Annotated in this window: 53 protein-coding genes, 7 tRNA genes and 1 pseudogene (2 of these 61 cut by a window edge); 17 read left to right on the top strand and 44 right to left on the bottom strand. The window is 71.3% G+C overall.

Translation table 11 applies throughout. The features are described from left to right. The 8 genes from aroC to ABD374_RS18390 all read right to left on the bottom strand — a co-directional run. On the bottom strand, positions 1–253 hold the 5' portion of the coding sequence (aroC, locus tag ABD374_RS18425) for a chorismate synthase (protein WP_344496535.1). It extends 932 nt beyond the left edge of the window; 253 of the gene's 1,185 nt are visible here — the first part of the coding sequence; the start codon lies at positions 251–253; its stop codon lies beyond the left edge, outside the window. Positions 254–381: 128 nt separating this feature from the next. Next, positions 382–570: a hypothetical protein gene (locus ABD374_RS18420; protein WP_344496533.1), complete on the bottom strand. Its 189-nt coding sequence runs from the start codon at positions 568–570 to the stop codon at positions 382–384. A 41-nt stretch (positions 571–611) separates the two neighbouring features. Then, on the bottom strand, positions 612–1,454 hold the full coding sequence (locus ABD374_RS18415) for a shikimate dehydrogenase (protein WP_344496531.1): 843 nt from the start codon (positions 1,452–1,454) through the stop codon (positions 612–614). Continuing rightward, positions 1,432–3,093, bottom strand: coding sequence for an endolytic transglycosylase MltG (gene mltG, locus ABD374_RS18410; RefSeq protein ID WP_344496529.1), 1,662 nt, complete (start codon positions 3,091–3,093; stop codon positions 1,432–1,434). The genes ABD374_RS18415 and mltG overlap by 23 nt, the downstream gene beginning before the upstream one ends. 127 nt (positions 3,094–3,220) lie before the next feature. Further along, positions 3,221–3,685: a Holliday junction resolvase RuvX gene (gene ruvX, locus ABD374_RS18405; RefSeq protein ID WP_344496527.1), complete on the bottom strand. Its 465-nt coding sequence runs from the start codon at positions 3,683–3,685 to the stop codon at positions 3,221–3,223. Next, complete coding sequence (alaS, locus tag ABD374_RS18400; RefSeq protein ID WP_344496525.1) at positions 3,685–6,354, bottom strand: alanine--tRNA ligase; 2,670 nt, start codon at positions 6,352–6,354, stop codon at positions 3,685–3,687. Before alaS ends, ruvX begins: the two co-directional genes overlap by 1 nt. Beyond that, complete coding sequence (locus tag ABD374_RS18395; protein WP_344496522.1) at positions 6,354–6,665, bottom strand: DUF6167 family protein; 312 nt, start codon at positions 6,663–6,665, stop codon at positions 6,354–6,356. Before ABD374_RS18395 ends, alaS begins: the two co-directional genes overlap by 1 nt. A 7-nt stretch (positions 6,666–6,672) precedes the next feature. Next, positions 6,673–7,104, bottom strand: a complete 432-nt coding sequence (locus ABD374_RS18390) for a DUF948 domain-containing protein (RefSeq protein ID WP_344496520.1) — start codon at positions 7,102–7,104, stop codon at positions 6,673–6,675. Between the two features lie 148 nt (positions 7,105–7,252). Between ABD374_RS18390 and ABD374_RS18385 the strand changes: the two genes are divergently transcribed. Beyond that, positions 7,253–9,460, top strand: a complete 2,208-nt coding sequence (locus ABD374_RS18385) for an ATP-binding protein (RefSeq protein ID WP_344496518.1) — start codon at positions 7,253–7,255, stop codon at positions 9,458–9,460. A gap of 27 nt (positions 9,461–9,487) precedes the next feature. On the opposite strand, the gene rpsD is transcribed toward ABD374_RS18385, so the two are convergent. After that, entirely contained in the window at positions 9,488–10,102 is a 615-nt protein-coding gene (gene rpsD, locus ABD374_RS18380) for a 30S ribosomal protein S4 (RefSeq protein WP_028814090.1), read from the bottom strand. A 185-nt stretch (positions 10,103–10,287) separates the two neighbouring features. Here rpsD and ABD374_RS18375 point away from each other — a divergent pair. Beyond that, positions 10,288–10,972, top strand: a pseudogene (locus tag ABD374_RS18375) (DUF2470 domain-containing protein). A gap of 16 nt (positions 10,973–10,988) precedes the next feature. Here the strand turns inward: ABD374_RS18375 and ABD374_RS18370 are convergent. The 4 genes from ABD374_RS18370 to ABD374_RS18355 form a co-directional block, all read right to left on the bottom strand. Next, complete coding sequence (locus ABD374_RS18370; protein ID WP_344496516.1) at positions 10,989–12,359, bottom strand: replication-associated recombination protein A; 1,371 nt, start codon at positions 12,357–12,359, stop codon at positions 10,989–10,991. A gap of 39 nt (positions 12,360–12,398) precedes the next feature. After that, positions 12,399–13,034, bottom strand: a complete 636-nt coding sequence (locus tag ABD374_RS18365) for a vitamin K epoxide reductase family protein (RefSeq protein WP_344496514.1) — start codon at positions 13,032–13,034, stop codon at positions 12,399–12,401. A gap of 374 nt (positions 13,035–13,408) precedes the next feature. Next, on the bottom strand, positions 13,409–14,671 hold the full coding sequence (gene hisS, locus ABD374_RS18360) for a histidine--tRNA ligase (protein WP_344496512.1): 1,263 nt from the start codon (positions 14,669–14,671) through the stop codon (positions 13,409–13,411). A 13-nt stretch (positions 14,672–14,684) separates the two neighbouring features. Continuing rightward, positions 14,685–15,374: an MBL fold metallo-hydrolase gene (locus ABD374_RS18355; protein ID WP_344496511.1), complete on the bottom strand. Its 690-nt coding sequence runs from the start codon at positions 15,372–15,374 to the stop codon at positions 14,685–14,687. A 161-nt stretch (positions 15,375–15,535) separates the two neighbouring features. On the opposite strand from ABD374_RS18355, the gene ABD374_RS18350 reads away from it, so the two are divergent. Beyond that, complete coding sequence (locus ABD374_RS18350) at positions 15,536–16,348, top strand: peptidylprolyl isomerase (protein ID WP_344496509.1); 813 nt, start codon at positions 15,536–15,538, stop codon at positions 16,346–16,348. Positions 16,349–16,492: 144 nt separating this feature from the next. Continuing rightward, entirely contained in the window at positions 16,493–17,722 is a 1,230-nt protein-coding gene (locus tag ABD374_RS18345) for a DUF349 domain-containing protein (protein ID WP_344496507.1), read from the top strand. A 76-nt stretch (positions 17,723–17,798) separates the two neighbouring features. Here the strand turns inward: ABD374_RS18345 and ABD374_RS18340 are convergent, their stop codons facing one another. The 15 genes from ABD374_RS18340 to pgsA all read right to left on the bottom strand — a co-directional run bounded on the left by ABD374_RS18340 (position 17,799) and on the right by pgsA (position 32,991). Next, the gene (locus tag ABD374_RS18340; RefSeq protein ID WP_425577262.1) at positions 17,799–20,408 is read right to left on the bottom strand and encodes a RelA/SpoT family protein; all 2,610 of its coding nucleotides are present in this window, start codon (positions 20,406–20,408) and stop codon (positions 17,799–17,801) included. Between the two features lie 159 nt (positions 20,409–20,567). Continuing rightward, the gene (locus ABD374_RS18335; protein WP_344496503.1) at positions 20,568–21,110 is read right to left on the bottom strand and encodes an adenine phosphoribosyltransferase; all 543 of its coding nucleotides are present in this window, start codon (positions 21,108–21,110) and stop codon (positions 20,568–20,570) included. Beyond that, positions 21,110–22,228 (bottom strand): protein translocase subunit SecF, encoded by a 1,119-nt coding sequence (gene secF / locus ABD374_RS18330; protein ID WP_344496501.1) that lies wholly within the window; start codon positions 22,226–22,228, stop codon positions 21,110–21,112. Before secF ends, ABD374_RS18335 begins: the two co-directional genes overlap by 1 nt. Position 22,229: 1 nt before the next feature. Beyond that, positions 22,230–23,981: a protein translocase subunit SecD gene (gene secD / locus ABD374_RS18325; protein WP_344496499.1), complete on the bottom strand. Its 1,752-nt coding sequence runs from the start codon at positions 23,979–23,981 to the stop codon at positions 22,230–22,232. Between the two features lie 144 nt (positions 23,982–24,125). Next, a complete protein-coding gene (gene yajC, locus ABD374_RS18320) occupies positions 24,126–24,629 on the bottom strand; it encodes a preprotein translocase subunit YajC (RefSeq protein ID WP_344496497.1) in 504 nt (167 codons plus the stop codon). Positions 24,630–24,794: 165 nt separating this feature from the next. Then, the gene (gene ruvB / locus ABD374_RS18315) at positions 24,795–25,874 is read right to left on the bottom strand and encodes a Holliday junction branch migration DNA helicase RuvB (protein ID WP_344496495.1); all 1,080 of its coding nucleotides are present in this window, start codon (positions 25,872–25,874) and stop codon (positions 24,795–24,797) included. Positions 25,875–25,890: 16 nt separating this feature from the next. Continuing rightward, positions 25,891–26,520, bottom strand: coding sequence for a Holliday junction branch migration protein RuvA (gene ruvA, locus ABD374_RS18310; RefSeq protein ID WP_344496494.1), 630 nt, complete (start codon positions 26,518–26,520; stop codon positions 25,891–25,893). Next, entirely contained in the window at positions 26,517–27,062 is a 546-nt protein-coding gene (gene ruvC / locus ABD374_RS18305) for a crossover junction endodeoxyribonuclease RuvC (RefSeq protein WP_344496492.1), read from the bottom strand. Before ruvC ends, ruvA begins: the two co-directional genes overlap by 4 nt. A 157-nt stretch (positions 27,063–27,219) precedes the next feature. After that, positions 27,220–27,972, bottom strand: a complete 753-nt coding sequence (locus tag ABD374_RS18300) for a YebC/PmpR family DNA-binding transcriptional regulator (RefSeq protein WP_344496491.1) — start codon at positions 27,970–27,972, stop codon at positions 27,220–27,222. Between the two features lie 62 nt (positions 27,973–28,034). After that, complete coding sequence (pdxT, locus tag ABD374_RS18295) at positions 28,035–28,625, bottom strand: pyridoxal 5'-phosphate synthase glutaminase subunit PdxT (protein WP_344496489.1); 591 nt, start codon at positions 28,623–28,625, stop codon at positions 28,035–28,037. 8 nt (positions 28,626–28,633) lie between these two features. Next, positions 28,634–29,482 carry a pyridoxal 5'-phosphate synthase lyase subunit PdxS gene (gene pdxS / locus ABD374_RS18290; RefSeq protein ID WP_425577264.1) on the bottom strand — a complete coding sequence of 283 codons (849 nt, stop codon included), beginning with the start codon at positions 29,480–29,482 and terminating at the stop codon, positions 28,634–28,636. A 159-nt stretch (positions 29,483–29,641) separates the two neighbouring features. Continuing rightward, positions 29,642–30,190 (bottom strand): hypothetical protein, encoded by a 549-nt coding sequence (locus ABD374_RS18285; protein ID WP_344496485.1) that lies wholly within the window; start codon positions 30,188–30,190, stop codon positions 29,642–29,644. A 73-nt stretch (positions 30,191–30,263) separates the two neighbouring features. Beyond that, on the bottom strand, positions 30,264–31,424 hold the full coding sequence (locus ABD374_RS18280; protein ID WP_344496483.1) for a glycosyltransferase family 4 protein: 1,161 nt from the start codon (positions 31,422–31,424) through the stop codon (positions 30,264–30,266). After that, on the bottom strand, positions 31,421–32,332 hold the full coding sequence (locus ABD374_RS18275; protein WP_344496481.1) for a phosphatidylinositol mannoside acyltransferase: 912 nt from the start codon (positions 32,330–32,332) through the stop codon (positions 31,421–31,423). The genes ABD374_RS18280 and ABD374_RS18275 overlap by 4 nt, the downstream gene beginning before the upstream one ends. Next, positions 32,329–32,991, bottom strand: coding sequence for a phosphatidylinositol phosphate synthase (gene pgsA, locus ABD374_RS18270; protein WP_344496479.1), 663 nt, complete (start codon positions 32,989–32,991; stop codon positions 32,329–32,331). Before pgsA ends, ABD374_RS18275 begins: the two co-directional genes overlap by 4 nt. Before the next feature lie 269 nt (positions 32,992–33,260). Here pgsA and ABD374_RS18265 point away from each other — a divergent pair, with 269 nt between their 5' ends. Further along, on the top strand, positions 33,261–35,471 hold the full coding sequence (locus ABD374_RS18265) for an elongation factor G-like protein EF-G2 (RefSeq protein ID WP_344496477.1): 2,211 nt from the start codon (positions 33,261–33,263) through the stop codon (positions 35,469–35,471). 160 nt (positions 35,472–35,631) lie between these two features. Then, positions 35,632–37,299 (top strand): hypothetical protein, encoded by a 1,668-nt coding sequence (locus tag ABD374_RS18260; RefSeq protein WP_344496550.1) that lies wholly within the window; start codon positions 35,632–35,634, stop codon positions 37,297–37,299. Between the two features lie 34 nt (positions 37,300–37,333). Here the strand turns inward: ABD374_RS18260 and ABD374_RS18255 are convergent, their stop codons facing one another. Continuing rightward, positions 37,334–37,894, bottom strand: coding sequence for an HIT family protein (locus ABD374_RS18255; protein ID WP_344496475.1), 561 nt, complete (start codon positions 37,892–37,894; stop codon positions 37,334–37,336). A gap of 66 nt (positions 37,895–37,960) precedes the next feature. Here ABD374_RS18255 and ABD374_RS18250 point away from each other — a divergent pair, with 66 nt between their 5' ends. Next, positions 37,961–38,638, top strand: coding sequence for a potassium channel family protein (locus ABD374_RS18250; protein ID WP_344496473.1), 678 nt, complete (start codon positions 37,961–37,963; stop codon positions 38,636–38,638). Positions 38,639–38,681: 43 nt separating this feature from the next. Here ABD374_RS18250 and thrS read toward each other — a convergent pair whose 3' ends face one another. The 3 genes from thrS to ABD374_RS18235 all read right to left on the bottom strand — a co-directional run bounded on the left by thrS (position 38,682) and on the right by ABD374_RS18235 (position 42,558). Further along, positions 38,682–40,658, bottom strand: a complete 1,977-nt coding sequence (gene thrS / locus ABD374_RS18245) for a threonine--tRNA ligase (protein WP_344496471.1) — start codon at positions 40,656–40,658, stop codon at positions 38,682–38,684. An 89-nt stretch (positions 40,659–40,747) separates the two neighbouring features. Then, positions 40,748–41,992, bottom strand: a complete 1,245-nt coding sequence (locus tag ABD374_RS18240) for a hypothetical protein (RefSeq protein WP_344496469.1) — start codon at positions 41,990–41,992, stop codon at positions 40,748–40,750. Then, a complete protein-coding gene (locus tag ABD374_RS18235) occupies positions 41,992–42,558 on the bottom strand; it encodes a DUF4365 domain-containing protein (protein ID WP_344496467.1) in 567 nt (188 codons plus the stop codon). The genes ABD374_RS18240 and ABD374_RS18235 overlap by 1 nt, the downstream gene beginning before the upstream one ends. A gap of 188 nt (positions 42,559–42,746) precedes the next feature. On the opposite strand from ABD374_RS18235, the gene ABD374_RS18230 reads away from it, so the two are divergent. Beyond that, positions 42,747–43,475 (top strand): 3'-5' exonuclease, encoded by a 729-nt coding sequence (locus ABD374_RS18230; RefSeq protein WP_344496465.1) that lies wholly within the window; start codon positions 42,747–42,749, stop codon positions 43,473–43,475. Between the two features lie 62 nt (positions 43,476–43,537). Here the strand turns inward: ABD374_RS18230 and ABD374_RS18225 are convergent. After that, positions 43,538–43,609 (bottom strand) — tRNA-Val (locus tag ABD374_RS18225). A gap of 39 nt (positions 43,610–43,648) precedes the next feature. After that, positions 43,649–44,092 carry an SRPBCC family protein gene (locus ABD374_RS18220; RefSeq protein WP_344496463.1) on the bottom strand — a complete coding sequence of 148 codons (444 nt, stop codon included), beginning with the start codon at positions 44,090–44,092 and terminating at the stop codon, positions 43,649–43,651. Positions 44,093–44,185: 93 nt separating this feature from the next. On the opposite strand from ABD374_RS18220, the gene ABD374_RS18215 reads away from it, so the two are divergent. After that, positions 44,186–46,654, top strand: a complete 2,469-nt coding sequence (locus tag ABD374_RS18215) for an SCO7613 C-terminal domain-containing membrane protein (RefSeq protein WP_344496461.1) — start codon at positions 44,186–44,188, stop codon at positions 46,652–46,654. 95 nt (positions 46,655–46,749) lie between these two features. Here ABD374_RS18215 and ABD374_RS18210 read toward each other — a convergent pair. Both ABD374_RS18210 and ABD374_RS18205 read right to left on the bottom strand, forming a co-directional pair. After that, a tRNA-Val gene (locus ABD374_RS18210) sits at positions 46,750–46,821 on the bottom strand. A gap of 68 nt (positions 46,822–46,889) precedes the next feature. After that, complete coding sequence (locus tag ABD374_RS18205; protein WP_344496459.1) at positions 46,890–47,345, bottom strand: TIGR02611 family protein; 456 nt, start codon at positions 47,343–47,345, stop codon at positions 46,890–46,892. A 190-nt stretch (positions 47,346–47,535) separates the two neighbouring features. Between ABD374_RS18205 and ABD374_RS18200 the strand changes: the two genes are divergently transcribed. Beyond that, entirely contained in the window at positions 47,536–47,949 is a 414-nt protein-coding gene (locus ABD374_RS18200) for an SsgA family sporulation/cell division regulator (RefSeq protein WP_003987206.1), read from the top strand. Positions 47,950–48,140: 191 nt separating this feature from the next. Continuing rightward, positions 48,141–48,698 carry a CGNR zinc finger domain-containing protein gene (locus ABD374_RS18195; protein ID WP_344496457.1) on the top strand — a complete coding sequence of 186 codons (558 nt, stop codon included), beginning with the start codon at positions 48,141–48,143 and terminating at the stop codon, positions 48,696–48,698. 4 nt (positions 48,699–48,702) lie between these two features. On the opposite strand, the gene ABD374_RS18190 is transcribed toward ABD374_RS18195, so the two are convergent. Both ABD374_RS18190 and ABD374_RS18185 read right to left on the bottom strand, forming a co-directional pair. Then, a complete protein-coding gene (locus ABD374_RS18190; protein ID WP_167368049.1) occupies positions 48,703–48,855 on the bottom strand; it encodes a hypothetical protein in 153 nt (50 codons plus the stop codon). A gap of 190 nt (positions 48,856–49,045) precedes the next feature. Then, a complete protein-coding gene (locus ABD374_RS18185) occupies positions 49,046–49,504 on the bottom strand; it encodes a hypothetical protein (protein WP_344496455.1) in 459 nt (152 codons plus the stop codon). A 156-nt stretch (positions 49,505–49,660) separates the two neighbouring features. Here ABD374_RS18185 and ABD374_RS18180 point away from each other — a divergent pair, with 156 nt between their 5' ends. After that, entirely contained in the window at positions 49,661–50,167 is a 507-nt protein-coding gene (locus tag ABD374_RS18180; protein ID WP_344496453.1) for a DsbA family protein, read from the top strand. Between the two features lie 37 nt (positions 50,168–50,204). Here ABD374_RS18180 and ABD374_RS18175 read toward each other — a convergent pair whose 3' ends face one another. Genes ABD374_RS18175 through ABD374_RS18165 form a run of 3 tightly spaced genes read right to left on the bottom strand, consistent with a single transcriptional unit; the run spans position 50,205 to position 52,973 of the window. Then, positions 50,205–51,044 (bottom strand): GNAT family N-acetyltransferase, encoded by an 840-nt coding sequence (locus ABD374_RS18175; protein ID WP_344496451.1) that lies wholly within the window; start codon positions 51,042–51,044, stop codon positions 50,205–50,207. A gap of 52 nt (positions 51,045–51,096) precedes the next feature. Beyond that, positions 51,097–51,918: an aminotransferase class IV gene (locus ABD374_RS18170; protein ID WP_344496449.1), complete on the bottom strand. Its 822-nt coding sequence runs from the start codon at positions 51,916–51,918 to the stop codon at positions 51,097–51,099. Further along, on the bottom strand, positions 51,915–52,973 hold the full coding sequence (locus ABD374_RS18165; protein WP_344496447.1) for a chorismate-binding protein: 1,059 nt from the start codon (positions 52,971–52,973) through the stop codon (positions 51,915–51,917). Before ABD374_RS18165 ends, ABD374_RS18170 begins: the two co-directional genes overlap by 4 nt. A gap of 144 nt (positions 52,974–53,117) precedes the next feature. Here ABD374_RS18165 and ABD374_RS18160 point away from each other — a divergent pair. The 5 genes from ABD374_RS18160 to ABD374_RS18140 all read left to right on the top strand — a co-directional run bounded on the left by ABD374_RS18160 (position 53,118) and on the right by ABD374_RS18140 (position 53,598). Beyond that, positions 53,118–53,190 (top strand) — tRNA-Gly (locus ABD374_RS18160). 39 nt (positions 53,191–53,229) lie between these two features. Further along, a tRNA-Cys gene (locus tag ABD374_RS18155) sits at positions 53,230–53,303 on the top strand. 1 nt (position 53,304) lies between these two features. Beyond that, positions 53,305–53,376, top strand: a tRNA-Val gene (locus ABD374_RS18150). Positions 53,377–53,414: 38 nt separating this feature from the next. Then, positions 53,415–53,486 (top strand) — tRNA-Val (locus tag ABD374_RS18145). A gap of 37 nt (positions 53,487–53,523) precedes the next feature. Beyond that, positions 53,524–53,598: transfer RNA gene (locus ABD374_RS18140), tRNA-Val, on the top strand. Between the two features lie 39 nt (positions 53,599–53,637). Here ABD374_RS18140 and ABD374_RS18135 read toward each other — a convergent pair. The 3 genes from ABD374_RS18135 to ABD374_RS18125 form a co-directional block, all read right to left on the bottom strand. Then, positions 53,638–55,305, bottom strand: a complete 1,668-nt coding sequence (locus ABD374_RS18135) for an IS1182 family transposase (protein WP_425577263.1) — start codon at positions 55,303–55,305, stop codon at positions 53,638–53,640. A 127-nt stretch (positions 55,306–55,432) separates the two neighbouring features. Next, positions 55,433–55,723 carry a TFIIB-type zinc ribbon-containing protein gene (locus tag ABD374_RS18130; RefSeq protein ID WP_344496443.1) on the bottom strand — a complete coding sequence of 97 codons (291 nt, stop codon included), beginning with the start codon at positions 55,721–55,723 and terminating at the stop codon, positions 55,433–55,435. A gap of 68 nt (positions 55,724–55,791) precedes the next feature. Beyond that, positions 55,792–55,921, bottom strand: partial view of a phosphotransferase gene (locus ABD374_RS18125; RefSeq protein ID WP_344496441.1) — the end only. Its footprint extends 899 nt past the window's final position; the window shows 130 of its 1,029 coding nt (coding positions 900–1,029); its start codon lies beyond the right edge, outside the window; its stop codon occupies positions 55,792–55,794.

Below are 55,921 nucleotides of genomic sequence, written 5' to 3'. Positions count from 1 at the left end.
GCCACTCGGTGTTGCCCACCATGATCGCGACGGGGCCGCCCATGGTCAGCCCGTGCCGTACGCCGCCGAGGAAGGTGACCTCGTCCTGCTCGAACTTCATGCGCGCGCCGCGCCCGTAGCCGAGCCGCCGCCGGGCCAGCGCGTCCGCCACCATCTCCGTGGTGAGGGGGACACCGGAGGGAAGGCCCTCCAGCGTCGCGACGAGTGCGGGGCCGTGGGATTCTCCCGCGGTCAGCCAGCGCAACCTGCTCAACGGTGCTCCTCATGCTCGCGCCTGGAACTGCAACGGCGCGACCGGGTGCGCGGCCCTGGCCCGCCACCCCCGATCCTCCCACGACCGGGGGCGCGACCGGCCCTCGGTCCAGCAGACGGACGGCTTTCTCAGTGCGCGGGACGCCGTGACCTGAGCCCGCGCGCCGCCGCGACACGCCACAGTCCGCGGGCGCCGCCCGCGAACAGCGGGAGCGGAACGGCCGCGCCGAGGGTGATACGCAGCCACTCCGGCAGGAAGTGCGGCGCCGGTTTCAGCAGGTCCGGCGCTGCCAGGGCCCGCTCCATCGCCATGCCCATGATCGAGCGCCCCCTGTTGTGACCTGCGATTCCCCGCAGACCTAAGGGGCGGTGAGCGCCCGTTCCCCGGCAGCCCGCATCACGGCGAGCGGCGCGGTGGCGCAGCCCGTCATCTGCTCCACCTGGAGCACGGCCTGGTGCACGAGCAGGTCGAGCCCGCCGACGACCGCGCCGCCGCGCGCCGACCAGGCGGCGGCGAGTGCGGTGGGCCACGGGTCGTACAGCACGTCGAAGAGGGTTCCGGGGCGGTCGGGGACGGCCTGCGCGAGGGCGTCGGTGGTGCCGGCCGGGGTGGTGGCGACGACGAGCGGCGCGTCGAACGCCCGCGCCGCCTTGGCCCAGTCGGCGATCCGTACGTCGACTCCGAGCCGTTCGCCCCACTGCCGCATCTCGTCGGCGCGGGCGGAGCTGCGGACGTACGCGGTGACCGGGCCCGTGCACAGGCGGGAGAGGGCGGCGAGCGCGGACGAGGCGGTGGCTCCCGCGCCGAGAACCGCGGCGGATTCGACCTTCTCGATGCCGCGCTCGCGCAGGGCGGCGATCATCCCCGGGATGTCGGTGTTGTCGCCGAGGCGCCGACCGTCCTCGGTGAAGACGACGGTGTTGACCGCCTCCACGGAGGCCGCCGTCTCACCGACCTCGTCGAGCAGCGGCATGACGGCCCGTTTGAGCGGCATGGTCAGGGACAGTCCGGCCCAGGACGAGTCGAGCTCCGCGAAGAAACCGGGGAGGGCGGCCTCGTCCACTTCGAAACGGTCGTACGACCAGTGGGTGAGGCCGAGTGCCTCGTACGCGGCGCGGTGGAGTACGGGTGAAAGAGAGTGCGCGATGGGCGAGCCGAGGACCGCCGCCCTGCGGGCGTCATTCGCTGCCCTTGTTTTCATTGAACTTTTCCTTGAGCTTCAGGAAATCGTCGTGGGTCTTGGCGAATTCCGTCTTGTGCTGGCCGTCGGTCGCCACGAAGTACATCCAGCCGTCCTGCGTCGGGTTGAGCGCGGCGGCCAGGGCTTCAGTGCCCGGGTTGCTGATGGGTCCGGGGGTGAGGCCCTTCTGGGTGTACGTGTTGTACGGGTCCATGTTGCTGTTGATCTCGGACTCGCTGATCTCGATCTCGCTCTGACCGTTCAGGTAATTGAAGGCGGAGTCGAACTGGAGCAGTTGATTCGTCTCCGTGTTGGTGGGCTTGAGACGGTTGTAGATCACCTCGCCCATCCTGCGGAAGTCATCGTCCGTCTTGCCCTCGACCTGAACGAGGCTGGCGACGGTGAGAAGTTCCCAGGGCCCCTTCAGTCCGAGCGACGTGGAGTTCGCCTCCAGGTCGAGCTTTCCGTATTCCGCATTGGCTCGGGCCACCATCTTCTTGAGCACATCCGCAGGCTTCGCGTTCTTCGCGACCGGATAGCTCGCGGGGAAGAGGAAACCCTCCAGCGGGTCCTTGACGTCCGGGTGGCCGGTCGCCCAGTCCGGCAGTCCGAGGTCCTTCACCTCCGCCTCCGCAGCGGCCTCGGTGGTCCCGGGCTTCACTTCCAGGCGCTTGTCGATCTGCTCGTAGACCCAGGCGTTGCGCTTGCCCTCGGGGATGATCAGGGCGTTGCGACTGCTCGGTTTGAGCATTTCCGAGACGGCGTTGTCCGCGGACATCTTCTTGTTGAGGGTGTAGACCCCCGCCTGGATGTTCTTGCCCTGCGGATTCCTGTTCTGAGCGGCGACGAAGGCGCCCTGGCTCTTGACCACACCGGCCTTCTCCAGGAGGCTGCCGATCTCGTAGCCGCCGGCGCCCTGGGGGATCTCCACCTGGGTGGGATCGGACCCCTTGCCCGCATAGTCCTCGGGCGCGCCGAACTGGTTCTGCCAGAACTGGTAGCCGAAGTAGCCGATGCCGCCCACGCCGCCGACCAGGACCACCGCGACGATGAGACACGCCGTGCCGTTGCGGCTCTTCTTCTTTTTCGGTTTTCCGCCGCGGCGGTCGCCGCCCCGGCCGCGGCGGGACTCGCGTGGCTCGTCGGGCCCGTCGTCGTCACCGGCGTCGCCGCCCGTGAAGAAGGGGTGCTCCTCGGGCGCTTCCGGCTCGGGCTCGGGCGTCCACTCGGGGGCCTGCTCCGGCTCGGGGCCGCGCCGGCCCGGGGGCTGCGGCGGGGGGTACGCGTCCGGTGCGGCGTAGTAGTCGGGGCTTTCGCCGCCGTAGCCGGGCCGCTGGCCGGTGTAGGGGTCGGCGGCCGGGTTCATGCCGTACGGCGCCGGGTCCTGCTGCTGGTGCCCGCCCGTGTCCCAGCCGCCGTCATGGCCGTAGTGCTGCTGCTCCGGATACCCGGGCTGCTGCTGGTGCTGCTGGTGCTGCCGGCCGTCGTAGTACGGCTGCTGCGGGTGTTGCGGCTGCTGCTGGTAGTGCTGCGGCTGCGGCTGGTCTCCGTACGGACCCTGACCATGTGCGGACTGCTGCCCTGCCCATCCCTGGTCCCCGTACAACGGGTCCTCGGGATGCCACGGTTCGTGGCCTGCGCCCCGGCCATACTCAGTCATCAAACCCCATAGTGTGCCGCGAGGCGGCGACTGCTTCGCGCGTGGGGCGCGGCAACCGTTCCGCCTCTTCTTTGTGCGGCAGCTGTTCGAACACCGCCGCATCGCGCGGAACGTTACCGTATCGCGATCAGACAACCACTTCGACGCCCTCGCCCGGGGGGTTGCCTGAGACCCGTTCGGCCTCAAGCGCGTTCTGAAGAATGACAATCGCCGCCGCCTGGTCGATGACCGACCTGCCCTTCTTGGACTTCACGCCCGAAGCGCGCAGGCCCTGACTGGCCGTCACTGTGGTCATCCTCTCGTCCACCAGTCGTACCGGAACGGGTGCGACGGAACGGGCGAGCTCCTGGACGAAGGCGCGGACCTTGACCGCCGCCGGGCCCTCGCCCCCATTGAGGGAGCGAGGGAGGCCGGCCACGACCTCGATCGGTTCGTACTCCTCGACGAGCTGCTTCAACCGCCGGTGGGCGGCCGGGACGTCACGTCCCGGCACGGTCTCCACCGGCGTGGCGAGGACCCCGTCGGGGTCGCACGAGGCGACCCCGATCCGGGCGTCCCCGACGTCGATCGCGAGGCGACGGCCGCGTCGCATCAGGCGCTCTCGCCGACGACACGCTCGACGGCGGCCACGGCGTCGCCGATGGCCTCCGGGTTCTGGCCGCCGCCCTGGGCGACGTCCGGCTTGCCGCCACCGCCGCCGCCGAGGGTCTTGGCGGCCGTACGGACCAGCTCACCGGCCTTGAGACCGCGCTCGCGGGCGGCCTCGTTGGTGGCGATGACGGTCAGCGGGCGGCCGTTGGCGGTGGTGAAGAGGGCCACGACCGTCGGACGGTCGGCCGGGATGCGGCCGCGGACGTCCAGGACGAGCCTGCGCAGGTCGTCGGCCGAGGTGCCGTCCGGCACCTGGCCGGTGACAACGGCCACGCCGCGTACGTCCTTGGCGCCGGCGGCGAGACCGGCGGCGGCCTGGAGGACCTTCTCCGCGCGGAACTTCTCGATCTCCTTCTCGGCGTCCTTGAGCTTGGCGAGCATCCCGGAGATCTTCTCCGGCAGTTCCTCCGGACGGCCCTTGACCAGCTCCTGGAGCTGGGCGACGACCGTGTGCTCACGGGCGAGGAAGGTGTACGCGTCCACGCCGACCAGGGCCTCGATGCGCCGTACGCCCGAGCCGATCGACGACTCGCCGAGCAGCTTCACCAAACCCAGCTGGGCGGTGTTGTGGACGTGCGTACCGCCGCACAGCTCCTTGGAGAAGTCGCCGATGGTCACGACGCGCACCCGCTCGCCGTACTTCTCGCCGAACTCCGCGATGGCGCCCTGCTTCTTGGCCTCGTCGATGGACATGACCTCGGCCTGGACGTCGAGTTCCCGGGCGAGCACTTCGTTGATCTTGTGCTCGACATCGGTGAGGACCGTGCCGGGTACGGCGTTCGGCGAGCCGAAGTCGAAGCGGAAGCGGCCCGGCGCGTTCTCCGAACCGGCCTGGGCGGCGGTCGGGCCGAGCGCGTCGCGCAGCGCCTGGTGCGTGAGGTGCGTGGCGCTGTGGGCGCGGGCGATGGCCCGACGGCGCTTCAGGTCGATGGCGGCGTAGGCGGAGGCGCCCACGGTCACCTCGCCGACCTGGACCGAGCCCTTGTGGACGGAGACGCCCGGGACCGGCTGCTGCACGTCGCGCACCTGGATGACGGCGCCCGTGTCCAGCTTGATGCGGCCGGTGTCGGCCTGCTGGCCGCCGCCCTCGGCGTAGAAGGGCGTGCGGTCGAGGATCACCTCGACCTCGTCGCCCTCGGTGGCGGCCGGGGAGGGCAGGCCGTCGACGAGCAGGCCGACGACGGTCGACTCGCCCTCGGTGTGGGTGTAACCGGTGAACTCGGTCGTGCCGGAGCTGTCGGCGACCTCGCGGTAGGCGGAGACGTCGGCGTGGCCGGTCTTCTTGGCCCTGGCGTCGGCCTTGGCCCGGTCCCGCTGCTCCTTCATGAGGCGGCGGAAGCCGTCCTCGTCCACGGAGAGGCCCTGTTCGGCGGCCATCTCCAGGGTGAGGTCGATCGGGAAGCCCCAGGTGTCGTGGAGCAGGAACGCCTTGTCGCCGGGCAGGACCTTGCCACCGGCGGCCTTGGTCTCCGAAACGGCAGTGTCGAGGATGTTCGTGCCGCCCTTGAGGGCCTTGGTGAAGGCGGCTTCCTCGGCGAGGGCGACGGTCTCGATGCGCTTACGCTCGGTCAGGAGCTCCGGGTACTGCCGGCCCATCGAATCGATCACGGTGTCGACGAGCTCGGCGACGACGGGGCCGGTGGCGCCCAGGAGGCGCATATTGCGGATGGCACGGCGCATGATGCGGCGCAGGACGTAGCCGCGGCCCTCGTTGCCGGGGGTGACGCCGTCGCCGATGAGCATCACCGACGTACGCATGTGGTCGGTGACGACGCGCAGCGAGACGTCCGAGGCGTGGTCGGCGCCGTACCGGACACCGGTCAGCTCGGTGGCCTTGTCGATGACGACCATCGAGGTGTCGATCTCGTACAGGTTCTGCACGTCCTGGAGGATCATCGCCAGGCGTTCGAGACCGAGGCCGGTGTCGATGTTCTTCGACGGCAGGTCGCCGAGGATCGGGAAGTCCTCCTTGCCGTCGCCGGCACCCCGCTCGTACTGCATGAAGACCAGGTTCCAGATCTCCACGTACCGCTCGTCGTTGACGGCGGGGCCGCCCTCGACGCCGAAGGCCGGGCCACGGTCGTAGTTGATCTCGGAGCACGGGCCGCACGGTCCGGGCACGCCCATGGACCAGAAGTTGTCCTTCTTGCCCAGGCGCTGGATGCGCTCGGCCGGTACGCCGATCTTGTCGCGCCAGATCTGCTCGGCCTCGTCGTCGTCGAGGTAGACCGTGATCCACAGACGCTCGGGGTCGAGGCCGAAGCCGCCGTCCGCCACGGAGCTGGTGAGCAGCTCCCAGGCGTACGAGATGGCGCCTTCCTTGAAGTAGTCGCCGAACGAGAAGTTGCCGCACATCTGGAAGAACGTGCCGTGGCGGGTGGTCTTGCCGACCTCTTCGATGTCCGGCGTACGCACGCACTTCTGCACGCTGGTGACGCGCGGGGCGGGCGGCTTGACCTCGCCGAGGAAGTACGGCTTGAAGGGCACCATGCCCGCGGGGACCAGCAGCAGGGTCGGGTCGTCCGCGATGAGCGACGCCGAAGGCACGACGTTGTGTCCGCGCTCCTCGAAGAAGCGCAGCCAGCGGCGGCGGATTTCAGCCGACTCCATCAGTGGTCCTCATTCCGGTTGTACGAGTGCTTGGGGTGGTCGAGAGCGGCGAGGCGCCGGGGCTCGAGAGCTGCGGGGTCGTTCCGCGCGTCGAGGCCGAGGGCTTCGCCGAGTTCGGCCTCGCGCTGCGCCATTCCCGCCTTGACGTCGAGCGCGAAGTCCTTGAGCCGGTGACCTGCTTCGACCGCCTTGTCGGCGGCCTGCGCGGCGAGGCTCTCGGGCGTCAGCTGCTTGAGCTTGCGGTTGACCTTGGTGGTGGCCCACACACCGGCTGCGGCGCCCGCGGTGAACCAGAACGTACGGCGGAACATTGCGGCTTCAGCCCTTCCGCTTCCTGCGCCGGGCGGACGGCACGGTCCGGCCGGCGATCACAGTGCGACGCGACGGCTGCCCCGCCGGAGCGTCCTTGTCGCGGCCGAGCGCCCGGCGTACGCCGTACCCGAAGGCGGCGACCTTGACGAGCGGGCCGCCGAAGGTGGACGCGACGGTCGTCGAGAGCGCGGACGCGTTGGAGGTGACTTCCTGGACGTCGGTCGCGATGGCGTCGACCCGCTCCAGCTGGGTCTGCGCGGACCGGACGGTCGCGGAGGCGTCCGCCAGCAGCGGAACCGCCTGCTCGGTCACGTCCGCCACCAGCTTGGTCGCCGCCCTGAGCGTCTGGGCCAGCCTCACCAGCACCACGGCGAGGAAGGAGACCAGGATCGCCCAGAAGACGGCCACCAGAATGCCGGCCACCTCTCCACCGGACACTTTGCACCGCTCCCTGCCGTCGAGAAAAGTCGTTCTGCGAGCCTATCGCGCCAGGGCTCCGGGTCCGTACCGCATTGCGGGCGCGCGGGGACGGGAGTACGCGGGGTGATTGTACGGAGTGCTTACAGATCGGTACGCTCCGTGTCCTATGCGACGCACCTCCCGCCCCGTCTCCCCGTCCCCCGCGCACGGCAGCCTCCCGGCGGAGCTGAATCCGTTCGTCGGACGGCGCGAGGAGCTGGCAGAACTCGGCCGCCTGCTGGAGAACGCCCGGCTGGTCACCGTGACCGGGGTCGGGGGCGTCGGCAAGACCCGGTTCGCGCTGCGTACCGCGAACGATGTGCAGGAACGGTACTGCGACGGGGCGTGGCTCGCCGAGCTGTCCGCTCTCACCGATCCCGGCCTGCTGGAGCACGCGGTCGTCGAGGCACTGGGGCTCACCGACCACACCAGCAAACCGCCGCGCCGTGTGCTGGTGGATCACCTCGCGGAACGCCGGCTGCTGCTCGTGCTCGACGGCTTCGAGCATCTCGTCGACGCCACCGCCGGGCTGGTCAGGGAGCTGCTCCGGCGCGCGCCCGGACTGACCGTGCTGGCCGCCGGACGGCTGCCGCTGTGCGTCGAGGGCGAACAGATCTTCTCCCTCCCGCCGATGCCCGGCCCGGACGCGGTCCGGCTCTTCACCGACCGGGCCGCCGCGGGGCGGCCCGGCTTCCGGCTGACGGACACCAACCGCGACGCCGTGCACGAGCTGTGCCGTCGCCTGGACGGGCTTCCGCTCGCCCTGGAACTGGCGGCCGGGCGGCTGAAGGCGCTCTCCGTCGAGCAGCTGCTCGACCGGCTCGACGACCGTTTCCGGCTGCTGACCGGGTCCACCCGGGGCACCCTCCCCCGCCACCAGACCCTCCGTACCGCGATCGGCTGGAGCCATGAGCTCTGCACTCCGGAGCAGCGGCTGCTGTGGGCGCGGCTTTCGGTGTTCGCGGGGCAGTTCGACCTGGAGGCGGCCGAGTACGTCTGCGGCGGCCCGGAACTCCCGGGAGACAGCGCCCTCGGCGTGCCCAGCGTTCTCGATGTGCTCACTGATCTGATCACGCAGTCCGTCGTGGTCCGCGAGGACACCGCGCCGGGGGTCCGCTACCGGATGCTGGACACCGTCAGGGAGTACGGCGCCGACTGGCTGGCGGCCATGGGCGACGCGGAGCGCGTGTGCCGCAGGCACCGCGACTGGTACCTGGGGCTCGCGACCTGGTGCGAGCTGGACTGGTTCAGTCCCCGGCAGGCCGAGGTGGCGGCGCGGGTCGGCAGTGAACTGCCCAACCTGCGCAGGGCGATGGAGTACTCGCTGGAGCACCCGCAGGACGTGCACCTGGGGCAGTACCTGGCGGGCACGCTCTGGTTCTACTGGGTCGGCTGCGGACGTCTGTCGGAGGGGCGGCACTGGCTGGACCACGCCCTGGAGGCGGAGAGCAGACACGAGCCGCACCGGCTGAAGGCGCTGTGGGTGCTCGGTTACGTGGCCGTGCTGCAGGGCGACGCGATCGGGGCGCTCGCCGCCCTGCAGGAGTGCCGCGAGGGCGCCGAACTCAGCGCGAACCCGGTCGCGACGGCGTACGCCGTGCACCGGTCGGGCTGTCTCGCCCTGGTCTCCGACGACATGCGGCGGGCGGAGGAGCTGCTGCGCGACGCGCTCTCGCGGTACGAGGAGATCGGCGAGCTCAACAGCAACGTGCTGATGGCCCAGGTCGAACTGGCGATGGCGGTGGCCTTCCGCGGCGACCTGGCCCAGGCCGTCGCCATCTGCGAGGAGGTCACCGCGGTCTGCGAGGACCACGGGGAGCGCTGGACCCTCGCGTACGCGCTGTACGTCCTGGCCTATGCGGCGCGTACGCACGGCCGGCCGGACCGGGCCCGGGAGCTGCTGGCGGAGTGTCTGGCCATCGACCACGCGTTCAACGATCTGCTGGGCGTGGTGCTCGCCCTGGAGCTGCTGGCGCTGGTCACCCTGGACGAGGGCGACCCGGCGGAGGCGGCGGTGCTCCAGGGGGCGGCCGGGCGGATCTGGCCGTCGGTGGGGCTGCCGCTGTTCGGTTCGGCGTACTACAACACCCCGCACGCGCTGTGCGAGGAGAAGGCGCGAGAGCGCCTGGGCGACGTCCCGTACGAGAAGTTCCGGCGCCAGGGCGCCTCGCTCGGCCTGGACGCGGTGGTGGCCAGGGCGCTCGAAGGGCCGGCCCGTCCGGCGCCGGCCGCCCCGCCCCGGCCGCGCGGGGCGTCCGCGCCCGGGAACAGCGCCCCGCACACGCGCGAGCCCGCCGCCTCCCGTTCCGTACGGAACGAGGAGACGGCGGGCTGAGGCGATTGCCCGGCTACGGCCGCTGGATCAGCGGGCGTAGTACTCGACGACGAGCTGCTCGTCGCAGATGACCGGAATTTCCTTGCGGTTCGGGTCGCGGTCCAGGCGGAAGGCCAGGGCCTTCAGGTTCACCTGGAGGTAGCGCGGCGTCTCACCGTCGGTGTCGTAGCCACCCTCGCGAGCGACCTGGAAGGGGTGCTTCTCGCGGCTGCGCTCGCGGACCATCACGACGTCGTCGGGACGGACGCGGAACGACGGCTTGTCGACCTTGCCACCGTTGACCTCGATGTGGCCGTGAACGACCATCTGGCGGGCCTGGTAGATCGTGCGGGCGATGCCCGAACGAAGAATGAGGGCGTCGAGGCGGCGCTCGAGCTCGATGACCAGGGCCTCGCCGGTCTTGCCTTCGGCCTTCTTGGCGCGGTCGTAGGCGCGGGCCATCTGCTTCTCGCTGATGTCGTACTGGGCGCGCAGACGCTGCTTCTCGAGCAGACGGACCTTGTAGTCCGAGTTCTGCTTGCGTCCACGGCCGTGCTCGCCCGGCGGGTAGGGGCGGGCCTCGAAGTACTTGACAGCCTTCGGCGTCAGCGCGATGCCGAGCGCACGGGACTTCTTGACCTTGGGACGCGACTGGTTAGGCACGTTCTCCAGACCTCCGTTGTAGGTTAGGTTAGGCTCACCTTACTCAAGGAGATCGCATGTCTCGTCCGGGGAACACCAGTCACATCACGGACAACACAAAGAAGGCCGACATCAGGAGTGTCGACGCGACGGAGGTCCGATCAGATCGTGGTCAGCCGCGTCCCAGCGGACTTGAAATCGCGCGGATGCCGTCAGCAGCCGAGCGCACACGAACTCTCGTACAGAGTACCTGCTCCGCGGTGGTGCTTCTCCCCGGTCCTGCGGTGGCCCGCCCCGAACAGCTGGTGCCGCAGGAGCGGAGCGTGGGGCCCGACGGTGAAGTGCTGCTGGTCTTCCCCGCGGATTCACCGGTCGTACGGGCCGCCACGCACGCACAGGACGACGAGCTGGCCGTGGTGCTGGAGATCACCGATGTCGCACCGGTCTCGGTGCCTCACCGGATCCGCGGCCGCGCCTGGGTCTCCGGTTGGCTCACCTGTGTACGCGGGGTGGCCGGGGCGGATGCTGCTGCGGCTCGAGGTCGGCGAGGCGCGCGTGGACGACCTGTGGGGGACGGGGACGGCCGAGGCCGAGGCGTTCGCGGCGGCGGCCGCGGATCCGCTCGTCGAGCACGAGGCGGAGCTGCTCCAGCATCTGCACGCCGCCCACGGCGACCAGGTGCGGCAGCTGTGCGGTCTCGCGGGCGACCGCGCCGCCGGGACCAGCGCGGTGCCCGTGGCGATGGACCGGTTCGGGCTGCGGGTGCGTTTCGGCGGCGGCGCCGCGGGACGCGTCTTCGACGCGCGGTTCGACTTCCGCGAACCGGTGCGCGACATCGCCGGGCTGCGCCGCGCCATGCACCAGCTCTTCGAGGCTGCCGCCTCGCGGTGAAGCGGCCGGCGGGCGGTCAGGGACGCGCTTCGGGCGGACCGTCGCCGCGCAGCCGGCCGCGCACCTTCTCGACGACGTCGGCGTAGCGGGCTTCCGCTCCGTAGCGCGTGGGTTCGTAGTAATGGCGGCCGTGCACGGCGTCCGGGGCGTACTGCTGGGCGGCGATCGCGCCCGGCACATCGTGCGGGTACACATAGCCCTGCGCGTGGCCGAGCTTGGCCGCGCCCTGGTAGTGGCCGTCACGCAGATGCGCGGGGACCGGGCCGGCCAGACCCTTCCGCACGTCGGCCTGGGCGGCGAAGATCGCGTTCGTCGCGGCGTTGGACTTGGGCGCGAGGGCCAGCGCGATCGTGGCGTGGCCGAGGGTGAGGGCGGCTTCCGGGAAGCCGATCATGGCCACGGCCTGGGCGGCGGCGACGGCCGTCGGCAGGGCGGTCGGGTCGGCGAGGCCGATGTCCTCGCTGGCCGAGATCATCAGCCGCCGCGCGATGAACCGGGGGTCCTCCCCCGCCTCGATCATGCGGGCCAGGTAGTGCAGCGCGGCGTCCACGTCGGAGCCCCGGATGGACTTGATGAGGGCGCTCGCCACGTCGTAGTGCTGGTCGCCGTCGCGGTCGTACTTCACCGCCGCCCGGTCGACCGTCTCCTCGACCGTCTCGAGAGTGATCTCCCCCTCGCCCTTGGAGATCGCCGCGCCCGCCGCCGCTTCGAGCGCGGTCAGGGCGCGCCGGGCGTCGCCGCCCGCGATCCTCAGCAGGTGCGCCTCGGCGTCCCCGGCGAGCGTGACCGCGCCGCCGAGACCGCGCTCCTCGGCGAGGGCCCGGTGGAGCAGGGCACGCAGATCGTCGTCGGTGAGCGATTCCAGCGTGAGCAGGAGGGAGCGGGAGAGCAGGGGGGAGATGATCGAGAAGTACGGGTTCTCGGTCGTCGCCGCGATGAGCGTGACCCAGCGGTTCTCGACGGCGGGCAGCAGCGAGTCCTGCTGGGCCTTGCTGAAGCGGTGGATCTCGTCGAGGAAGAGGACGGTGTCCTTGCCGTACCCCCCGGAGGCGCGGCGGGCGCCGTCGATGACGGCCCGCACTTCCTTGACGCCCGCGGTGATGGCGGAGAGCTCGACGAAGCGCTTCTGGGTGGCGAGGCTGACGACGTACGCCAGAGTGGTCTTCCCGATGCCGGGCGGGCCCCACAGGATCACCGAGGAGGGCCCGGCGGGACCGCCGCTGCCCTCCCCGACCAGCCGGCGCAACGGGGCCCCCGGCTTCAGCAGATGCTGCTGGCCGACGACCTCGTCGAGGGTGCGCGGGCGCATCCGTACGGCCAGGGGGCTGCTGGACGGATCCTTGAGCTGGCGGTCTTCCGCGGCTGCGGTGAACAGGTCGGGCTCCACGTGTGAAGCCTATGCCAGCCCGCTGACAACGCCGGCGGCTCAGCTGGTCCAGAAGTCCCACCAGCGGGTCAGGATCAGCATCCCGATGACGCCGGTCCACAGGACCGGCGGCACCCAGTGGAACTCGACGAGAGCACTGCGCAGGCCGCTGGGGGCCGGGATGATCCGGTGCTTGATGTTGTGCGTGGTGACGTAGCAGAACATCACGATGGTGGCGACCCAGGCCAGACAGCACCACAGGCAGAGCGAGTTGATGTTGTACAGCGACTGGTACTGGAGCCAGGTGCAGAAGGCGACGCCGAAGAGGGTGCCCGCGTTCAGGCCGAGCCAGAACCAGCGGCGGTAGCGCGCGCCGGCCAGCAGGCCCACGCCGATGCAGACGACCATCGCGTACGTGACGAGGCCGAGCATCGGGTTGGGGAAGCCGAAAGCCGCCGCCTGCTCGCTCTTCATGATGTTGCCGCACGCGACCACGGGGTTGAGGCTGCAGCCCGGGGTGAAGTTCGGGTCCTCGAGCAGTTTGAACTTGTCGAGCGTGATGACCCACGAGGCCAGCAGCCCGGCCAGACCCGTGATCACCAGCATCAGGGCGAAGGGACGACCGCTGCCGGTCGCGCCCTCCTGGCCCTCCTGCACGCCGTTGGAAGTGCGGTCGTCCACCGCTGCAGTCGTCATATCGCCGTTCCGTCGCTGAGTCAGCCGCATGGGCCGAGTGACCTGCCGGGAGGGCCATTCTGCCGCACCGGCACCCGCGGCCACCGTTCGACGGAGATAAGGAGGTACGCGCCACAGCGCCCCCGCCATCACCGCGACAGGGCCGTGACCGGGGCGAAACAACGATTTCGGGCACCGGACCGTCCAGAGCCGGCGTCGCCGTCCGGCAGGACGAATCCACTCCCACGGGGTTGACCGCCCGCGCAAGCGTGCGAGCGGACGGGGGTGACGGTTCCGGGGGGCCGCCGCTTCGGCCGGCGGGACCGGACGCGACGGGGCCCGGCCGTCCTGGTGGACGGCCGGGCCCCGTGCGTGCGTCAGACGCGTGCCGCAGGTCAGACCAGGCGGCGCTGGATCTCCGCCGTGAGCGCGTCCAGGGCGACCGCCGTCTGCTCGCCGGTCTCCATGTCCTTCAACTGGACCTGGCCGTCGGCCAGATCCCGCTCGCCGGCGACGATCGTGTAGCGGGCGCCCGAGCGGTTGGCGTTCTTCATGGCACCCTTGAGGCCCTTGCCGCCGTACGCGAAGTCGGCAGCGATCCCCGCCCTGCGCAGCTCGGTGACCCTACCGAAGAGGACGCGGCGCGCCTCCTCGCCGAGCGGCACCGCGTACACGCTGGTGGTGGCGGGCAGGTCGAGCTCGACGCCCTCCGCCTCCAGCGCCAGCACCGTGCGGTCCACACCGAGCGCCCAGCCGACGGACGGCAGCGCGGGGCCGCCGATCATCTCGGACAGGCCGTCGTAGCGGCCGCCGCCGCCCACCGCGGACTGCGAGCCGAGACCGTCGTGGACGAACTCGAAGGTGGTGCGGGTGTAGTAGTCGAGGCCGCGCACCAGCTTCTCGTCGTCCTCGTAGGCGACGCCCGCCGCGTTCAGCAGCTCGCGGACCTGCTCGTGGTACGCCTTGCACGCGTCGCACAGGTAGTCGCGCAGCATCGGCGCGCCCACCAGCTGCTTCTGTACGTCGTCCCGCTTGTCGTCCAGGACCCGCAGCGGGTTGATGTCGATGCGGCGCCGCGTGTCCTCGTCGAGGTCGAGGCCGCGCAGGAAGCCCTGGAGGGCCTCCCGGTAGACGGGACGGCACTCCTTGTCGCCCAGCGAGTTCAGCAGGATGCGGAACCGCGACAGGCCCAGCGAGCGGTACGCCTGGTCCGCCAGGATGATCAGCTCGGCGTCCAGCGCCGGGTCCTCGGCTCCGATCGCCTCGGCGCCGACCTGCGAGAAGTGGCGGTAGCGGCCCTTCTGCGGGCGCTCGTAGCGGTAGTACGAGCCGGAGTACCAGAGCTTGACGGGGAGGTTGCCGCTCTTGTGCAGGTTGGCTTCCAGGGCCGCGCGCAGGACGGACGCGGTGCCCTCCGGGCGCAGCGCCAGCTTGTCGCCGCCCTTGGTCTCGAACGCGTACATCTCCTTGGAGACGATGTCGGTGGACTCACCGACGCCGCGCGAGAAGAGGGCAACGTCCTCGAAGCCGGGCGTCTCGACGTAGCCGTAGCCGGAGTTGCGCAGCGGCGCGGAGATCGCCTCGCGCACCGCCAGGAACTTCGCGGAGTCCGGCGGGATCAGGTCGTACGTGCCCTTGGGGGCCTTGAAGGTGCTCATGGGGCTTGTCTCGTCACATTCCTCGTCGGGGAGCGGCGGCCAGACCGTTCAGGTACGGGTTGGTGGCGCGCTCACGGCCGATGGTCGTCTGGGAGCCGTGGCCGGACAGCACCACGGTCGAGTCGTCGAGCGGCAGGCACACGCGGGCCAGCGACTCGAGCAGCTCGGCGTGGTCGCCGCCGGGCAGGTCGGTGCGTCCGACGGAGCCGGCGAACAGCAGGTCGCCCGAGAAGAAGACCGACGGGATGTCGGCCTGCTCGGGCAGCCTGAAGGTCACCGACCCCTTGGTATGGCCGGGCGCGTGCGAGACGGTGAAGTCGAGACCCGCCAGCTTCAGCTCCGCGCCGTCCGCCAGCTCCTTGACGTCGTCCGGCTCGCCCACGGTCAGCTCGCCCATCAGCGGCATGCCGATCGAGCGTCCGAGCGCCTTCTCCGGGTCGCTCATCATGTACCGGTCGGCGGGGTGGATCCACGCCGGTACGTCGTGCGCTCCGCACACCGGGACGACCGAGGCGACATGGTCGATGTGGCCGTGGGTGAGCACGACGGCGACGGGCTTGAGCCGATGCTTCGCGAGGGCTTCCTCGACGCCCGCGGCGGCCTGGTGGCCCGGGTCGATGATCACGCACTCCTCACCCGCGGCGGGGGCGACCAGGTAACAGTTGGTCCCCCAGGCCCCGGCGGGGAACCCGGCAATAAGCACGATCGTCCTCAATATGTCGTCCGGCGGGAGATTGCTGTGCGCAATTGCAGCAGATCAGAGCCTACCGGGGCCGCTCATCCCCCAGCGAACCCATATACGGTACGGGCAAGCTCGGCTCGGCCGGACAGCAGTGACAGACGAGACGTACGAGGAGAACACCGGTGGTCAGCAACGATCAGCGGCGGCGCCAGCTCGCCCGGGAGAAGTACGAACGGCAGCAGCAGCGCCGCACCGAGGCCCGGCGCAAGTCGCGCCGTCGCAACGCCGTGATCGCCTCGGCGCTCGCCGTGGTGCTCGCGGGAGGAGCGGTGGTGTACGCCACGGGCGCTCTGGGCGGCGACGACGACAAGGACACCACCGTCGCCGACTCGGCGCCCAGTGCCACGCCGTCGAAGAAGGCTCCCGACCCCTGCGGGAAGCCCGCCCCCGGAGCGGTCGAGAAGCTCTCGTACAAGAAGGAGCCGGCGCTCACCATCGACAAGTCCGCGTCGTACACGATGAGCCTGCGGACCACCTGCGGCGACATCACGCTGGGCCTGGACGCGGCGAAGGCCCCGCGCACGGTGAACTCGTTCCACTTCCTCGCCGGCAAGGGCTACTTCGACCACACGAAGTGCCACCGGCTGACGACCGGCGGCATCTACGTCCTGCAGTGCGGCGACCCGACCGCGCAGGGTTCCGGTACGCCCGGCTACAAGCTGCCGGACGAGAACCTGAAGGACCCGAAGCTCAAGGGCGGCGTCTACCCGGCGGGCACGGTCGCGATGGCCAACGCGGGTCCGGGCACGGGCGGCAGCCAGTTCTTCCTCGTCTACCAGGACAGCAAGCTGCCCCCCAACTACACGCCGTTCGGGACCATCAAGGGCGGCATGGACGTGCTGAAGAAGATCGCCGGCGCGGGTGAGGCCAGCGGGCAGGGCGACGGGGCGCCGAATGCCACCGTCGTCATCGACAAGGCGACCGTCACCAAGTAAATCCGGGAGTGCGGGATGCGGACAGCCGCCCTGCCGTTCGCCTATGTTGGCGGTGTGCAGGGCGTCTGTGGCCCCGCGAAAGAAACTGTGGACGATGCCCGGGGGGCGAGCAGCCCCTCGCAGGCGTCATGTGGAGGAGGCGCTGTGAGCAGCGACCCGTGGGGCCGTGTCGACGAGACCGGCACCGTGTACGTGCGTACGGCCGAGGGCGAGAAGGTCGTCGGATCCTGGCAGGCGGGCTCTCCCGAGGAGGCCCTGGCCTACTTCGAGCGCAAGTACGAGGGCCTGGTTGTCGAGATCGGCCTCCTCGAGCGGCGGGTGAAGACCACCGACCTGTCGGCCAAGGACGCCCAGACCGCCATCGACCACCTGCGGGGGCAGGTCGACGAGCACCATGCGGTCGGTGACCTCGACGCGCTGAGCAAGCGCCTCGACGCGCTGGTCGCGACGGTCGAGTCGCGCCGTGAGGAGCGCAAGGCCGAGAAGGCCAAGCAGACCGACGAGGCGAAGCACGCCAAGGAGGCGCTGGTCGTCGAGGCCGAGGAGCTGGCCCAGAGCGAGCAGTGGCGGGCGGCCGGTGAACGGCTGCGGGCGCTCGTGGACATCTGGAAGGGCCTCCCCCGGCTCGACCGGAAGTCCGACGACGAGCTGTGGCACCGCTTCTCGCACGCCCGCTCCGCGTTCTCCAAGCGGCGCAAGGCCCACTTCGCCTCGCTGGACGCCCAGCGCGAGGAGGCCCGCAAGACCAAGGAGAAGCTGGCGGCGGAGGCCGAGAGCCTGTCGAACTCCACCGACTGGGCCGCGACGGCCGCCCGCTACCGCGACCTGATGGCCGAGTGGAAGGCCGCGGGCCGCGCCCAGCGCGAGGTCGAGGACGGTCTGTGGAACCGTTTCCGCGGCGCCCAGGATGTCTTCTTCGCGGCGCGCGGCGCGGTCTTCGCGGAGCGCGACGCGGAGCAGGCCGAGAACCTCAAGCTCAAGGAGGAGCTCGCGGCCGAGGCCGAGAAGCTGGTGCCGGTGAAGGACCTGAAGGCGGCCCGGGCCGCGTTCCGCTCCCTCAACGAGCGCTGGGAGGCCATCGGCCATGTGCCGCGCGACGCCCGCCCGAAGGTCGAGGGGCGGATGCACGCGGTGGAAAAGGCTCTTCAGGAGACCGAGGAGAACGAGTGGCGTCGTACGAACCCTGAGGCGCGCGCCCGCGCCGCGGGTCTGACGGGCCAGCTCCAGGACGCCGTCGACAAGCTGCGCGGGCAGATCGACGCGGCGCGCGCGGCGGGCAACAACGCCAGGGCCGACAAGCTGGCCCGCGAGCTCGAAGGCCGGCAGGCGCTGCTCGACCAGGCGATGAAGGGCCTGGAGGAGTTCGGCGGCTGAGAGCCGGAGCTCGGAGCTGGTTGCGCGTGAGGGCCCCGGCACGGATGTCCGTGCCGGGGCCCTCACGCGTACGGCGTTACGGCCGGCGGGCCGAGGTGACGCGGTAGACGTCGTACACGCCCTCCACGCCGCGCACCGCCTTCAGGACGTGTCCGAGGTGCTTCGGGTCGCCCATCTCGAAGGTGAAGCGCGAGGTGGCCACCCGGTCGCGGGAGGTCTGGACCGCCGCCGAGAGGATGTTGACGTGCTGGTCGGACAGGACGCGGGTGACGTCCGAGAGCAGCCGGGACCGGTCCAGCGCCTCGACCTGGATGGCGACCAGGAAGACCGAGGACTGGGTCGGGGCCCACTCGACGTCGAGGATGCGTTCCGGCTCCTTCGACAGCGACTCGATGTTGACGCAGTCGGCGCGGTGGACCGACACGCCGCTGCCGCGGGTGACGAAACCGATGATGGGGTCGCCGGGGACGGGCGTACAGCAGCGGGCCAGTTTGACCCACACGTCGTCGACGCCCTTGACCACGACGCCGGGGTCGGCGTTCGAGCGCCGCTGGCCGCGCCCGCGTGAGGGCGGCGAGCTCTCGGCGATGTCCTCGGTGGCGGCCTCTTCGCCGCCCAGGGCCTGCACGAGTTTCTGGACGATGCTCTGCGCGGTGACGTGGCCCTCGCCGATCGCGGCGTACAGCGAGGAGATGTCGCTGTAGCGCATCTCGTGCGCGAGCGTGACGAGCGAGTCGCCGGTGAGGATGCGCTGGATCGGCAGGTTCTGCTTGCGCATGGCCCGCGCGATGGCGTCCTTGCCCTGCTCTATGGCCTCGTCGCGGCGCTCCTTGGAGAACCAGGCGCGGATCTTGTTGCGGGCGCGCGGCGACTTGACGAAGCCGAGCCAGTCCCGGGACGGGCCCGCGCCGGCCGCCTTGGAGGTGAAGACCTCCACCAGGTCGCCGTTGTCGAGGGTCGATTCGAGCGGTACGAGCCGTCCGTTGACCCGCGCCCCTATGGTCCGGTGGCCGACCTCCGTGTGGACGGCGTACGCGAAGTCGACGGGTGTGGCGCCGGCCGGCAGCGCTATGACGTCGCCCTTGGGCGTGAAGACGAAGACCTCGTTGCGGGAGAGGTCGAAGCGCAGGGACTCCAGGAACTCGCTGGGGTCCTCGGTCTCCTTCTGCCAGTCCAGGAGCTGGCGCAGCCACGCCATGTCGTTGACGGTGTCCTGGCCGCGCCCGGTGTGCTTGGGGATGTCGGTACGGACCTTGGAGGCGCCGGCGACGGCTTCCTGCTTGTACTTCCAGTGCGCGGCGATGCCGTACTCGGCGCGGCGGTGCATGTCGAACGTACGGATCTGGAGTTCGACCGGCTTGCCGCTGGGGCCGATGACCGTCGTGTGCAGCGACTGGTACATGTTGAACTTCGGCATCGCGATGTAGTCCTTGAACCGGCCGGGGACCGGGTTCCATCGCGCGTGGACGGTGCCGAGGGCCGCGTAGCAGTCGCGGACCGTGTCGACGAGGACGCGGATGCCCACCAGGTCGTAGATCTCCGCGAAGTCACGGCCGCGGACGATCATCTTCTGGTAGACGCTGTAGTAGTGCTTCGGCCGGCCGGTGACGGTGGCCTTGATGCGGGCGGCGCGCAGGTCGGACTGGACCTCGTCGGTCACTATGGCGAGGTACTCGTCGCGCTTGGGCGCGCGCTCGGCGACGAGCCGCACGATCTCGTCGTACATCTTGGGGTAGAGGATCGCGAAGGCGAGGTCCTCCAGCTCCCACTTGATGGTGTTCATGCCCAGGCGGTGGGCCAGGGGCGCGTAGATCTCCAGCGTCTCGCGGGCCTTCTTCTCCTGCTTCTCCCGCTTGAGGTAACGCATGGTGCGCATGTTGTGCAGGCGGTCGGCGAGCTTGATGACCAGGACGCGCGGGTCCTTGGCCATGGCGACGACCATCTTGCGCACGGTCTCGGCCTGCGCGGCCTCGCCGAACTTGACCTTGTCCAGCTTGGTGACGCCGTCGACGAGGAGCGCGACCTGGTCGCCGAAGTCGCGGCGCAGGGTGTCCAGGCCGTACTCGGTGTCCTCGACGGTGTCGTGCAGCAGCCCGGCCATCAGCGTCGCCGGGTCCATGCCGAGCTCGGCGAGGATCGTCGTCACGGCGAGCGGGTGGGTGATGTACGGGTCGCCGCTCTTGCGCTTCTGGCCGCGGTGCCAGCGCTCGGCGACCTGGTAGGCGTGCTCGATCTGGCGCAGCGTCGACGTCTCGATCTTCGGGTCGTTGCTGCGCACTATGCGCAGGAGCGGCTCCAGGACCGGGTTGTACGGCGACGAGCGCTGCACGCCGAGCCGGGCGAGCCGGGCCCGTACGCGGTTGGAGGAGCCGCCGCCGGTGCGCGGGGCGGAACCCTGGACCGGCTTGGGGGCGGCGGGCGGCGGTGTGGGGCCCGTGGCGCCGGCGGCCCGCTCGGGGGCGGTCTTCGGCTTGCCGGTGGGCTCGGGGTTCCTGGCGGAAGCGCCGCTCTCGGCGGAGGTGGCGCCGCTCGCGGGAGGGCCGCCCTTCGCGGGCGTGGCCGGCGTGCCGGACGCGGGCGTGGCCGGACTCGCCGCGGCCTCGGCGGCCTGCTGCCGGCCGGGCTGCGCGGCTGCTTGGTCCCCCGGACGGGAGCTGGGGGAGAGTGGCTGGGCCTCGTCTGGCAAGAGCGCTCCTCGTGCGGGTCCGGGTCCCCCGGTCAGGCCCGGAAATCCCATGGTATCGACCCCCGGCCTCCGGTTCGCCCCGGGCCGGACACCAGAGGGAACACGAAAGGCGGGTCCCGGAATTCCTCCGGGGCCCGCCTTCGCGTACAGCCGTGCTGGTCAGACCGTGATCAAGGCATCCAGTGGAGCGCCCCGGAGCGCCGGTTCCAGACGGCCGCGGCCGCCCAGGAATCCGAGCTCCATGAGGACCGCGACACCGGCGACCTGGGCGCCGGCCCGCCGGATGAGCTCCAGCGAGGCCTCGGCGGTGCCGCCGGTGGCGAGGACGTCGTCGATGACCATGACGCGGTCGCCGTCGGCCAGGTCCTCGGCGTGGATCTCGATCTCGGCGGTGCCGTACTCCAGCTCGTACGCCTGCGAAAGCGTCGCACCCGGCAGCTTCCCCGCCTTGCGCACGGGGATGAAGCCGAGGCCGGCGCGGACCGCGACGGGCGCGGCCAGGATGAAGCCGCGCGCCTCCAGACCGACGATCTTCGTGGCGCCGCACCGTACGCACAGCTCCGCGAGGGCGTCCGTCAGCGCCGTGAACGCCACCGGGTCCGCGAGCAGCGGGGTGATGTCCTTGAACACCACCCCCGGCTGCGGATGGTCCGGTACGTCCCGGATGCGGCTGAGCAGGAGATCCTGCGTGCTCGTCGTCATCACCGCTTCCCCGGGGACTTGCCGCGGCCGCTGTGGCCACGGTCGGCCGGACGCTGGCCGACGACCGCACCGGCGGGTGCGGCGGCGTCCGGGAGCCGGTCCTGCGGCTCTTCGGAGCCGTCGGCGCCGTCCGGCGACTCGCCCCGGGCGGCGGCGGACGCCCGCTTGGCGAGCACGCGCTTCTTCAGGGCCTTCATCTGCGGGTCGCGTTCCTTCAGGTCGGCGACGAGCGGAGTGGCGATGAAGATCGAGGAGTACGCACCGGCGGCCAGGCCGACGAAGAGCGAGAGCGAGATGTCGTTGAGCATGCCCGCACCCAGCACGCCGCCGCCGATGAACAGCAGGCCCGCCACCGGGAGCAGCGCGACGACGGTGGTGTTGATGGAACGCACCAGGGTGCCGTTGAGGCTGCGGTTGGCGATCTCGCTGTACGTCCAGCGCGTCTGCTTGGTGATGTCCTTCGATCCCTCCTTGAGACCGTCGAAGACGACGACGGTGTCGTAGAGGGAGTAACCGAGGATCGTCAGCAGACCGATCACGGTGCCCGGGGTGACCTCGAAGCCGACCAGCGCGTACACACCGACGGTGATCGTGAGGTCGTGGATCAGGGCGATGAGGGCGGCGACGGCCATCCGCCATTCGAAGGCGATGGCGAGGTAGACGACCACCAGCACCATGAAGACCGCGAGGCCGGTCCATGCCTTGTTGGCGATCTGCTCCCCCCAGCTGGGGCCGACCAGATCGGCGTTGATCTTGTTCGCCGGGACGCCGAGGTCCTTGGCGAGCTCGTCCTGGACCGGGGTGGCGGTCGAGGTGTCCAGACCACTGATCTGGATGCGCATGCCGCCGTTGCCGAGCTCCTGGGCGATCACCTCGTGTCCGGACGCCTCTTCGGCGTACTCCTGGACCTGGGCGACGGAGACGTCGGTCCTGGGCGTGGTGAAGACGGCGCCGCCCTCGAACTCGATGCCCATGACCAGACCGCGCACCGCGAGGCCGACGATGGCCGTGATGGTGATCAGGACCGAAAGGCCGTACCAGATCTTCCGCTTGCCGACGAAGTCGTAACCGACCTCACCGTTGTAGAGGCGGGCGCCGAGACTGCCGAGTCGGGACATCTCAGGCCTCCTTCGGGTCGATGGGGGCGGCGATACGACGGGTACGGCGCAGCGGGGGCTGTACGCCGAGCCGCTTCGGGTCCAGGCCGGACCACGGGTGGCCCTGGCCGAAGAACTTCGTACGCGCCAGCAGCGTCATCAGCGGCTTGGTGAAGAGGAACACCACCACCACGTCGAGCAGGGTGGTCAGGCCGAGCGTGAACGCGAAGCCCTGCACCTTGCCGACGGTCACGACGAACAGCACCGCCGCGGCGAGGAACGACACGAAGTCGGAGACCAGGATCGTGCGCCGGGCACGCGGCCAGGCACGCTCCACCGCGGGCTTGAGCGTCCGGCCGTCGCGGATCTCGTCGCGGATGCGCTCGAAGTACACGATGAACGAGTCCGCGGTGATACCGATGGCGACGATCGCGCCGCACACCGCGGGGAGGTTCAGCGCGAAGCCGATGCCCGGGCCGAGCAGCGTCATGATCGTGTAGGTCAGGACCGCCGAGACGATGAGGCTGACGATCGCGACGAACGCCAGGCCCCGGTAGTAGGCCAGCAGGTAGATGACGACCAGCGCGAGACCGATCGCGCCGGCGATGAGGCCGGCCTCGAGCTGCTCGCCGCCGAGCGCGGCGGTGACGGTGGTGACGGTCTCCTCGTTGAAGGAGAGCGGCAGCGCGCCGTACGACAGCATGTTGGCCAGTTCCTGGGCCGATTCCTGGGTGAAGCTGCCGGAGATCTCGGCGTTGGCGCTCAGGGTCTGGTTGACCGAGGGGGCCGAGACGACTTCACCGTCGAGGACGATGGCGAACTGGTTCTGCGGGGGCTGCTGCTGCGAGAGCTTGCCGGTGATCTTCTGGAACTTCTTGGACCCACCGTCGGTGAACTCCATGTTGACCTTCCAGCCGCCACCGCGCTGGGTGTCCAACTGGGCACTGGCGTCCTCGACGTCCTTGCCGTTGACCTCGGCCGGACCCAGGATGTACTTCTCCCACTCGTCGGCGTTGTTCTTTCCGCAGGCGATCGTGGGGTCCTCGGGCTTGACGTTCTCACCGGCCCTGGAGCGCTCGGTCTCCTTGGTGCAGTCGAGGGCCTCGAACCGCTTCTGCAGCGCCGAGACCTCGGGGTCGGCCGAGGGGGCGGCCGACGGCTCGCCGCTCTTGTCCGTCTTGTCCGGGCTCTTGGACGCGCTGCCCGTCGGGGTCGGCGTCGGCGTCTCGTCCTTCTTGAGCCCGTCCGTCACGGCGCGCCCCTGGGTGGTGGCGCCGGCCGACGGCGTCGCGGGCGGCGTGGACTTCTTGTCCTTGCCGCCGGCGGTGGTGTCCGGGGAGGGAGTGGCGGCGGGCGTCGGCGTACCGGCGGTGTACGTCAGTACGGGCCGGAAGTAGAGCTGGGCGGTGGTGCCGACCTGCTCACGGGCCGACTTGTCGTTCGATCCCTTGGGGATGTTGACGATGATGTTGTCTTCGCCCTGGGTCTGGACCTCGGCCTCCGAGACGCCCAGACCGTTGACACGGCGCTCGATGATGCCGACCGCGGTGTCCATGTTGGTCTTGTTGACCGCGTTGGGCTTGCCGGGCTCGCTCTTCGCCTTGAGCGTGATGCTGGTACCGCCGGCGAGGTCGATGCCCAGACGCGGCGTGAGATGACCGGACCAGAACATCCCGCCGGTGAGCGCGACCATGGCGATCAGGATCAGAGCCAGGGCGCGCCCCGGCCTGCCCGGGGCCCCCGCGGGCCTGCGGCCCTTCTTCGGTGCTGCCACCTTCTCGTTTCTCCCTGTCCAACCGCCCCCGCGCCGGGTGAGCGCCGAGGCGGCCACGAAGTATGTGGGGCCCAGCCCCGCGGAAGTCGACACGATCCGGGGACCGGGGTACGCCGGTGGGCGCGCCGCGGTCCCCCTACGTGACTACTTCGCGTCGCCCTCGCCGTCGGTCTTCCTGTCCTTCGCCTCGTCGCCGGCCTCGTCGGCCTTGCCCGCCGCGTCGGCCTTGCCCGCCGCGTCGGCCTCGTCCGCCTCGGGCTTCTTGCCGAGGTCGATGCGGGCGACGTCGCCGGCGTCCGGGTCCGTGGACCCGGTCAGCGAGGAGGCGTCGTCCGGGACGACCGGCGTGTCGAGCGCGAGGTCACCGTCGCCGTGGACGATGCGGTTGTACTCCTCGTCCTCGAGAACGGCACCGACGGCGTTCTTGGCGTAGAGGGCGTGCACGCCGGGAGCGACCTCGAGGAGGACCGTGTCGTCGTGAACTTCCTTGACGGTGGCGTACATGCCCCCGATCGTCCGGACGCCGGTGCCGGGCTGCATGTCGTCGCGCATCTGCGCAGCCGCCTGCTGCTTCTTCTTGGCGGACCGGGTCATCAGGAACATGGCCCCGATGAGCACGATGAAGGGGAGGAGGGTCACGATATTCACGGGACGGAAATTCCTTCGCACGACCGCGCCGGGGAGCGGCCTGATCTACGGGGGTGGGCGCGCCGACCCGGAAGGGCGGCATCGGCGGAGTCTAAGCGAGTCCGCATCAATGGAACAACGCCCAGCATCGCACCGTGGTTCCTGACCGGGCCACCGTCCGCGCCGTCACGCCCTGAACAGGCCCGGTTGTCCGCTTCCGCCCTGACCCTGTTGCGGCGGCACGAGTCCGAGGTGCGCCCAGGCGGCGGGGGTGGCCACCCGGCCCCTCGGCGTACGGGCCAGCAGGCCCTCCCGCACGAGGAAGGGTTCGGCGACCTCTTCGACCGTTTCGCGCTCCTCCCCCACGGCCACCGCCAGGGTGGACAGTCCCACGGGGCCGCCGCCGAAGAGCTTGAGCAGCGCGCCGAGGACGGCACGGTCGAGGCGGTCGAGGCCGCGGGCGTCGACCTCGTACACCTTGAGGGCCGCGGCGGCGATGTCACGGTTGATGACACCGTCGGCCTTGACCTGCGCGTAGTCACGGACGCGGCGCAGCAGCCGGTTGGCGATGCGGGGCGTGCCGCGGGAACGTCCGGCGATCTCCGCGGCGCCCTCGACGTCGATCTCGAGGTCGAGGAGGCGGGCGGAGCGGTGGATGACCCGCTCCAGCTCGGCCGGTTCGTAGAACTCCATGTGCCCGGTGAAGCCGAAGCGGTCGCGCAGCGGGGGCGGCAGCAGGCCGGCCCTGGTGGTGGCGCCGACGAGGGTGAAGGGCGGCAGTTCGAGGGGGATGGCGGTGGCGCCGGGGCCCTTTCCTACGATGACGTCGACGCGGAAGTCCTCCATCGCCATGTAGAGCATCTCCTCGGCCGGCCGGGACATCCGGTGGATCTCGTCGAGGAAGAGGACCTCGCCCTCCTGGAGGGAGGAGAGGATCGCGGCGAGGTCGCCGGCGTGCTGGATGGCGGGGCCCGAGGTGATGCGGATCGGGGCGTTCATCTCGGCCGCGATGATCATCGAGAGGGTGGTCTTGCCGAGTCCGGGGGCGCCGGAGAGCAGCACGTGGTCGGCGGTGGCGCCGCGCGCGCGGGCCGCCTTCAGGACCAGGTCGAGCTGTTCGCGGACCTTCTCCTGGCCCACGAACTCGTCGAGGTCCTTGGGGCGCAGCGCGGCCTCGACGGCCTGGTCCTCGCCGTCGGCGCCGGAGCCGACCAGCCGCTGGTCGGCTCCGGTGTCGGTGTCGGGTCCGGTCTCGTCCCAGTTCATGTACGGATCTCTCGAATCAGCGGGCACGGTTGAGGGTCTGGAGCGCGGCGCGCAGCAGCTGCGGCACCGGCGGCCGGCCGCCTTCGGCAAGGGCGGCCTCGGCCTGCGGCGCGACCGCCGCGACCGCTTCCCCGGCCTCCCGGGGCGCGTACCCGAGACCGATGAGCGCGTTCTGGAGCTGCTCGCTCCACGGGGCGGGTCCCGAAGCGACGCGCTGGGCGCCCACGGAAGCGCCGGTTCCGAGCGGCTCGCCGAGACGGTCCTTGAGCTCCAGGAGCAGCTTCTGCGCGCCCTTCTTGCCGATGCCCGGAACGGCGGTGAGCGCCTTCTCGTCACCCGTCGCGACCGCCAGGCGCAGCGCGTCCGGCGCGTGCACGGCGAGCATGGCCTGGGCGAGCCGGGGGCCGACGCCGCTGGCGGTCTGGAGCAGCTCGAAGACCTGCCGTTCGTCGTCGTCGGCGAAGCCGTAGAGGGTCAGTGAGTCCTCCCGGACGACCAGGGAGGTCGCGAGCTTCGCCTCCTGGCCGATACGGAGGGCGGACAGCGTGTTGGGCGTGCACTGCACGGCCATGCCGATACCGCCGACCTCGACGACCGCGGTGGTCGGGGCGAGTGCGGCGACCGGGCCGCTGACGAACGCGATCATCGCGTGACCTTCCGTACGGGGATGCGGGGCGTGCGGGCCGCGGCGTGCGCCTGCTGGAGGCGGTTGAGCGCGGGAGCGCGCCAGATGTGGCAGATGGCGAGCGCGAGGGCGTCGGCGGCGTCGGCGGGCCTGGGCGGGGCGTCCAGCCGCAGCAGCCGGGTCACCATCGCGCCGACCTGGGCCTTCTCCGCCCGGCCGCTTCCGGTGACCGCCGCTTTGACCTCACTCGGCGTGTGCAGGGCGACGGGCAGTCCGCGGCGGGCCGCGCAGAGCATCGCGACCGCGCTGGCCTGGGCGGTGCCCATGACCGTACGGACGTTGTGCTGGCTGAAGACCCGCTCCACGGCGACGTACTCGGGCCGGTAGGTGTCGAGCCACTCCTCGATGCCGCGCTCGATGGCGACCAGACGCTCCCCCAGCTCCGCGTCCGACGGCGTACGCACGACACCGACCCCGAGCATCTTCAGGGGGCGGCCCGCGACGCCTTCGACCACGCCGACGCCGCACCGGGTCAGCCCCGGGTCCACGCCCAGTACCCGCATCGTGCCCCTCCCCTCACCTTTTCGGCCGTCTGTTCCTGTGTTCCTGCCTGGTCAGCACAGTAGCGGCTGGGTCCGACAACGCACGGACGGGCCGCCGGGAGTGTGTCCCGTCGGCCCGTCCGTGCGTGCAGGGCACTGTCGCCGTGCTGATCAGTCCTCAGGCGTCGACCTTCTCCATGACCTCGTCCGAGACGTCGAAGTTGGCGAAGACGTTCTGCACGTCGTCGCTGTCCTCCAGCGCGTCGATCAGCTTGAAGATCTTCCGCGCGCCCTCCTCGTCGAGCTCGACCTGCATGGTCGGGACGAAGTTGGCGTCCGCCGAGTCGTAGTCGATGCCGGCGTCCTGGAGCGCGGTACGGACCGCGACCAGGTCGGTGGCCTCGCTCAGGACCTCGAAGGAGTCACCGAGGTCGTTGACCTCCTCGGCGCCCGCGTCGAGCACCGCGCCGAGCACGTCGTCCTCGGACAGCTCGCCCTTGGGGACGACCACGACGCCCTTGCGGTGGAAGAGGTACGAGACGGAGCCCGGGTCGGCCATCGAGCCGCCGTTGCGGGTCATGGCGACCCTCACGTCGGAGGCGGCACGGTTGCGGTTGTCGGTGAGGCACTCGATGAGCACCGCGACACCGTTGGGGCCGTAACCCTCGTACATGATGGTCTCGTAGTCGACGCCGCCCGCCTCGAGACCGCCACCGCGCTTGACCGCGGAGTCGATGTTCTTGTTGGGGACGGAGCTCTTCTTCGCCTTCTGGATGGCGTCGAAGAGGGTCGGGTTGCCGTCGATGTCGGCGCCACCGGTGCGCGCCGCGACCTCGATGTTCTTGATCAGCTTCGCGAAGAGCTTGCCGCGCTTGGCATCGATCACGGCCTTCTTGTGCTTCGTCGTAGCCCATTTAGAGTGGCCGGACATCCGCCTGTCTCCTTCGCGTCACCAATACTGCTGCGTTCGGCAGAGATCCTACCGGGGTCCGGTCAGCGTACGGCGCGCACCATCTCGGTGAAGAGCTGATGCATCCGGTGGTCACCCGTCAGTTCGGGGTGGAAGGACGTGGCGAGGGCATTGCCCTGGCGTACGGCGACGATGTGGCCGTCGTGCTCGGCGAGCACCTCGACCTGGGCACCGACCGACTCGACCCACGGCGCGCGGATGAAGACTCCCTCGACGGGGCCGTCCTCTATGCCTTCGACCTCGACCCCCGCCTCGAACGACTCGTTCTGCCGTCCGAAGGCGTTGCGGCGCACGATCATGTCGATGCCGCCGAACGTCTCCTGGCCCGAGCGCGGGTCCAGGATCTTGTCGGCGAGCATGATCAGGCCGGCGCACGTGCCGTAGACCGGCATGCCGTCCTTGATGCGCTCGCGCAGCGGCTCCCGCATGCCGAAGAGGGTGGCCAGCTTGGACATGGTGGTGGACTCGCCACCGGGGATGACCAGGCCGTCGACCTCGGCGAGCTCCTCGGGGCGCCGGACCGGCCTGGCCGTGGCGTCGGCCACGGCCAGGGCGACCAGGTGCTCCCGTACGTCGCCCTGGAGAGCCAGGACTCCGATCACAGGATTGCTCATGACCGGCACTACCAGCCGCGGTTGGCGTAGCGCTCGGACTCGGGGAGGGTGTCGCAGTTGATGCCGACCATGGCCTCGCCCAGGTTGCGGGACGCGTCCGCGATGATCTTCGGGTCGTCGTAGAAGGTGGTGGCCTTCACGATCGCGGCCGCGCGGGCGGCCGGGTCGCCGGACTTGAAGATGCCGGAGCCGACGAAGACGCCCTCGGCACCGAGCTGGCGCATCAGCGCGGCGTCGGCGGGGGTGGCGACGCCGCCCGCGGAGAACAGCACCACGGGGAGCTTGCCGAGCTCGGCGACCTCCTTGACGATCTCGTACGGGGCGCGGAGCTCCTTGGCGGCGGCGTACAGCTCGTTGTTGTCGTAGCCGCGCAGCTTCGCGATCTCGTTCTTGATCTGGCGCAGGTGACGGACGGCCTCGACGACGTTGCCGGTGCCGGCCTCGCCCTTGGAGCGGATCATGGCCGCGCCCTCGGCGATACGGCGCAGGGCCTCGCCCAGGTTGGTGGCGCCGCAGACGAAGGGGGTGGTGAACGCCCACTTGTCGGAGTGGTTGACCTCGTCGGCCGGGGTCAGGACCTCGGACTCGTCGATGTAGTCGACGCCGAGGGACTGGAGGACCTGGGCCTCGACGAAGTGGCCGATGCGGGACTTCGCCATGACCGGGATCGACACGGCCTCGATGATCTCTTCGATCATGTTGGGGTCGGACATCCGGGCCACGCCGCCGTCCTTGCGGATGTCGGCGGGCACGCGCTCCAGCGCCATGACGGCCACCGCGCCCGCGTCCTCGGCGATCTTCGCCTGCTCGGCGTTGACGACGTCCATGATCACGCCGCCCTTGAGCTGCTCCGCCATGCCGCGCTTCACGCGTGCGGTGCCGGTCTCGGGGGCCTGGAAGTTGCTGGTGCTGGACACGGATGGACCTCACTCGGAGAAAGAAGGTTCTTGCTGTCTCCGAGAGAACATGGTCCGAGCAGTCCACTGCAAGGGCCAATGTGCAGCCGGTGGATCGTTTTACTGACTGCCGGGGCGGTCGGCCAGGGCCACGGGGGGCTCGTCGTCCATCTCGAACGCCAGCGGGAACGGCGCGTGGCCGGCCAGCCGGAACCAGCGGACCGTGCGGTGGCGGCGCAGGGCGCGGGCCGCGCGTACGGAGTCGTTGTGGAAGCGCCGGGCCATCGGGACGCGGCGTACGGCCGCCGCCAGCTCCCACGCGGCGTCCTCGCCGCCGGGCGCCTCCTTCACGGCGTCGACCTGCGCCGTCTCACCGAAGACCGCCCGCAGCGCCTGGCTGAGCTCGCTCTCCGCGACCTCCCGGTGGTCCTCCTCGGCCTGGCGGGCGGCGTGCGCGGCCTGGTAGAGCACGATCGAGGCGGCGGGATCGAGCACACCGGAGGTCGCCAGTTCCTGGGCGACCGAGGCGCGGCGCAGCAGCTGGGCGTCGAGCGCGGCGCGGGAAGCGTCGATGCGGGCGTGCAGGCGGTCCAGCCGGCCCGCGGTCCAGCTGAGGTACAGCCCGACGGCGACGAGGGCTACGACGATCCAGATGAGGGTTGCGGTCACGGGCGGCAAGGTTACCGGGGCGGCGCCGGGAGCGGGCCGCTCCGGGAGCGGCGCCCTGAGCCGCTCCCCCGGATCAGTCCCGGGCCAGGCCGAACCGGGCCCGCAGCCCCGTTCGCTCGTCGGTGTCCACCGACGCGGCCCCGTCCGTCACCGTCTCGTACACCGACAGGATGTCCGCGGCCACCGTCGACCAGTCGAAGCGCCGTACGTGCGCCGATCCCCGCAGCCGCAGCTCGTCCAGCCGCTCCGGGTCCCCCAGCAGCCGCACCGCCGCCGAGGCCAGCGCGTCCGCGTCCTCGTTGGCGAAGAGCTCGCCCGCCGCCCCCTGGTCCAGTACCTGCGCGAACGCGTCCAGGTCGCTCGCCAGCACCGCCGCGCCCGCCGACATCGCCTCGACCAGGATGATGCCGAAGCTCTCGCCGCCGGTGTTCGGGGCGACGTACAGGTCGACGCTCCGCAGCAGCCGCGCCTTGTCCTCGTCGCTCACCATGCCGAGGAACTCGACGCGGCCCCGCATCTCCGCCGGGAGGGACGCCACCGCCTCCTCCTCGTCACCGCGCCCCGCGACCAGCAGCCGGGTGCCCGGGCGCTCGGCCAGGATCCTGGGGAGGGCGCGCATCAGGACGGGCAGTCCCTTGCGCGGCTCGTCGATGCGCCCGATGAAGCCGATGGTCTGCCCCTGCCACTCGGCCTTCGCGTCGGCCTTCGCGAAGAAGTCGACGTCGACGCCGTTGGGGATGACGACCGCGTCCCCGCCGAGGTGCTCGACCAGCGTGCGCCGCGCGTACTCGCTCACCGCGATACGGGCGCTGATCTTCTCCAGCGCGGGCTGCAGGATCGGGTACGCCGCGATCATCGCCCGCGACTTCGGGTTGGAGGTGTGGAAGGTGGCGACGATCGGTCCCTGCGCCGCCCAGCACGTGAGCAGACCCAGCGAGGGCGCGGTCGGCTCGTGGATGTGGATCACGTCGAAGGTGCCGTCGTGCAGCCAGCGCCGCACCCGTGCGGCGGAGAGGAACCCGAAGTTGAGGCGGGCGACCGAGCCGTTGTACGGGACGGGGACGGCCCGGCCCGCGGACACGACGTACGGCGGCAGTGGCGTCTCGTCGTCGGCGGGCGCCAGGACGGACACCTCGTGCCCGAGCCGGATCAGGTGCTCGGCCAGGTCCCGGATGTGGAACTGGACGCCGCCCGGCACGTCCCACGAGTACGGGCAGACGATGCCGATCCTCACGAGGGCCCCCGACGCGGCTCGAGGTCGTCGAGCCACAACCGCTGCAGCATGTGCCAGTCCTCCGGGTGCTCGGCGATGCCGGTGGCGAAGGCGTCCGCCACCGCCTGCGTCATGACGGACGTCTTCTCGGCCCGCGTGCCCGTCCGCGGTACGTCGACGGGCGCGTGGATGCGGCCCCGCATCACCGGCGAGTCGTCGTACCAGAGGGTCGCCGGCAGCAGCAGCGCCCCGGTCTGCTGCGCCAGCATCGCGGGCCCTCCGGGCATGCGCGCCGTCTCGCCGAAGAACTTCACCTCGGTGCCGGACGCCGACAGGTCGCGGTCGGCGACCAGGCAGACGAGGCCGCCGGCCCGCAGCCGCCGCGCCAGCGTCCCGAAGGCGCTGCCGCCCGTGTGCGGCAGGACCTCCATCCCGAGGCCCTCCCGGTACGCGACGAAGCGGTCGTACAGCGACTCGGGCTTGAGCCGCTCCGCGACGGTGGTGAAGGGGATGCCCAGTCCGGTGGTGGCCCAGGCGCCCGCGAGATCCCAGTTGGCCAGGTGCGGGAGCGCCAGTACGACGCCCCGCCCCGAGGCGAGGGTGTCCGTCAGGATGTGGATGTCCTTGATCTCGACACCGGCCTTCACCCGCTCCGCGCTCCACGCGGGCAGCCGGAAGGACTCCATCCAGTAGCGCATGTACGAGCGCATGCCGGCCCTGGACAGCTCGGCGAGGCGCTCGGGGCCCGCGTCCGGTACCACCCGGGCGAGATTGGACTCCAGCCGCAACACGCTCGGGCCGCGCCGCTTCCACACCGTGTCGGCGATCGTGCGCCCGAGGGCGACGGACACCGGCTCGGGCAGTTTCTTCACACCGGCCCAGCCGAGGCCGTACAGCGTGTCCGTCAGCCGTTCCCCGACACCGCTCACGAGGTGGCCTCGCTGCCCGGAGCGGCCGACGCGTCGGCCTCCGCCGACTCCCGGCGTACGGTGACGACCCGCTGTCCGAGCGTCACCAGGCTGCCCGCCGCCACGACCCACAGGGCGATCGGCAGCAGTACGCCGATGCCCGGCACCCCGAAGTCGTGCAGTCCGGCGAGCCCCGCGGCGACGAGCGTGATGACGAGCCGCTCGGCCCGCTCCACCAGGCCGTTCACCGCCACCGGCAGGCCGATCGACTCGCCGCGCGCCTTGGTGTACGAGACGACCTGGCCACTGGCGAGGCAGAAGATGGCGACGGCGCACAGCGCGTTGTCGTCGCCGGTGCCCGCGTACCAGAGCGCGATCCCGCCGAAGATCGCCGAGTCGGCGACCCGGTCGAGCGTCGAGTCCAGGAAGGCGCCCCAGCGGCTCGACACCCCGGCCTGCCGGGCCATGTTGCCGTCGACGAGGTCGGAGAAGACGAAGAGGGTGATGACGATCGTGCCCCAGAAGAACTCTCCCCGGGGGAAGAAGGCCAACGCACCCGCCATCACTCCGGCCGTACCGACGAGGGTCACCGCGTCCGGGCTCACCCCTCGACGGAGCAGAAACGCGGCGAACGGTGTGAGGACACGCGTAAAGAATGCACGCGCGTACTTGTTCAGCATGGCCTTCCCGGGGGTCGGTGGCCGGTCCAGCCCCTGTGGCCACCGGCTGGCCCATCGTAGCGACGCCGGAGCCGCGACACCGCCGGGGCACCGGCGAGCCACCGGCGGGGCCCCGGTGCCCCGGGGGCCGGGGCGTCACGTGTGGACGGGACGTGGCCGGAGTGGAAAGCTCGAATGACCGCGGGCGTCATCGGTGTCGCCTCGCCACTGCGGCTCCCACATGTCCGCGCCCCCTCTCCTCACCGTGCTCGGAACAGGGAGGCAAAATCATGGGCGACAAGACACACGCGCACCACCCCGGAGCCGCCGGCGGGGCGACGGCGGCCGACCGGCCCTCGTCCGTACGCAACGTCGTGCTGGTCGGCCACAGCGGAACGGGAAAGACCACCCTGGCCGAGGCCCTCGCGCAGACAGCGGGAGCGGTCAACAGGGCGGGCCGCGTCGAGGACGGCACGACCGTCTCCGACCACGACGAGATCGAACACCGGCAGCAACGCTCGGTGCAGCTGTCGCTGCTCCCCGTCGAATGGGGCGGCGTGAAGATCAACCTGATCGACACCCCCGGATACGCCGACTTCGTCGGGGAGCTCAGGGCCGGTCTGCGGGCGGCGGACGCGGCCCTCTTCGTCGTCTCGGGGTCGGACGGCGTGGACGGCTCGACCCGGATGGTGTGGGAGGAGTGCGCCGCGGTCGGCATGCCGCGGGCGATCGTCTTCACCCACCTCGACGCGGCCAGATCCGACTTCGACGAGATGACCCGGCTCTGCGCGCAGACCTTCGGGGGCGAGGACCCCGACGCCGTACTGCCGCTGTACCTGCCGTTGTACGGGCACCGGGGACCCGACGGACACGCCCCGGTCGAGGGGCTCGTCGGCCTGCTGTCGCAGCGGATCTTCGACTACTCCTCCGGCGAGCGCGAGGAGACGCCGCCGGACGGCGAGCAGGCCCCCCGGATCGAGGCGGCCCGCGGCCGGCTGATCGAGGGGATCATCGCCGAGAGCGAGGACGAGACCCTCATGGACCGCTATCTCGGCGGTGAGGAGATCGACCACGAGACACTCGTCGGCGACCTGGAACGGGCCGTCGCGCGGGGCACCTTCCACCCCGTGCTCGCCGCCGCGCCGGCCGCCGACGGGGCACGCCAGGGCATCGGCACCGTCGAGCTGCTGGAACTGATCACGGGAGGCTTCCCGTCCCCCGCCGAGCGCGAGGCGCCCGCGGTCACGACGCCCGACGGCAGGCCGCGCCCGCCGGTCACCTGCGATCCCGACGGGCCGCTGGTCGCCGAGGTCGTCAAGACGGCGTCCGACCCGTACGTCGGGCGGGTCAGCCTGGTGCGGGTCTTCTCCGGCACCCTGCGGCCCGACGAGACGGTGCACGTGTCGGGGCACGGCCTCACGGACCGGGGCCACGAGGGCCCGGACCTTCACGAGGCGGACGAACGGATCGGCGCGCTGTCCTCCCCGTTCGGCAAGCACCAGCGCCCCCTGAACCGCTGCATCGCGGGCGACATCGCCAGCGTCGCCAAGCTGATGCGCGCGGAGACCGGGGACACCCTGTCCTCGAAGGACGATCCGCTGCTGATGGAGCCGTGGACCATGCCCGACCCGCTGCTGCCGCTCGCCGTGCGGGCGCACAGCAAGACGGACGAGGACAAGCTCTCCCAGGGGCTCGCGCGGCTGGTCGCCGAGGATCCGACGACGCGTCTGGAGCAGAACCAGGACACCCGCCAGCTGGTGCTGTGGTGCCTGGGCGAGGCCCACCGCGACGTGGCGCTGGAGCGCCTGCGCAGCCGGTACGGAGTGCGGGTGGACGCCGTGCCCCACAAGGTGTCGCTGCGCGAGACGTTCGGCGCCGGGGCGGCCGGCCGCGGCCGTCATGTGAAGCAGTCCGGCGGCCACGGGCAGTACGCGATCTGCGAGATCGAGGTGGAGCCGCTGCCGCCGGGCAGCGGGATCGAGTTCGTCGACAAGGTCGTGGGCGGCGCGGTGCCGCGCCAGTTCGTCCCGTCCGTCGAGAAGGGGGTACGCGCCCAGGCGGGGCGCGGTGTCGCCGCGGGCTACCCACTCGTGGACATACGCGTGACGCTGCTCGACGGAAAGGCGCACTCGGTGGACTCCTCCGACGCGGCGTTCCAGACGGCGGGCGCGCTGGCGCTGCGCGAGGCCGCGGCCGACGTGAAGATCCACCTGCTGGAGCCGGTCGCCGAGGTGCTGGTGCTGGTGCCCGACCACTACGTCGGGCCGGTCATGAGCGACCTGTCGGGGCGGCGGGGACGGGTGGTCGGAACCGAGCAGGAGGGGGAGGGGCGCACGCTGGTACGGGCCGAGGTTCCGGAGATCGAGATGGAGCGGTACGCCCTGGACCTGAGGTCGGTCACGCACGGCACCGGACGCTTCAGCCGCTCGTACGTCCGCCACGAGCCGATGCCGCCCCAGCTGTCGGGCAAGATACGCGAACAAGCGGAAAAGGGATCATAATCCGCAGGCCGCCCGCCCAATTGCCCTGCGGCGGGCGGCATTTCACTGTCGCATGACGGGCAGGAACATCCTGGACACGCTGGGTACGCTGGGGGCCGGCTCAGAAGGAGTGCCGGGCACGGCGGTCGAGGACAGGCCGCAGGACCGGTTGCGCGCGGCGATGGGGGCAGCAGTGGCGGATGACGGGTTCGACTTCTCACCGGGGGCACAGGTCCCGCTCCAGGGCTCCGCGGGCCAGACCGCCGCGACCCAGGCCCTCGCCTCGGCGGCGTACCGCGACAGTCCGGTGACCGAGATCCTCAAGGCCAACAACGAATGGCACAAGTCCGAGGTCAAGAAGGGCAGACTCTCCCTCTTCGAACCGAACCTGGGTGAGGCCTTCTCGCGCGCCGTGCAGGTACGCATGCTCGGCGGGGCCCGCAAGGCGCTCATCCAGTCCTTCGGCACCGAGCCGCAGACCGTCGTCGAGCACTGCCTCGCCGCGACCCGCATCCGCAAGGAGCGGGACACCAAGCTCACCGGCGTCATGGCGCTCTTCGGCCTGGTCTTCCTGCCCGGCATGCTCATCTGGCTGGGCGTCTTCCAGCTGCGCCGTACGATCGCCGGCTCCAAGGACAAGCGGGCCGGCGCCCTCGCCACCGCCGCCCTGGTCGCCTTCGGCGGGCTCGCCGTGATCGCCCTCGTCATGCTGCCCTTCGGCGGATTCTGGGCGGTCTACCTGCGGGTGATGCTCGTCGCCCCGGTCATCGGCTGGCTGTGGGCCAAGCGGATCAGCGAGTCCACGGCCAAGGACCTGCGGGCCCGCTGGGAGGGCCTGCTGTCGGGCGGCGGCGTGGGGGCGAAGATCCCCGAGGCCGTACCGCGCGACCCCAACGAGTCCGCCGCCGAGCAACTGCGCCAGTCCCTCGTCAAGCTCACCGCCGAGCAGCACAGCAACTCGGTCTTCTACGCGGGCCCCAAGGGGATACTGGGCATGGGGACCCGCTGGGGCAGCTGGCAGCTCGCCGAAGAGCTCGTCCCGCGGGACCCCGGCAAGGAGATCCACGGATTCCGCAGCTGGGACGTCGTACGCGCCATCCACGACCAGCTCCGCATGCTGGAGCGCGGCCCGCTCCACACCGGCGGCTTCCCGACCCCCTCCGTGCGCCACTGGATCGTCGCGCCGATCGGCGAGAACGCGGACGAGGTGTCCAGGCCCGGCGGCGAGAGCGTGGACGCCTTCCAGATCAAGGGCCACGAAATACAGCGGATCTGCAACGAGCAGCAGTTCGGCGCCGGGAACCGGCACTACCTGGGTGTGCAGTTCACCCTCTGGGACGGCCAGCTGGTCATCACCATGCTGATCACCGTCACCGTGCTGCACGAGACGCTGCGCATCGAGGTCACGGGCCACGCCCTGGGCCCGGTCCACTCGCTCTTCACCACCAAGCCCAAGCCCAAGACGGTGACGGTCAGCAAGACGGTCAGGTTCTGGGAGACCGTCGACAAGCACCAGCCGCTCGTCGACGCCGACGAAGTGGTACGCCTGGCCGTCCGCGCCCCCCTCACCTGGTTCCCGTCGCTCCTCGACTTCTTCGGCGGCAAGATCGCGCTCCCCGAGCCCTTCGGGCTGCGGCACGCCTGGGCCGAGAAGCCCTGGCGGCACCGCTTCATGGCCGACGACGCGATGCGCGCGGCCACGCCCGTACTGCGCGTGGTCCACGCCGCGGCCATCCGCGTGCTCGACGACCACGGCGTGGACACCGACCGCTTCAGCAACCGCTCCCTGATCCTCAGCGGCCTGGTCCAGGACCCGGCGCCGAGGAAGGCCGACGTCTACGACGCGTAACGTACGACGCGCAAGGCTCGGGGGCGCCCGGGGGTCAGGCGGCGGGCCAGGCGCCGGCCAGCAGCGTGCGGGTGTCCCCCAACAGCTGCGGCAGTACCTTCGTGTGCCCGACGACCGGCATGAAGTTCGTGTCGCCGCCCCAGCGCGGCACCACGTGCTGGTGCAGGTGCGCCGCGATGCCGGCCCCGGCGACCGCGCCCTGGTTCATCCCGATGTTGAAGCCCTGCGCCCCGGAGGCCGTGCGCAGCGCCGACATGGCCTGCTTGGTGAGCAGGGCGAGTTCGGCGGTCTCGGCGTCGTCCAGGTCCGTGTAGTCGGCGACGTGCCGGAACGGGACGACCATCAGGTGTCCGCCCGTGTAGGGGTACAGGTTGAGCACCGCGTACACGTGCTCACCGCGCGCGACGACCAGCCCGTCCTCGTCGGACTTCGCCGGGATCGAGCAGAACGGGCAGCCGTCCTCGGCCCCCGGACCGGTCGGCTTGTTCTCCCCCTGGATGTACGCCATCCGGTGAGGCGTCCACAGGCGCTGGAACGCGTCCGGCGTCCCGACTCCGATCTGCTGCTCCGGCTCAATCGTCATGGAGTGCAGCATATGACTTGGTGCCCGCCGGACGTGTCGTCGGGGCAAGCCCGGTGGCCTTCCGGCCATGCTGGGGCGATGCACGCCGATCAGGACGGTCCGGTACGGCGCTGGGAGCGGCGCAGCGAGATCCCGCTCTTCGCCGCCTCCCTGCTCTTCCTCGCCGTGTACGCGGTCCGGGTGCTGGTCCACGGCCTGCCCGCGGGCTGGCGGAACGCGTGTCTGGTGGTGATCGTGGTCCTGTGGAGCCTGTTCGCCGCCGACTACCTGGTGCGGTGGCGGCTGACGGGACGGTGGCTGGGTTTCGTCCGTACGCACTGGCTGGACACCCTCGTCCTGCTGATGCCGCTGCTGCGCCCGCTGCGCATGGTGCGGGTCTACACGGCAATGCAGAGCAGGCGCGACCAGCCGCGGCTGAGCCTGCACGCGCGCGTGATCACGTACGCGGGTCTGACCTCGGTGCTGCTGGGCTTCGCCGGCGCGCTCGCCGTCTACCAGCAGGAACACGCGGCTCCCGGCGCCACGATCCGTACCTTCGGAGACGCCGTGTGGTGGGTCTGCTCGACGCTGACGACGGTCGGGTACGGCGATGTGGCGCCGGTGACCTGGGGCGGGCGGACCATCGCGGTCGGCCTGATGGCGGGCGGCCTGGCACTGCTCGGGGCGGTGACGGGCTCGTTCTCGTCCTGGCTGGTCCAGGCGTTCCGCCGGGAGGACGAGAACGACGAGGACGCAGCAGGGCCCGCGGCGGGTTAGTGCCCGCCGCGGGCCCTCGGACCCCGCTCGCGCGGGGAACGCATCACACCTGCACGCGCCGCTCCACCACGTCGGCGAGCTTCGCCAGCGCCTGGTCGCGCGGGATGCCGTTCTCCTGCGACCCGTCGCGGTAGCGGAACGACACCGTGCCCGCGCTCATGTCCTCGTCGCCGACGATGATCATGAACGGGACCTTCTGCTTCTGCTGGTTCCTGATCTTCTTCTGCATACGGTCCGAGGAGGCGTCCACCTCGACCCGCAGGCCCTTCTTCCTGGCCTCGGCGGCGAATTCCTGAAGGTACGGAATGTGCGCGTCGCCGATCGGGATGCCGACCGCCTGCACCGGAGCCAGCCACGCCGGGAACGCGCCCGCGTAGTGCTCCAGGAGCACCGCGAAGAAGCGCTCGATGGAGCCGAACAGGGCACGGTGGATCATCACCGGGCGCTGCTTGCCGCCGTCGGGGCCGGTGTACTCCAGGTTGAAGCGCTCGGGCAGGTTGAAGTCGAGCTGCACGGTCGACATCTGCCAGGTGCGGCCGATGGCGTCCTTGCACTGGACGGAGATCTTCGGACCGTAGAAGGCGGCGCCGCCCGGGTCCGGGACCAGCGGCAGGCCCTGCTTCTCGGCGACCTGGCGCAGGGTCTCGGTGGCCTCTTCCCAGATCTCGTCCGAGCCGACGAACTTCTCCGGGTCCTTGGTGGACAGCTCCAGGTAGAAGTCGGTCAGGCCGTAGTCGCGCAGCAGGCCGAGGACGAAGGTGAGCGTACGGTCGAGCTCCTCCGCCATCTGCTCCTTGGTGCAGTAGATGTGCGCGTCGTCCTGGGTGAAGCCGCGGGCGCGGGTCAGGCCGTGCACCACGCCGGACTTCTCGTACCGGTACACGGTCCCGAACTCGAAGAGGCGCAGCGGCAGTTCACGGTAGGACCGGCCCCGCGCGTCGAAGATCAGGTTGTGCATCGGGCAGTTCATGGGCTTGAGGTAGTAGTCCGTGCCCTCGTCGAGCTGCATGGGCGGGTACATGCCGTCGGCGTACCAGTCCAGGTGGCCCGAGGTCTCGAAGAGCTTCCCCTTGGTCGCGTGCGGGGTGTAGACGAACTCGTACCCCTCCTCCTCGTGCCGGCGGCGCGAGTAGTCCTCCATGACCCGGCGGATGATGCCGCCCTTGGGGTGGAAGACCGCGAGGCCGGAGCCGATCTGCTCCGGGATCGAGAAGAGGTCCAGCTCGGAGCCGAGCTTGCGGTGGTCGCGCTTCTCGGCCTCGGCGAGGAACTCCAGGTGCGCCTTCAGCTCGTCCTTCGACGGCCACGCGGTGCCGTAGATGCGCTGGAGCATCGGGTTCTTCTCGCTGCCGCGCCAGTAGGCGGCGGCGTTGCGCATGAGCTTGAAGGCGGGGATGTTCCGGGTGGTCGGCAGGTGCGGACCCCGGCAGAGGTCCTTCCAGCACAGGTCGCCGGTCTTGGCGTCCAGGTTGTCGTAGATGGTCAGCTCGCCGCCGCCCACCTCGACGTTCGCACCGTCGTCGGTCGACGCGGAGCCCTTGATGCCGATGAGTTCCAGCTTGTACGGCTCGTCCGCCAGCTCCTCGCGCGCGGCCTCGTCGGTGACGACGCGGCGCGAGAAGCGCTGCCCGCGCTTCTGGATCTCCTGCATCTTCTTCTCGATGGCCTTGAGGTCCTCGGGGGTGAACGGCCGCTCGACGTCGAAGTCGTAGTAGAAGCCGTCCTTGACCGGCGGACCGATGCCGAGCTTCGCCTCGGGGAACAGCTCCTGCACGGCCTGCGCCATGACGTGCGCGGTGGAGTGGCGCAGGATGTTCAGGCCGTCCTCGGAGGAGATCTCGACCGGCTCGACCTCCTCGCCGTCCGCGACGACGTACGCCAGGTCCTTCAGCTCGCCGCCCACGCGCGCGGCGACGACGGTGCGCTCGCCGGGGAAGAGCTCGGCCGCCGTGGTGCCCGTGGTCACCACGCGCTCTTCCCGCTCGGAATCGCGTTGGATGAACACACGGACGTCCGACACCGGTCACTCCTGTCTGAGGGGGTCGCGCGTAAGTTGTTGCGCACGTAGTAACTAACTGTACCGAGCCGGACGGCCCCCTCGCGAAACGGTTAATCCCCGCCGCACGCCTCCTCGAAAAAGTCCAGGTTCTCCTGGAGCGACTTCATCAGCCGGTCCCGTTCCGCGTCGTCCACCTGCACGGGCACCACGCCGTTCGCCCCGGTGAGCCGCCGGAAGCCGCCCCGGCTCTCCAGCTGCCCGTGGACCCTGATCGGCAGCCCGACCAGGTGGGCGTGGCCCGCGATCCGGTACGCCTCCTCGTCGAGCACCATCCGTACGTGCGGCACCTCCGCGCCCGCCAGGACGCGCAGCCGCACCGTGCCGGCCCCGCGCGGCCCCGGCCGTCGCATCCGTACCACCGCGCCCGTGATCCGTACCCTCACGGAGGGCTCGTCGAGCAGGTAGCGCGCGCCCGCCGCGCGCAGCGCCGGCAGGTCGCCCGGCGAGAACTCCACCGCTTCGGGGCGGGCCGCGCACCCTGCGGGCACCCCGGCGGCGGGTGACCACTCCAGGGCTATGCGCGCGCCCTCCGAGCCGTGGACCAGCGCGATCACGGCGTCCGTGAGTTCGCGGCTCACACCGGCCTCGACCGCCGTGTCGAAGGCGTCCATGCCGCCGGTCGCCCGCTGGTAGTCGACGGCCTCGCGGGCGGCGTGCAGGGCGTGGTGCAGCCGTACGGCGACACCGCGCCCCGCCGCCACCGGTACGAACGCGGTGAGGGCGCGCCCGCCCGGCGCGGGTCCCACCAGGACGCCCTCCAGGGACGCCCGCGCCTGTCGCCGGTGCCGCGCGCCGTAGTACCCGGCGCGCCCGCGCGCGGCCAGCGCCGCGGCGAGCAGCGTCTGGCGCGCGGCCGAGCGCAGCCGTTCCTGCGCGGTCCACGGGACGGCCCCCGAGGGGCCTTCCGGTACGTCGCGCCACCAGCGGATCTCGTCGCTGGGGACGGTGAGGGAGACCAGCACCTCGCGGGCGGAGGGCGCGGCGCAGCGGACGAGCGCGGTCAGCGCCTCGCCGAGCAGGTCGTCGCTGTCGGGGAAGGCCCGGCTCTCGGGCACGAGCAGGCTCGTCCCGCCGCCGGACGGCCCGGGCGGCGTCCAGCGGGCGTAGCGGCCCGCCGCTCCCCCGCGCCGCCGCCAGCCGTGCCGGGCGAGCAGCACACCGAGCACGGCGGGGTCGACGTGGGCGGGATCGGGGCCCGCTCCGGCGTCCCAGATGCCGGGGCCCGTGGCGAAGCCGCTGTCGGACTCCGTGCCCGGGTGCGGTCGCAGGGGTTCGTCGATCGGCCGGTGGTGCATCAGGGTCTCCCTCCCACCCCGACCCGGGTCATGATCTCGCAGAGTGCTCGGTCGTCGAATATCCGCGAGGTCGGGATCCGCACAGTGGTCCTGCGCCTGCCCGTCACCGGGTGTCCGGCCAGGTTGGTCCAGTAGCAGCAGTGCCGCAGGTCGAGGCCGTCGTGGCCGGCGCGCAGCCAGTCGTCCCGGGTCCGCGGTACGAGCATCACGACGAGGATCTTGTGCACCGACACCGGGGTGCGGGCGAGCTTCTCCAGATGGGCGTTGTCGAGCGTGAAGGAGAAGGCTCCCCCCGCCGGGTGCGGCGGGATCTGGTAGGTGCATTTGAGCTGGACCTTGACGGTGACTTCGTCATCGACGGTGTGCCCGGGAGCGCTGTGGCTCACGTGCCAGTCGATGCCGTTGTCCGGAAACGGTTGCGAGAGAGAACATCCCGCGGCCGCCGCGACCGCGTGCAGATAGCCCACCTGAAGAGTCTCCATGCAGGCGGTGGTGGCGAGTCCGCCGCGCAGCGGTGCGATCCGCTCGGGCAGCAGCCCGCCCGGTTCGGGCTGCGTGAGCGCCATGGCTGACGGTGCCTCCCGGGCTGTGCCGATCAGTTTCCCCGTGACGGCCCGTGGACTTCACGCTCCGTCACTTGTGTTGTCTCCGCTGCGCATCCCCCTCAAACGGCGTACCGGACAAACGACCCGGGTATCACCGCTTCGGGCAGGGGACGCGCGCCATCTGCCAAGGGAGCAAGAGGAGTTCGGACATGACGTGCTGGTACGAAGGACCCCTGGCCGCTTTCGACACCGAGACGACGGGGGTGGATGTCGAGGAGGACCGCATCGTCTCCGCCGCGCTGGTCGTGCAGGACGCGCCGGGCGGGCGGGTGCGGGCGACGCGCTGGCTGGTGAATCCGGGGGTCCCGGTGCCCCCGGGGGCGACGGAGATCCACGGGCTGACGGACGATCACCTGCAGCGCAACGGCCGCTGGCCCGCGCCGGTCGTGGAGGAGATAGCCAGAGGGCTCGCCGAGCAGAGCATCGCCCGCCGGCCGCTGGTGGTGATGAACGCGCCTTTCGACCTGACCCTGCTGGACCGCGAGCTGAGGCGCCACCGGGCGTCGTCGCTGGGGCGCTACCTGGACAGCCGTCCGCTGTGCGTGCTGGATCCGCGCGTACTGGACAAGCACCTGGACCGCTACCGCAAGGGCCGCCGTACGCTCACCGATCTGTGTGCGCAGTACGAGGTGGAGCTGGACGGCGCTCATGACGCGGTCGCCGACGCGACGGCCTCGCTGGAGGTCGTACGCACCCTGGGCCGCCGTTTCGCCTCGCGCCTGGAGCGGCTCTCGCCGGCCGAACTGCACACCCTCCAGGCGGTGTGGCACGCGGCGCAGGCACGCGGCCTGCAGGCGTGGTTCGCGCGCAACGGCTCGGAGGAAGAGGTGAATCCGGCGTGGCCGCTGCGCCCCGAGGTGCCGGCGGCGGCCGCCTGAGCGGGCGGTGTGAGGCGCTATGGAAAAAGCCGGTCCGTCTGTGACGGACCGGCCTTCCCGGGTGGGCGATACTGGTTTCGAACCAGTGACCTCTTCGGTGTGAACGAAGCGCTCTCCCACTGAGCTAATCGCCCGGGAACGCACTGAACCATACAGGCCCCCGGGGGGTCGGTTCAAACCGCGAGGGCGGCCGAGAGCCCGCGCCGCCCGCCCCGCATCATCAGCGCGTGGTTGGCGATGAGGACGGGCCGTCCGGGTACGGCGAACCGGCGCATCAGCGCCTTGCGCACCTCCACTTCCTGCTCGTAGAGGACGCGCGCGCCGCCGCCGCGCGGCTGTACGGTCCAGCGCGCCCAGCCTTCGAGGTCTCCGGTCATGGCCATCTCCAGGACGCCGGCCTCCGGGGCGCGCCGCCTCTCCTGAGCGGTGACGACCAGTTCGTACGGCAGGAAGGAACGGAACCGGGCGACGCCGGTCCGGTCGTCGAGGCGGGTGACCTGCCGCACCTGCGGCCACCACCGGGGGTACTCGTCGACCCGTTCCAGCACGCCGTAGACCCTGCTGGGCGGGGCGGGCAGATCCCAGACACTGCGAAAGCGGTAACGGCACCAGTCCATCCGCCCAGTCTGCGTGTTCCTGCACGTACTCACCGGGGATCTGAGTATCCGGACCCATGCCCCGCAGTGTGTCCCGCGCCACACTCCTCAACCATGGAGAACGCATTGCCGCCCGCGGAAGAGCTGGCGGTCCTCGACCACGAACTGGGCCTGCTCGAAGCCCGGCGGGCCCAGTTGCTGACCCGCAGGGCGTGGTTGCTCAGTGCCGTGCGGCAGGCCCCGCCCGCCGCTCCGCACGGCCCCTTCTCGCCGTACGCCGGGGCCTTCGGCGCCGGTCAGGTGCCGCGTGCGCCGCAGGACGCCTCGCCGCGCGGTGCGCAGAACGTGCTGCTGGCGCTCGGCGGTGTTCTGCTGACGGTCGCCGCGATCGCCTTCACGCTGGTGAGCTGGGGGCATCTGGGCATCGGCGGCCGCTCGGCGGTGCTGGGCGCGGTGACGGCCCTGGCGCTGGTCGCGCCGGTCCTGCTGCTGCGCCGCGGCCTCGTCTCGACCGCCGAGTCGGTGGCGGCGCTGGGGCTGGCCCTCACCGTGCTCGACGCGTACGCCCTGCACCGCGTGGCGCTGCCCGGGACGGACCCGCTCGGGTACGCCGCGATCGGTTCGGCCGCGCTGGCGGCGCTCTGGGCGGCGTACGGTCTGGGGCTCGGCCGGCTGCGGGTCCCGCTGCCCGCCGCGCTGATCACCGCTCAGTTCCCCTTCCTCCTCTGGTCATTGGCGGCCGGGCCGGGCCCGCTGTCGTTCGCCTGGGCGCTGTCGGCCACGGCCGCGCTCGATGTCGCCGTGGCCCTGTGGGGCACCGGCCGCGCGGTGCGTCCGCTCGCGTACGCCGGTGCCTGGCTGACGGGCGCGGGGGCGCTGCTCGGCGGCGGTGTCCTGTCGTTGGCGGCGGGCGGCCCGGCGGACGCGCTGCGGCCGGGCGTGCTGCTGGTGGCGGTTGCCGCCCTCGCCCTGTCCGCCGCCCGGCGCGCCCCGGCACCGCATGCCGTGGCGCCCTCGGCGGCGGCCGGCCTCGCGGCGCTGGCGGCCGGCGGCGGGGTGGCACGCCCCGCGGTGACGGACACGTGGGCGGTGCCCGTGTACGTGCTGTGCGCGGTGGCCCTGCTGGCCGTCGTACGGGCGGGCCTGCCGCGTCCCGTGACGGCCGGCCTGGCCGGTGCGTCCGGTGCGGTGCTGGCGGCGGGCGCCCTGTGGGCGCTGCCTCCGGTCGCCATCGGTCTGCTCGGCCCCGCCGCGCAGGCGGAGCGCGTCTGGTCCGGTGCCCCGGCCGGTGTCCGCGAGGCGCTCCTCTCCGGGCTCTCCCGGCCGTGGACGGCCGCGGCCCCGCTGGTCCTGCTGACCGTGGCCGCGGTCTCGGTCGCCGCCGCCGCGGCCGCGGCACGCCGGCCGGCCGCGCCCGGCCACACCTGGCGCGCCCCGGCGGCGTGCGCGGCCCTGGTCCTGGCATGGGCGGCGGCGCACACCGTCCCGGCCGTACGGGACTTCGGCTACCCCGCGGCCGTAACGCTGCACCTGTTCCTGACCGCGGGGTCCCTGGCCCTGGCGGTACGCCCGGTCCTCGCCAAGGCCGCCACGGCACCCCACGCCCTCCGCGCGCCCCTCGCGCTCACGGCGCTCGCCTGCGCCCTCGCGTCGGCGCTCTCCGTGTCGCTGCTGTCGCTGGCCGCGCAGACCGCCACGCTCACCGTGCTCGGCGTCCTGGCGGCGCTGTTCGGCGCGGCCGCCGTGACCGCCGCGCCCTCCGGGGGAGCCGTCACGCCGGCCGTCTGCGCCGCCGCGGCCGTCGTGTACGCGACGGGGCTCACCGGCGCCACCGCCGCCGCGCTCTCGCTCGCGCCCCACCAGGCCGCATGGGCGGTCCTCACCGTGCCCGCGGCCACCGCCGCGCTCGCCGCCCGGGTGCGCGGCCACGCCACCGCCCTCCCCCTGGAGGTCACGGGCGCCGCGGCGGCGCTGCTCGCGGCCGGCCTCGCCGCGGGCCACGCCCCCGCCCTCGCGTCGGTCCTGGCGCTGTGCGGGGTCATCGCCGCGGGCACGGCCGTACGGGCGGACCGGCGCCCCGTCGGGTACGCGGCCCTCGTGCTCTTCGTGCTGGCCGGCTGGGTCCGCCTCGCCGCCTCGGACGTCGCCGTGCCCGAGGCGTACACGCTGCCCGTCACCGTCGCGGCGCTCGCCGTCGGTGCGCTGCGCCGACGGCGCGACCCGCGGGCCTCGTCCTGGACGGCGTACGGCCCGGGGCTCGCCGCGACCCTCCTGCCGAGCCTGGTCGCGGCCTGGGGCGACGAGCACTGGCTGCGCCCGCTCCTTCTCGGGGCGGCGGCCCTGGCCGTGACCCTGACGGGCGCCGGGCGCCGGCTCCAGGCGCTGCTGGTGCTGGGCTCCGTCGTACTCGCCCTGGACGCGCTGCACGAGCTCGCGCCGTACGTCGCCCAGGTCGTCGGCGCACTCCCCCGCTGGCTGCCGCCGGCCCTCGCGGGCCTGCTGCTGCTGACCGTCGGGGCGACGTACGAGCAGCGTCTGCGCGACGCCCGCCGGCTGCGGGAGACCCTGGGCCGGATGCGCTGAGGCCGGGACGTCCGGAGGGCCCGTCCGGGGGCCGTCCGGGGCCGGGAAACGGCGAAGGCCCGAGAGACTTCCGTCTCTCGGGCCTTCGGTCCGGGTGGGCGATACTGGGTTCGAACCAGTGACCTCTTCGGTGTGAACGAAGCGCTCTCCCACTGAGCTAATCGCCCCGGCGCTCCGCACACATTACCCCATGTCAGCGGGGATCCCGAACCGATTGCCGGCCATCCCGCACCGGTCACTCCTCGATGTTCCACGGCATCTCGAGACCGAACTCCCGGACGTAGATCCCGACCAGCACCGCGATGATCACCAGGCCGGCCGTGGTGAGGATCATGTTCCGCCGCCGGACCCTGGGGTCGAGCGCCTTCTGCGCCGCTTCGGTGACTTTCCGTTTCGTCCAGCGCAGCACCAGCTGCGCCCACACGAACTCGGTCGCCCAGATCGCCATGCCGCCGAAGATCACCAGCCAGCCGGGCCCCGGCAGCGGCAACATGATCACGCCGGTGACCACGACCGCCAGGCCGATGACGAATACCCCGACCTGCCAGCTCAGATGCAGCGGTTTCGACGCCTTGATGAACTGCGGCGCCCGCGAACCCAGCTCCCGCTCGTCCTCGCCCGCGCCCCCCGCGGCGGGCACTGCGGCCGCCGGGTCGACGACTTCTTCCCGCTCGTTACTCTCCGCGTTCATGAGGCCCAACCTACCCGACCTGACCCCGCGACCGTAATGCTCGTATCGCATCAAGTACCTCTCGGCCGTACGAGCTATCCGAAGCGCCGCAAAAAGGTCAGAGGGGTTTACAACGGCACCGTAGGTGGCATGTCGATTTCGCCGACGTGCGAATCCCCGAGCGCACACTGAGCGAAAGGCCCTGGCGCTTATGAACACCACGGTCAGCTGCGAGCTGCACCTGCGCCTCGTAGTGTCGAGCGAGTCATCACTGCCTGTACCCGCGGGCCTGCGGTATGACACGGCCGATCCCTACGCCGTGCATGCCACCTTCCACACCGGAGCCGAGGAGACCGTCGAGTGGGTGTTCGCCCGCGATCTTCTCGCCGAGGGCCTTCACCGGCCCACCGGTACCGGCGACGTCAGAGTCTGGCCGTCCCGCAGCCACGGCCAGGGAGTCGTCTGCATCGCCCTGAGCTCCCCGGAAGGAGAAGCCCTGCTCGAAGCCCCGGCGCGGGCCCTGGAGTCGTTCCTGAAGCGGACGGACGCCGCGGTACCACCGGGCACCGAGCACCGTCACTTCGATCTCGACACGGAACTCTCACACATCCTGGCGGAGAACTGAGCCAGGCCGAGAGCCGCTCGACGCCGTCCGACTCGGGGCGACGGCGCGGGGCGGACAACCGCATACAGCACACGTCGGCGCCGTCGCCGCGGGATCCACCGCGGAGACGGCGCCGGTGCGCCGTGCGCGCGAGCCGCTAAAGTCGGCCAGCATCGGCGGGCGCCCGCCCGCGGCAGGCCAGGGAGCGAATCGTGCTGATCCCCCACGACACCAGACGCGCCCTCGACGTCGTCGTCGATCTGGTGAACACGGCGCCGGAGAGCGACCAGAGCGACCGGCTCGCGGACATCGAGGCGCTGTACGCGTTTGTGCGCCTCCATCACATCAGCGACGTGGGTGAACTCGACGGGACCGACCTCAGGGCCGTACGGGACGTGCGGGCACGCTTCGCGGACGCGTTCGCGGCGCCCGGCCCCGGCACCTGTGCGGAGCTGATCAACCAGCTGGTGGCGGCGGCCGGCACCACACCGCGGCTGACCGACCACGACGGCTTCGGCTGGCACGTGCACTACTTCGCGCCCGGCGCCTCGGTCGCGGACCATCTCGCGGCGGACTGCGGGATGGCGCTGGCCTTCATCGTGGTCTCCGGCGAGCACGAGCGGCTGCGCCGCTGCGAGGCCCCGGACTGCCGCCGGGCCTTCGTCGACCTCTCGCGCAACCGGTCCCGCCGCTACTGCGACAGCCGCACCTGCGGAAACCGGCTCCATGTGGCGGCGTACCGGGCGCGGCGCAAGGAAGCCGCGAGCTGAGGCATCACAGCAGGAAGAGATCGTGCATCGCGGCCATCAGCAGCAGGAAGCCGATCACCCCGAGGAAGATCATCAGGGGTGGCTGGGAAAGCGCGAAGAGGCAGCCGCGCGGTTCTTCGGTGGGTGCGGGGGCTTCGCCCCGGGAGGTGTCCAGCATCTCCGGGCGATGATGACGCAGCGCGGCCACCCCCGATGACCAACACACCCACCTGCGCCGGGAGTTCGTCGGATCTTGGCCGTTCGTGATCTTTCGTTGATCACTTCGGCGTTCGAGTTGCCAGGTTTTCGGAGATCCTGCCGGGCGACCCGCTCGCGGCCGTCCGGGCCGTCCGGCCCCTTCGAGCCGTTCAGATGCCGTGCTTCTTCAGAATGGCTTCGATGTCGCTGAAGTCCTCCCCCGCCCCGCCGGCCTCCGGCCGGGCCTCGGCCCGGGGCCCCGTCGGCTGCGCGGCCGCCGGACTCGCCGCGCCGAGCGGCGGCGCGGACGCCCGCGGAGCGGCCTCCTCGCGCTGCGCCGCCCGCGCGGCCCTGCGCTCCCTGCGGGTGCCGCCGGTACGGCGCTCCACCGCCCTGGTCGTCATGAAGAGCAGCCAGGACAGGCCGAGCAGACCGAAGCCCACCCACACCTCCGGTTTGAAGGCGATGCCCGAAACCCACTCGACGACGCCGGTCAGCACCAGACCGACCGGTACCAGCGCGTAGGCGGCGATGCGCGTCGCGGCCAGGAATCGCTTGCGGTACGCGGCGATCGCGGCGATGCCCAGACCGGCCGCGGACGCCGCGGAACAGATCGTCTCTGCCAGCATCCGGTCCTCCAGCCCCAGGGATTGCGTTCCCCTCCATCCTGCACCGGGGGAGCCCGCCCGGGCCACGCCCCCGTACGACCTCAGGGACATCTCCGGGGCGGCCTCCTCCGCAGGTCCCGGTTGGGGACCCCTCCGGCGGGCTGGAAGACTGGCCCCATGACCGACTCCTCTCCCGTCCGCCCTGTCGTCCTCGACCTCTGGTGCGAGCTCCAGTGCCCCGACTGCCGTGCCGCGCTGGACGACGTGCGCGCCCTGCGCGAGCGCTACGGCGACCGGCTCGACGTACGCCTGCGCCACTTCCCCCTCGACAAGCACAAGCACGCCTACGCCGCCGCGCAGGCCGCCGAGGAGGCGGTCGACCAGGGCAAGGGCTGGCCGTACGTGGAGGCGGTCCTCGCCCGCACCGGGGAGCTGGCGGCGAAGGGCGAGCCGTTCCTGCTGGAGCTCGCCGGTGAACTGGGGCTGGACGCCGAGGAGTTCGACACCGCCCTGATCGACGGCCGGCACCTCCTGATCGTCGACGCCGACCAGGCCGAGGGCAGGGCCATCGGCGTCACGGGCACGCCGACCTACGTCATCGACGGCGAGCGGCTGGACGGCGGCAAGAGCCAGGAGGGGCTGCGCGGGCGCATCGAGGAGATCGTCGACCGGCTGCTCGCCTGAACCGCCGCCGGGAACCGCCGCGCAGCCGCCCCGGACCTCAGAGCAGCTGCTTGTAGAGGTGGTACGTCACCGGCTCGTAGCCGAGTGATTCGTACAGCCGCAGGGCCGGCGTGTTGTCCGTGAAGACGTTGAGCCCGATGCGCCCGGTCCCCGCCGCCAGTGCCTCGCGCTCGGCGAGCAGCAGCAGCGCACGGCCGAGCCCCTGCCCCCGGTGCTCCCGCGCCACCTCGACGTCGAAGACGTACGCACCGCTCTGGCCGGGGTGGGGGTGGCGCAGCGCCAGCCAGAGCGTGCCCACCACCGCGCCGCCCCGGGCCAGGACGCCCAGGTACGTGTCCGGGGTGGCGACTCCGCCGGCGAGAGCGGCCGCGTGGTCGGCCTCGGTCTTGGCCCGCGCCGCCTCCTCGGAGAAGCCGCGCAGGGTCAGGGACCGCGCGTAACCCGCCTTGGTGTGGGCCAGCCAGGTCTCGAACTCGCTTCCGCTCATCGGCCTGCCCGCGACACCCTCGGGCAGTACGGGGGCCCGCGCGGGCAGGGGTTTGCTCATGATGCGGTTGCGTTCCGTGTAGCCGAGGGCGGCCGCCATGCGCCGCGCGGGCTCCGCCCCGGCCGGGACGGAGATCTCCACGCGGCCGCACCCCCAGCCGCGCAGCACCTCCTCGGCCGCGAGCGCGGCGACCGTCGCCCTCCCCCGGCGCCGGTCGGCCTCGTCGATGCGCAGTCCGGCGATACGGCCGGCGCCCGTCCCCGTGCGGGGGTCCGTGGAGAGTTCGACCGTACCGACGGACCGGCTGTTCACGCACACCGCGTAGGTACGCGATGTGGCGCCGTCGGCGCCTTGCTGGAGCGGCGCGGTGGGCCGCAGGGTTGTGGTCATCAGGGGGGTTGTACCCACCGGACGGCCCCCCGTCATCCGAATTCCCGGTGCTTTACGGGTCCAGGTCCGAGGCGGCCCGCTCGTCGAAGACGCGCATGGCCTTGGCGGTCACGGGGCCCGGAGCGCCCGGCAGTTGGCGCCCGTCGACGCGGTGCACCGCCTGCACGTCGCGCAGCGTGGAGGTCAGGAAGACCTCGTCGGCCCGCTCCAGTACGTCCAGCGGCAGGTCGGCCTCCTGGGCGCCCGTCCATTCGACGGCCAGGGCGCGCGTGATCCCGGCGAGGCAGCCGGAGGAGACGGGCGGGGTGAGCAGTTGCCCGTCGAGGACGACGAAGACGTTGGAACCCGTGCCCTCGCAGAGCTGCCCGACGGTGTTCGCGAACAGCGCCTCGGTCGCGCCCTGTTCACGGGCGCGGGCGAGCGCGACGACGTTCTCGGCGTACGACGTGGTCTTGAGCCCGGTGAGAGCGCCGCGTTCGTTGCGCGTCCAGGGGACGGTGACCACCGCGGTGCTGTCGGGGCGGCGGCCGGCCTCCCCGAGGGCGACGATCAGGGTGGGGCCGGTGTCGCCGCGCTCGGAGCCGAGCGGCGAGAGGCCGCCGGTGCAGGTGATCCGCAGCCGGCCGCGCTCCATGGGGTTGGCGTCCAGGACGGCGGCGCAGGCGCGGCGCACCTCGTCGAGGTCGGGCTCGGGCAGCCCCAGACCACGAGCGGAACGAGCCAGCCGGTCCAGGTGCCGGGTGAGGGCGAAGGGCCGCCCCCCGGTCGCCTTCACCGTCTCGAAGATCCCGTCGCCCGCGGTCAGCCCGTGATCGAGTACGGACACCCTGGCGGTGGCCGCGTCCCGCAGCCCGCCGTCGACCCAAAGCTTCATGAAGCGGTCCTTCCCGTCTCCTGGTATGTGCCCGACGCTACCGCGAGCAGCCGGGATGCCTTCAGCTCGGTCTCCTCCCACTCGCGCTCGGGGTCGGAGCCCCAGGTGATGCCCGCGCCCGTACCGAACCTGAGGACCGGGCCGCCGGGGGTGGTGCGGTCGATCCAGAAGGTGCGTATGCCGACGGCCAGCTCGCCGGTGGAGCGGTCGGCGTCGACCCAGCCGATCCCTCCGCAGTACGGGCCGCGCGGCGCGGTCTCCAGCGCCTCGATGATCGAGAGGGCGCTGGACTTGGGGGCCCCCGTCACCGAGCCCGGCGGGAACGTCGCGGCGAGCAGCGCGGCCCAGCCGGCGTCGGGCGCGAGCTCGGCACGGACGGTGGAGACCAGGTGGACGAGGCCGGGGTGCGGTTCGACCACGCACAGCTCCGGGACGGTCACGGAACCGGCGACGGCGACCCGCCCCAGGTCGTTGCGGACCAGGTCCACGATCATCACGTTCTCGGCGTGGTCCTTCTCCAGGAGATCGTCCACCGTCCGCCCGGTGCCCTTGATCGGCCCGGACTCGACGGTCCGCCCGTCCCGCCGCAGGTAGAGCTCGGGGGACGCGGTGGCTATCTCGACGCCGTGCGCGGGCAGGCGGATCGTTCCCGCGTAGGGCGCCGGGTTGCCGCGGGCCAGCAGGGCGGTGAGCGCGTCGACGTCGGCGCCGGCCGGACCGGGCAGCGGCGCGGTCAGGACGCGGCAGAGGTTGGCCTGGTAGACCTCGCCCGCCGCGATGTGCTCACGGATGCGGCGTACGCCCTCCGTGTACGCGGCGCGGTCCATCGACGACGTCCAGTCACCGGCGACGGGACCGCGCCAGGCGCCGGGCACGGGAGCGGGGACCGGCTCCGCGCGTACGTCACCGAAGCGGGCGCAGACGAGACGGCCCTCGAAGTCCGCGGTGACGGCCCAGAAACCGGTGGAGTCGAGCGCGGCGGGATCGCTGGTCACATCGCGCAGGTCGGAGGCGACGAGGCCGCCGAAGCGGGCCAGAGGGGGAAGGTCGTGCACGGCCCCGAGTCTAGAGCGGGCCGCGATGACCTGCGCCGGAGCGGAGGCAGCGCAGCACGCTGCGCAAACGCGTTTTTGTACTGGCCCCGGAATCCGCTAGAGTTCACCACGTCGCCGGGACACGGAAACGCCCCGGCAAGACAAGCGGACGTGGCTCAGTTGGTAGAGCATCACCTTGCCAAGGTGAGGGTCGCGAGTTCGAATCTCGTCGTCCGCTCGGTGTGGGGGATCTTCCCGACCCCCTGTATGCACTCCTGGTGGAGTGGCCGAGAGGCGAGGCAACGGCCTGCAAAGCCGTCTACACGGGTTCAAATCCCGTCTCCACCTCCAAGGACGATTAGCTCAGCGGGAGAGCGCTTCCCTGACACGGAAGAGGTCACTGGTTCAATCCCAGTATCGTCCACTGGATCCACGGTCGTACGCGACCGGATGGTCCGTCCCGCGCGATTAGCTCAGCGGGAGAGCGCTTCCCTGACACGGAAGAGGTCACTGGTTCAATCCCAGTATCGCGCACGCAGTTCGCAGTGAGGCAGGACCAAGAGAACATCCCGCGCGATTAGCTCAGCGGGAGAGCGCTTCCCTGACACGGAAGAGGTCACTGGTTCAATCCCAGTATCGCGCACCACCAGCAAGAAGCCCCCGGCCGGGAAACGGACGCTGTTGGTTAATTCCGCCCCGCTGGATCTGATCCAGCGGGGCGGAGTGCTGCGAAGGGTGAGGTCCGGGTGCGGGCGAGGGGTCTGCCGGTGAGCCAGGCATCGATGCGGGCAAGGTTGATGGCGGCGCCGGTGAGGTGGTGTTGCAGCCGGGTTTTGGCGAGGCCGCGGTAGCGGGATCTGCGCAGGCCGAAAGCCTGAACGGCCTGGGAGATGGTGCCCTCGACGCCGGCGCGGTGTCCGTAGCGCTTCCGCCACTGATCGCTGTCCTGCTCAGGCCGGATCTGCTGCAGAATCTCGTGTTCGGGCCGGGGCCGCAGGGTGATGTAGCGGCCTTTTGGTGAGGTCGTGCACTCCTGGCGGGCCGGACAGGACGTGCAGTCACGTGCTGGGAACTTCGCCCGAACCACCGGTGTTCCTCGGTGGCTGGTCGTCTCCCGCCAGCTCGTGGTGGTGCGCCCCGTTGGGCATACGACCTGTCTGTTCTCCCAGTCGACGCTGAAGCGGGTGTTATCGAATCCTGTTGCCTGGGCCTTTTGCCTGTTGGTGTCCCGCGCGAGCGGGCCTGTCAGGCTGACGCGGTGATCACGCTGCGCATGATGGATCTGTTCAGCGTCGACGTAGCCGGCGTCGACCAGGTGCTCGTCCGGCAGGAGGCCACGCTCGGCCAGAGCGGTGTGGATGTCTTCCAGGACGGCCATGTCGGTGACCGGTGCCGCAGTGGTGTGGACGTGCGTGATCAGGTGCGGGGCGTCAGGCTCGCAGGTCTCGCTGAGGTGGACCTTGTAACCGGACCAGCCCAGGTCCCGCTTCGCACCGGTCCGCGCCTCAATCTCGTGCGGGGTGCGTAAGCGGATCAGACCGGGCGGGGTGTTCTTCGGCTCCCGCCAGCGCAGCACACCCTCGACGTGCTGGAACTGCTGCACCCACGTCCGCCGCAGGAACTCCACCGCGGGCAGATGCCGAAGGCCGGGCGGTGCCGACGCCGACCAGAGGGCCTGAAGCAGCACCATGCCGTCGGCCCCGCACTGATCGCCGTGCTCGATCCGCGCGGCCCACCGGGACGGGAAACGGGTGTCCTCCGGCCGCGCGGAGTACCGGTCGAACCACTCCGGTGCCGCCACCCCCAAGAGCCAGTCGCCGGCTGCTTCGGCGACCTGGTTCAGTGCCGTGCGCAGCGTCTCGACCACGAACTCCAGCCGGTTCAGGTCGCTCGTCGCGGCCAGCACATGGGTGGCGTCCGTGCGCTGCCGTCTGCCCGACTTGACCAGCCCGACTTCCCCGGCGGCGGTCAGTACCGCATCGAACACGCCCCTGCCCGCATCGTCCGCGGCCAGCCGGGCACGGAACTCGCTGAGCACGGAGAAGTCGAAGCCGGTATCGGTCAGCTCAAGCGACAGGGCGTACTTCCAGTCCAGACGCGAACGGACCGCGTGCGCGGCCTGCCGGTCGGTAAGCCCCTCAGCGAACTGCAACACCGACACCAGCGCCAGCCGGGCGGGCGACACCACCGGCCGCCCACGCACCGGGAACAGCCCCTCAAAATCGGCATCGGCGAAGACCGGACCCAGCGTGTCCCGCACCCGCATCACCAGACAGCCCGTCGGGAACACCGCACGAGCCACCCGCACGGTCTCCTCCGGGATCTCCGCCAGCTCCACCCCACGCAATGACACGAACCCACCCCAGAAACGTGACGACGGCCTGCACAACCCCAACGGGGTCGCACAGGCCGTCGTCACGCAGGCCCCCGGCTTTACCAACAGCATCCGGGAAACGGCCGGGGGCTTCTTCGTACCCCGGTCAGGACGAGAAGAGCATCCGGCCGAAGCCCTTCTGGCGGTGGTGGCCGCCGTGGTGACCGCCGTGGTGGCCGTGCTGCGGGGCGCCCCAGGCGGGCGCGGGGGCGGCGGGGTAGCCCTGCGGGGCCGGCGGCGGGGGCGGCGCCTGCTGCGTCCACTGCGATTCGAGGCGGGTCAGCGACTCCAGCTCGCCGTAGTCGAGAAATATCCCGCGGCAACCGCTGCACTGCTCGATCTGGACACCGTTGCGGTTGTACGTGTGCATGGGCGCGTGGCACTTGGGGCACTGCATGGTCGACTCAACTCCTCGCCGTCGGTTCGGCATCGCCGGAACACGTACCCGGCGACGGTGCGTTCACCCTACGTCGTGGCTTCGGACACCAACTCGGGCGGTAGGGCCGCAATTCGGGCACAGGATTCGATCATCATCTCCTCCACCTCGTCCAGCGGCCGGTTCTCGGCGGCGGACTTGGCGAGGGCGAGAGCGGCG

It is taken from the genome of Streptomyces enissocaesilis (genome assembly GCF_039533765.1).
In the GTDB taxonomy this organism is placed as follows: Bacteria; Actinomycetota; Actinomycetes; order Streptomycetales; family Streptomycetaceae; genus Streptomyces; species Streptomyces enissocaesilis.
This window is presented reverse-complemented; position numbering and strand designations above follow the sequence as displayed.

Coding starts and splice junctions, on each gene's coding strand:
- ABD374_RS18190 (WP_167368049.1), bottom strand. CDS start 48,855: ATGCTGGACACCTCCCGGGGCGAAGCCCCCGCACCCACCGAAGAACCG.
- pgsA (WP_344496479.1), bottom strand. CDS start 32,991: ATGCTGAACAAGTACGCGCGTGCATTCTTTACGCGTGTCCTCACACCG.
- pdxT (WP_344496489.1), bottom strand. CDS start 28,625: ATGAGCAATCCTGTGATCGGAGTCCTGGCTCTCCAGGGCGACGTACGG.
- ABD374_RS18260 (WP_344496550.1), top strand. CDS start 35,632: ATGGGGGCAGCAGTGGCGGATGACGGGTTCGACTTCTCACCGGGGGCA.
- hisS (WP_344496512.1), bottom strand. CDS start 14,671: ATGAGCACCTTCAAGGCCCCCAAGGGCACGTACGACCTGATCCCGCCG.
- ABD374_RS18265 (WP_344496477.1), top strand. CDS start 33,261: ATGGGCGACAAGACACACGCGCACCACCCCGGAGCCGCCGGCGGGGCG.
- ABD374_RS18175 (WP_344496451.1), bottom strand. CDS start 51,044: ATGACCACAACCCTGCGGCCCACCGCGCCGCTCCAGCAAGGCGCCGAC.
- ABD374_RS18365 (WP_344496514.1), bottom strand. CDS start 13,034: ATGACGACTGCAGCGGTGGACGACCGCACTTCCAACGGCGTGCAGGAG.
- ABD374_RS18200 (WP_003987206.1), top strand. CDS start 47,536: ATGAACACCACGGTCAGCTGCGAGCTGCACCTGCGCCTCGTAGTGTCG.
- ruvX (WP_344496527.1), bottom strand. CDS start 3,685: ATGCGACGCGGCCGTCGCCTCGCGATCGACGTCGGGGACGCCCGGATC.
- mltG (WP_344496529.1), bottom strand. CDS start 3,093: ATGACTGAGTATGGCCGGGGCGCAGGCCACGAACCGTGGCATCCCGAG.
- ruvC (WP_344496492.1), bottom strand. CDS start 27,062: ATGCGGGTACTGGGCGTGGACCCGGGGCTGACCCGGTGCGGCGTCGGC.
- ABD374_RS18420 (WP_344496533.1), bottom strand. CDS start 570: ATGGGCATGGCGATGGAGCGGGCCCTGGCAGCGCCGGACCTGCTGAAA.
- ABD374_RS18220 (WP_344496463.1), bottom strand. CDS start 44,092: ATGGACTGGTGCCGTTACCGCTTTCGCAGTGTCTGGGATCTGCCCGCC.
- ABD374_RS18395 (WP_344496522.1), bottom strand. CDS start 6,665: ATGTTCCGCCGTACGTTCTGGTTCACCGCGGGCGCCGCAGCCGGTGTG.
- ABD374_RS18415 (WP_344496531.1), bottom strand. CDS start 1,454: ATGAAAACAAGGGCAGCGAATGACGCCCGCAGGGCGGCGGTCCTCGGC.
- ABD374_RS18180 (WP_344496453.1), top strand. CDS start 49,661: ATGACCGACTCCTCTCCCGTCCGCCCTGTCGTCCTCGACCTCTGGTGC.
- ABD374_RS18185 (WP_344496455.1), bottom strand. CDS start 49,504: ATGCTGGCAGAGACGATCTGTTCCGCGGCGTCCGCGGCCGGTCTGGGC.
- secF (WP_344496501.1), bottom strand. CDS start 22,228: ATGTCCCGACTCGGCAGTCTCGGCGCCCGCCTCTACAACGGTGAGGTC.
- ABD374_RS18130 (WP_344496443.1), bottom strand. CDS start 55,723: ATGCAGTGCCCCAAGTGCCACGCGCCCATGCACACGTACAACCGCAAC.
- ABD374_RS18170 (WP_344496449.1), bottom strand. CDS start 51,918: ATGAAGCTTTGGGTCGACGGCGGGCTGCGGGACGCGGCCACCGCCAGG.
- ABD374_RS18235 (WP_344496467.1), bottom strand. CDS start 42,558: ATGGCGCTCACGCAGCCCGAACCGGGCGGGCTGCTGCCCGAGCGGATC.
- ABD374_RS18335 (WP_344496503.1), bottom strand. CDS start 21,110: ATGACGACGAGCACGCAGGATCTCCTGCTCAGCCGCATCCGGGACGTA.
- ABD374_RS18300 (WP_344496491.1), bottom strand. CDS start 27,972: ATGTCCGGCCACTCTAAATGGGCTACGACGAAGCACAAGAAGGCCGTG.
- ABD374_RS18230 (WP_344496465.1), top strand. CDS start 42,747: ATGACGTGCTGGTACGAAGGACCCCTGGCCGCTTTCGACACCGAGACG.
- pdxS (WP_425577264.1), bottom strand. CDS start 29,482: ATGGCGGAGCAGCTCAAGGGCGGCGTGATCATGGACGTCGTCAACGCC.
- ABD374_RS18250 (WP_344496473.1), top strand. CDS start 37,961: ATGCACGCCGATCAGGACGGTCCGGTACGGCGCTGGGAGCGGCGCAGC.
- ABD374_RS18255 (WP_344496475.1), bottom strand. CDS start 37,894: ATGCTGCACTCCATGACGATTGAGCCGGAGCAGCAGATCGGAGTCGGG.
- ABD374_RS18205 (WP_344496459.1), bottom strand. CDS start 47,345: ATGAACGCGGAGAGTAACGAGCGGGAAGAAGTCGTCGACCCGGCGGCC.
- ruvA (WP_344496494.1), bottom strand. CDS start 26,520: ATGATCGCGTTCGTCAGCGGCCCGGTCGCCGCACTCGCCCCGACCACC.
- ruvB (WP_344496495.1), bottom strand. CDS start 25,874: ATGAACTGGGACGAGACCGGACCCGACACCGACACCGGAGCCGACCAG.
- ABD374_RS18240 (WP_344496469.1), bottom strand. CDS start 41,992: ATGCACCACCGGCCGATCGACGAACCCCTGCGACCGCACCCGGGCACG.
- ABD374_RS18215 (WP_344496461.1), top strand. CDS start 44,186: ATGGAGAACGCATTGCCGCCCGCGGAAGAGCTGGCGGTCCTCGACCAC.
- alaS (WP_344496525.1), bottom strand. CDS start 6,354: ATGGAGTCGGCTGAAATCCGCCGCCGCTGGCTGCGCTTCTTCGAGGAG.
- ABD374_RS18385 (WP_344496518.1), top strand. CDS start 7,253: ATGCGACGCACCTCCCGCCCCGTCTCCCCGTCCCCCGCGCACGGCAGC.